Source organism: Paenibacillus sp. OAE614 (assembly GCF_040546645.1).
GTDB classification, from domain to species: Bacteria; Bacillota; Bacilli; order Paenibacillales; family Paenibacillaceae; genus Paenibacillus_AQ; species Paenibacillus_AQ favisporus.
Genome location: NZ_JBEPOD010000001.1, coordinates 417530 through 475200, shown reverse-complemented (window position 1 = coordinate 475200; position 57671 = coordinate 417530). Strand labels below are relative to the sequence as shown.

70 protein-coding genes and 2 pseudogenes (2 of these 72 running past the window's edge) are annotated in these 57671 nt (G+C 41.4%); 10 read left to right on the top strand and 62 right to left on the bottom strand.

Going from position 1 to position 57671, the window contains the following annotated elements; genetic code table 11:
• The 13 genes from ABIE48_RS02535 to ABIE48_RS02475 all read right to left on the bottom strand — a co-directional run.
• Positions 1-92 carry the beginning of a DJ-1/PfpI family protein gene (locus tag ABIE48_RS02535; RefSeq protein ID WP_192716391.1) on the bottom strand. The gene continues 490 nt to the left of window position 1, outside the view, so only the first 92 of its 582 coding nucleotides appear in the window; the start codon lies at positions 90-92; its stop codon lies off the left edge, out of view.
• Positions 93-157: 65 nt separating this feature from the next.
• Positions 158-757 (bottom strand): GNAT family N-acetyltransferase, encoded by a 600-nt coding sequence (locus tag ABIE48_RS02530; RefSeq protein ID WP_192716390.1) that lies wholly within the window; start codon positions 755-757, stop codon positions 158-160.
• Between the two features lie 109 nt (positions 758-866).
• Positions 867-1433, bottom strand: coding sequence for an ATP-binding protein (locus ABIE48_RS02525; protein ID WP_192716389.1), 567 nt, complete (start codon positions 1431-1433; stop codon positions 867-869).
• A complete protein-coding gene (locus ABIE48_RS02520; protein ID WP_192716388.1) occupies positions 1430-1816 on the bottom strand; it encodes a VOC family protein in 387 nt (128 codons plus the stop codon). Before ABIE48_RS02520 ends, ABIE48_RS02525 begins: the two co-directional genes overlap by 4 nt.
• Positions 1817-1860: 44 nt before the next feature.
• Positions 1861-2370, bottom strand: coding sequence for an NUDIX hydrolase (locus tag ABIE48_RS02515; protein WP_354518245.1), 510 nt, complete (start codon positions 2368-2370; stop codon positions 1861-1863).
• A 12-nt stretch (positions 2371-2382) separates the two neighbouring features.
• The gene (locus ABIE48_RS02510) at positions 2383-2871 is read right to left on the bottom strand and encodes a GNAT family N-acetyltransferase (RefSeq protein ID WP_192716386.1); all 489 of its coding nucleotides are present in this window, start codon (positions 2869-2871) and stop codon (positions 2383-2385) included.
• A gap of 4 nt (positions 2872-2875) precedes the next feature.
• Positions 2876-3520 (bottom strand): HAD family hydrolase, encoded by a 645-nt coding sequence (locus tag ABIE48_RS02505; protein ID WP_192716385.1) that lies wholly within the window; start codon positions 3518-3520, stop codon positions 2876-2878.
• Between the two features lie 44 nt (positions 3521-3564).
• The gene (locus ABIE48_RS02500) at positions 3565-4056 is read right to left on the bottom strand and encodes an NUDIX hydrolase (RefSeq protein ID WP_192716384.1); all 492 of its coding nucleotides are present in this window, start codon (positions 4054-4056) and stop codon (positions 3565-3567) included.
• A gap of 304 nt (positions 4057-4360) precedes the next feature.
• Positions 4361-4456: a competence inhibitor ComI gene (comI, locus tag ABIE48_RS02495; protein ID WP_019419116.1), complete on the bottom strand. Its 96-nt coding sequence runs from the start codon at positions 4454-4456 to the stop codon at positions 4361-4363.
• Between the two features lie 202 nt (positions 4457-4658).
• Positions 4659-5048, bottom strand: coding sequence for a hypothetical protein (locus ABIE48_RS02490; protein WP_354518242.1), 390 nt, complete (start codon positions 5046-5048; stop codon positions 4659-4661).
• A gap of 102 nt (positions 5049-5150) precedes the next feature.
• Positions 5151-5669, bottom strand: a complete 519-nt coding sequence (locus ABIE48_RS02485; RefSeq protein ID WP_192716383.1) for a GNAT family N-acetyltransferase — start codon at positions 5667-5669, stop codon at positions 5151-5153.
• 60 nt (positions 5670-5729) lie between these two features.
• Positions 5730-5993, bottom strand: a complete 264-nt coding sequence (locus ABIE48_RS02480) for an HAD hydrolase-like protein (RefSeq protein WP_192716382.1) — start codon at positions 5991-5993, stop codon at positions 5730-5732.
• Positions 5994-6003: 10 nt separating this feature from the next.
• Complete coding sequence (locus ABIE48_RS02475) at positions 6004-6348, bottom strand: winged helix-turn-helix transcriptional regulator (protein WP_076172373.1); 345 nt, start codon at positions 6346-6348, stop codon at positions 6004-6006.
• A 273-nt stretch (positions 6349-6621) separates the two neighbouring features.
• Here ABIE48_RS02475 and nfsA point away from each other — a divergent pair, with 273 nt between their 5' ends.
• From nfsA to ABIE48_RS02455, 4 genes are all read left to right on the top strand, one after another.
• Positions 6622-7362, top strand: a complete 741-nt coding sequence (gene nfsA, locus ABIE48_RS02470; RefSeq protein WP_192716381.1) for an oxygen-insensitive NADPH nitroreductase — start codon at positions 6622-6624, stop codon at positions 7360-7362.
• Positions 7363-8034: 672 nt separating this feature from the next.
• Positions 8035-9189: a hypothetical protein gene (locus tag ABIE48_RS02465; protein WP_192716380.1), complete on the top strand. Its 1155-nt coding sequence runs from the start codon at positions 8035-8037 to the stop codon at positions 9187-9189.
• 71 nt (positions 9190-9260) lie between these two features.
• Entirely contained in the window at positions 9261-10085 is an 825-nt protein-coding gene (locus tag ABIE48_RS02460) for a copper amine oxidase N-terminal domain-containing protein (protein ID WP_192716379.1), read from the top strand.
• A 602-nt stretch (positions 10086-10687) separates the two neighbouring features.
• Positions 10688-11365 (top strand): hypothetical protein, encoded by a 678-nt coding sequence (locus ABIE48_RS02455; RefSeq protein WP_192716378.1) that lies wholly within the window; start codon positions 10688-10690, stop codon positions 11363-11365.
• Between the two features lie 394 nt (positions 11366-11759).
• On the opposite strand, the gene ABIE48_RS02450 is transcribed toward ABIE48_RS02455, so the two are convergent.
• From ABIE48_RS02450 to ABIE48_RS02395, 12 genes are all read right to left on the bottom strand, one after another.
• A complete protein-coding gene (locus ABIE48_RS02450; RefSeq protein WP_192716377.1) occupies positions 11760-12020 on the bottom strand; it encodes a helix-turn-helix transcriptional regulator in 261 nt (86 codons plus the stop codon).
• 61 nt (positions 12021-12081) lie between these two features.
• Positions 12082-12999 carry a S8 family peptidase gene (locus tag ABIE48_RS02445; RefSeq protein WP_192716376.1) on the bottom strand — a complete coding sequence of 306 codons (918 nt, stop codon included), beginning with the start codon at positions 12997-12999 and terminating at the stop codon, positions 12082-12084.
• Between the two features lie 87 nt (positions 13000-13086).
• Positions 13087-14031, bottom strand: coding sequence for a hypothetical protein (locus tag ABIE48_RS02440; RefSeq protein ID WP_192716375.1), 945 nt, complete (start codon positions 14029-14031; stop codon positions 13087-13089).
• 243 nt (positions 14032-14274) lie between these two features.
• On the bottom strand, positions 14275-15402 hold the full coding sequence (locus tag ABIE48_RS02435; protein ID WP_192716374.1) for an anti-sigma factor: 1128 nt from the start codon (positions 15400-15402) through the stop codon (positions 14275-14277).
• Positions 15395-15904, bottom strand: a complete 510-nt coding sequence (locus ABIE48_RS02430) for a sigma-70 family RNA polymerase sigma factor (protein WP_354518237.1) — start codon at positions 15902-15904, stop codon at positions 15395-15397. Before ABIE48_RS02430 ends, ABIE48_RS02435 begins: the two co-directional genes overlap by 8 nt.
• A gap of 287 nt (positions 15905-16191) precedes the next feature.
• Positions 16192-17103 (bottom strand): tyrosine-type recombinase/integrase, encoded by a 912-nt coding sequence (locus ABIE48_RS02425; protein WP_192716373.1) that lies wholly within the window; start codon positions 17101-17103, stop codon positions 16192-16194.
• A gap of 260 nt (positions 17104-17363) precedes the next feature.
• Positions 17364-17927, bottom strand: coding sequence for a hypothetical protein (locus tag ABIE48_RS02420; protein ID WP_192716372.1), 564 nt, complete (start codon positions 17925-17927; stop codon positions 17364-17366).
• Between the two features lie 72 nt (positions 17928-17999).
• Positions 18000-19472 (bottom strand): S8 family serine peptidase, encoded by a 1473-nt coding sequence (locus ABIE48_RS02415; protein WP_192716371.1) that lies wholly within the window; start codon positions 19470-19472, stop codon positions 18000-18002.
• A 432-nt stretch (positions 19473-19904) separates the two neighbouring features.
• Positions 19905-20795 carry a macro domain-containing protein gene (locus ABIE48_RS02410; RefSeq protein WP_192716370.1) on the bottom strand — a complete coding sequence of 297 codons (891 nt, stop codon included), beginning with the start codon at positions 20793-20795 and terminating at the stop codon, positions 19905-19907.
• 22 nt (positions 20796-20817) lie between these two features.
• Entirely contained in the window at positions 20818-24186 is a 3369-nt protein-coding gene (locus ABIE48_RS02405; protein WP_192716369.1) for a hypothetical protein, read from the bottom strand.
• Positions 24170-25909 (bottom strand): hypothetical protein, encoded by a 1740-nt coding sequence (locus ABIE48_RS02400; protein WP_192716368.1) that lies wholly within the window; start codon positions 25907-25909, stop codon positions 24170-24172. The genes ABIE48_RS02405 and ABIE48_RS02400 overlap by 17 nt, the downstream gene beginning before the upstream one ends.
• Before the next feature lie 1305 nt (positions 25910-27214).
• Positions 27215-27511 carry a hypothetical protein gene (locus ABIE48_RS02395; RefSeq protein ID WP_354518233.1) on the bottom strand — a complete coding sequence of 99 codons (297 nt, stop codon included), beginning with the start codon at positions 27509-27511 and terminating at the stop codon, positions 27215-27217.
• Positions 27512-27863: 352 nt separating this feature from the next.
• Between ABIE48_RS02395 and ABIE48_RS02390 the strand changes: the two genes are divergently transcribed.
• From ABIE48_RS02390 to ABIE48_RS02375, 4 genes are all read left to right on the top strand, one after another.
• Positions 27864-29024: a DUF5050 domain-containing protein gene (locus tag ABIE48_RS02390; protein ID WP_192716366.1), complete on the top strand. Its 1161-nt coding sequence runs from the start codon at positions 27864-27866 to the stop codon at positions 29022-29024.
• Between the two features lie 416 nt (positions 29025-29440).
• Positions 29441-30850 carry an N-acetylmuramoyl-L-alanine amidase family protein gene (locus ABIE48_RS02385; RefSeq protein WP_192716365.1) on the top strand — a complete coding sequence of 470 codons (1410 nt, stop codon included), beginning with the start codon at positions 29441-29443 and terminating at the stop codon, positions 30848-30850.
• A 31-nt stretch (positions 30851-30881) separates the two neighbouring features.
• Positions 30882-31403: a GerMN domain-containing protein gene (locus ABIE48_RS02380; protein WP_354520570.1), complete on the top strand. Its 522-nt coding sequence runs from the start codon at positions 30882-30884 to the stop codon at positions 31401-31403.
• A 325-nt stretch (positions 31404-31728) separates the two neighbouring features.
• Entirely contained in the window at positions 31729-32625 is an 897-nt protein-coding gene (locus tag ABIE48_RS02375; protein WP_192716363.1) for a copper amine oxidase N-terminal domain-containing protein, read from the top strand.
• 76 nt (positions 32626-32701) lie between these two features.
• On the opposite strand, the gene ABIE48_RS02370 is transcribed toward ABIE48_RS02375, so the two are convergent.
• The 20 genes from ABIE48_RS02370 to ABIE48_RS02275 all read right to left on the bottom strand — a co-directional run bounded on the left by ABIE48_RS02370 (position 32702) and on the right by ABIE48_RS02275 (position 45128).
• Positions 32702-32986 (bottom strand): hypothetical protein, encoded by a 285-nt coding sequence (locus tag ABIE48_RS02370; RefSeq protein WP_192716362.1) that lies wholly within the window; start codon positions 32984-32986, stop codon positions 32702-32704.
• A 13-nt stretch (positions 32987-32999) separates the two neighbouring features.
• On the bottom strand, positions 33000-33428 hold the full coding sequence (locus ABIE48_RS02365; protein WP_354518231.1) for a hypothetical protein: 429 nt from the start codon (positions 33426-33428) through the stop codon (positions 33000-33002).
• Positions 33429-33487: 59 nt separating this feature from the next.
• Entirely contained in the window at positions 33488-33928 is a 441-nt protein-coding gene (locus tag ABIE48_RS02360; RefSeq protein ID WP_192716360.1) for an HAD hydrolase-like protein, read from the bottom strand.
• Between the two features lie 106 nt (positions 33929-34034).
• The gene (locus tag ABIE48_RS02355) at positions 34035-34811 is read right to left on the bottom strand and encodes an HAD family hydrolase (RefSeq protein ID WP_192716359.1); all 777 of its coding nucleotides are present in this window, start codon (positions 34809-34811) and stop codon (positions 34035-34037) included.
• 75 nt (positions 34812-34886) lie between these two features.
• On the bottom strand, positions 34887-35459 hold the full coding sequence (locus ABIE48_RS02350; RefSeq protein ID WP_313958224.1) for a GNAT family N-acetyltransferase: 573 nt from the start codon (positions 35457-35459) through the stop codon (positions 34887-34889).
• A 13-nt stretch (positions 35460-35472) separates the two neighbouring features.
• Positions 35473-35904: a GNAT family N-acetyltransferase gene (locus tag ABIE48_RS02345; RefSeq protein ID WP_192716358.1), complete on the bottom strand. Its 432-nt coding sequence runs from the start codon at positions 35902-35904 to the stop codon at positions 35473-35475.
• A 44-nt stretch (positions 35905-35948) separates the two neighbouring features.
• Entirely contained in the window at positions 35949-36383 is a 435-nt protein-coding gene (locus ABIE48_RS02340) for a VOC family protein (RefSeq protein WP_145025726.1), read from the bottom strand.
• Positions 36384-36480: 97 nt separating this feature from the next.
• Positions 36481-37521: an NAD(P)-dependent alcohol dehydrogenase gene (locus ABIE48_RS02335; RefSeq protein ID WP_354518228.1), complete on the bottom strand. Its 1041-nt coding sequence runs from the start codon at positions 37519-37521 to the stop codon at positions 36481-36483.
• A 75-nt stretch (positions 37522-37596) separates the two neighbouring features.
• On the bottom strand, positions 37597-38121 hold the full coding sequence (locus ABIE48_RS02330) for a DinB family protein (RefSeq protein WP_192716357.1): 525 nt from the start codon (positions 38119-38121) through the stop codon (positions 37597-37599).
• Positions 38122-38154: 33 nt separating this feature from the next.
• On the bottom strand, positions 38155-38826 hold the full coding sequence (locus tag ABIE48_RS02325; RefSeq protein ID WP_354520568.1) for a class I SAM-dependent methyltransferase: 672 nt from the start codon (positions 38824-38826) through the stop codon (positions 38155-38157).
• Positions 38827-39654: 828 nt separating this feature from the next.
• Positions 39655-40023, bottom strand: coding sequence for a VOC family protein (locus ABIE48_RS02320; RefSeq protein ID WP_192716354.1), 369 nt, complete (start codon positions 40021-40023; stop codon positions 39655-39657).
• Positions 40024-40052: 29 nt separating this feature from the next.
• A complete protein-coding gene (locus ABIE48_RS02315; protein ID WP_192716353.1) occupies positions 40053-40496 on the bottom strand; it encodes a VOC family protein in 444 nt (147 codons plus the stop codon).
• Positions 40497-40530: 34 nt separating this feature from the next.
• Positions 40531-40842 (bottom strand): hypothetical protein, encoded by a 312-nt coding sequence (locus ABIE48_RS02310; protein ID WP_192716352.1) that lies wholly within the window; start codon positions 40840-40842, stop codon positions 40531-40533.
• 55 nt (positions 40843-40897) lie between these two features.
• Positions 40898-41416 (bottom strand): DinB family protein, encoded by a 519-nt coding sequence (locus tag ABIE48_RS02305; protein ID WP_192716351.1) that lies wholly within the window; start codon positions 41414-41416, stop codon positions 40898-40900.
• Between the two features lie 181 nt (positions 41417-41597).
• Positions 41598-42104: a DUF6886 family protein gene (locus ABIE48_RS02300; RefSeq protein ID WP_192716350.1), complete on the bottom strand. Its 507-nt coding sequence runs from the start codon at positions 42102-42104 to the stop codon at positions 41598-41600.
• 87 nt (positions 42105-42191) lie between these two features.
• A complete protein-coding gene (locus ABIE48_RS02295; RefSeq protein ID WP_354518225.1) occupies positions 42192-42563 on the bottom strand; it encodes a GNAT family N-acetyltransferase in 372 nt (123 codons plus the stop codon).
• Positions 42564-42669: 106 nt separating this feature from the next.
• Positions 42670-43158, bottom strand: a complete 489-nt coding sequence (locus ABIE48_RS02290) for a DUF4830 domain-containing protein (RefSeq protein WP_354518223.1) — start codon at positions 43156-43158, stop codon at positions 42670-42672.
• A 73-nt stretch (positions 43159-43231) separates the two neighbouring features.
• Positions 43232-43756 carry a DNA topology modulation protein gene (locus tag ABIE48_RS02285; RefSeq protein ID WP_192716349.1) on the bottom strand — a complete coding sequence of 175 codons (525 nt, stop codon included), beginning with the start codon at positions 43754-43756 and terminating at the stop codon, positions 43232-43234.
• A 47-nt stretch (positions 43757-43803) separates the two neighbouring features.
• The gene (locus ABIE48_RS02280; protein WP_354520566.1) at positions 43804-44538 is read right to left on the bottom strand and encodes an N-formylglutamate amidohydrolase; all 735 of its coding nucleotides are present in this window, start codon (positions 44536-44538) and stop codon (positions 43804-43806) included.
• 101 nt (positions 44539-44639) lie between these two features.
• The gene (locus tag ABIE48_RS02275; protein WP_192716348.1) at positions 44640-45128 is read right to left on the bottom strand and encodes a HEAT repeat domain-containing protein; all 489 of its coding nucleotides are present in this window, start codon (positions 45126-45128) and stop codon (positions 44640-44642) included.
• Positions 45129-45285: 157 nt separating this feature from the next.
• Here ABIE48_RS02275 and ABIE48_RS02270 point away from each other — a divergent pair, with 157 nt between their 5' ends.
• Positions 45286-45375 (top strand): putative holin-like toxin, encoded by a 90-nt coding sequence (locus ABIE48_RS02270; protein WP_354518220.1) that lies wholly within the window; start codon positions 45286-45288, stop codon positions 45373-45375.
• A gap of 180 nt (positions 45376-45555) precedes the next feature.
• On the opposite strand, the pseudogene ABIE48_RS02265 reads toward ABIE48_RS02270, so the two are convergent.
• The 17 genes and pseudogenes from ABIE48_RS02265 to ABIE48_RS02185 all read right to left on the bottom strand — a co-directional run bounded on the left by ABIE48_RS02265 (position 45556) and on the right by ABIE48_RS02185 (position 57282).
• Positions 45556-46741, bottom strand: a pseudogene (locus tag ABIE48_RS02265) (alanyl-tRNA editing protein).
• Positions 46742-47009: 268 nt separating this feature from the next.
• A complete protein-coding gene (locus ABIE48_RS02260) occupies positions 47010-47549 on the bottom strand; it encodes a GNAT family N-acetyltransferase (protein WP_192716347.1) in 540 nt (179 codons plus the stop codon).
• A gap of 143 nt (positions 47550-47692) precedes the next feature.
• Positions 47693-48286: a YdeI/OmpD-associated family protein gene (locus ABIE48_RS02255; protein ID WP_192716346.1), complete on the bottom strand. Its 594-nt coding sequence runs from the start codon at positions 48284-48286 to the stop codon at positions 47693-47695.
• Between the two features lie 52 nt (positions 48287-48338).
• The gene (locus ABIE48_RS02250) at positions 48339-49379 is read right to left on the bottom strand and encodes an RES family NAD+ phosphorylase (RefSeq protein WP_354518217.1); all 1041 of its coding nucleotides are present in this window, start codon (positions 49377-49379) and stop codon (positions 48339-48341) included.
• An 84-nt stretch (positions 49380-49463) separates the two neighbouring features.
• Positions 49464-49844: a retropepsin-like aspartic protease gene (locus ABIE48_RS02245; RefSeq protein WP_145025756.1), complete on the bottom strand. Its 381-nt coding sequence runs from the start codon at positions 49842-49844 to the stop codon at positions 49464-49466.
• The gene (locus ABIE48_RS02240; RefSeq protein WP_076173370.1) at positions 49841-50086 is read right to left on the bottom strand and encodes a hypothetical protein; all 246 of its coding nucleotides are present in this window, start codon (positions 50084-50086) and stop codon (positions 49841-49843) included. The genes ABIE48_RS02245 and ABIE48_RS02240 overlap by 4 nt, the downstream gene beginning before the upstream one ends.
• Positions 50087-50137: 51 nt before the next feature.
• Entirely contained in the window at positions 50138-51097 is a 960-nt protein-coding gene (locus ABIE48_RS02235; protein WP_192716344.1) for a P-loop NTPase family protein, read from the bottom strand.
• Positions 51098-51380: 283 nt separating this feature from the next.
• Positions 51381-51929, bottom strand: a complete 549-nt coding sequence (locus ABIE48_RS02230) for a GNAT family N-acetyltransferase (RefSeq protein ID WP_192716628.1) — start codon at positions 51927-51929, stop codon at positions 51381-51383.
• A 33-nt stretch (positions 51930-51962) separates the two neighbouring features.
• On the bottom strand, positions 51963-52337 hold the full coding sequence (locus tag ABIE48_RS02225) for a VOC family protein (RefSeq protein ID WP_192716343.1): 375 nt from the start codon (positions 52335-52337) through the stop codon (positions 51963-51965).
• Positions 52338-52353: 16 nt separating this feature from the next.
• Positions 52354-52848 carry a DinB family protein gene (locus ABIE48_RS02220; RefSeq protein ID WP_192716342.1) on the bottom strand — a complete coding sequence of 165 codons (495 nt, stop codon included), beginning with the start codon at positions 52846-52848 and terminating at the stop codon, positions 52354-52356.
• Positions 52849-53191: 343 nt separating this feature from the next.
• On the bottom strand, positions 53192-53647 hold the full coding sequence (locus ABIE48_RS02215) for a GNAT family N-acetyltransferase (protein ID WP_192716341.1): 456 nt from the start codon (positions 53645-53647) through the stop codon (positions 53192-53194).
• A gap of 22 nt (positions 53648-53669) precedes the next feature.
• Positions 53670-54314 carry a hypothetical protein gene (locus ABIE48_RS02210; protein ID WP_260869414.1) on the bottom strand — a complete coding sequence of 215 codons (645 nt, stop codon included), beginning with the start codon at positions 54312-54314 and terminating at the stop codon, positions 53670-53672.
• 231 nt (positions 54315-54545) lie between these two features.
• A complete protein-coding gene (locus tag ABIE48_RS02205; protein ID WP_145025773.1) occupies positions 54546-55124 on the bottom strand; it encodes a histidine phosphatase family protein in 579 nt (192 codons plus the stop codon).
• A gap of 82 nt (positions 55125-55206) precedes the next feature.
• A complete protein-coding gene (locus ABIE48_RS02200; protein ID WP_145025775.1) occupies positions 55207-55764 on the bottom strand; it encodes a GNAT family N-acetyltransferase in 558 nt (185 codons plus the stop codon).
• A gap of 41 nt (positions 55765-55805) precedes the next feature.
• Complete coding sequence (locus tag ABIE48_RS02195) at positions 55806-56255, bottom strand: WapI family immunity protein (RefSeq protein ID WP_145025777.1); 450 nt, start codon at positions 56253-56255, stop codon at positions 55806-55808.
• 20 nt (positions 56256-56275) lie between these two features.
• Positions 56276-56707: a 2,4'-dihydroxyacetophenone dioxygenase family protein gene (locus ABIE48_RS02190; protein WP_397342075.1), complete on the bottom strand. Its 432-nt coding sequence runs from the start codon at positions 56705-56707 to the stop codon at positions 56276-56278.
• 119 nt (positions 56708-56826) lie between these two features.
• A complete protein-coding gene (locus ABIE48_RS02185) occupies positions 56827-57282 on the bottom strand; it encodes an NUDIX hydrolase (protein WP_145025779.1) in 456 nt (151 codons plus the stop codon).
• A gap of 300 nt (positions 57283-57582) precedes the next feature.
• Here ABIE48_RS02185 and ABIE48_RS02180 point away from each other — a divergent pair.
• Positions 57583-57671: pseudogene (locus ABIE48_RS02180) on the top strand (AraC family transcriptional regulator) (it continues 378 nt past the right edge of the window).

Here is a 57671-nt window from a genome sequence, read left to right as displayed (position 1 = left end):
GGCTCAAACTGCCGCAAGCGGTAGATGACATCATAAAAGCCGACAAAATCCAGAAACGTAACGCCATCGAACAAGACCAGCGCAATTTTCAAACCGAATCATCCTCTCAGAAAGGGCAGCCTAGGATTACAGCTATCTGAAACGACCCCGGGCTCTTCTATATTTTTGAACTGCTCAACGCCGTATGGGAGGCAGCATATTCTTCTTTCAGCAAGCCGTAGATCTCCAAATCGACAACACCTTTACCCGACCAGACGGTTGCCTGCCTTAACGTGCCTTCCAGCATAAAACCGTTCTTCTGCAGCACGGTCTTGGAAGCACCGTTCGCCTGCATCACTTCGGCCTGCAGCCGATTGACCCCCACCTGTTCGAATAAATAGCCGGTCAGCAGCTGCACCGCTTTCGTGGCGATGCCCTGCCCCCAATAATTTTCATTTAAAAAGTAGCCGATGGACACCATATTCACTTTGGAGTTGATATCATACACTTCGGCAATACCGGCCAGCTTTCGGGAGGAGTCCGGGATAAAGATGCCCCACTTCACTCTCGATTTTTTGTTATAGTCGCGTTCGAAATGCCCGATCATCTTTTTCACCGTATCTTTATTGTGCTTGGGGATGATTCCGCAGTAGTCAAACACGCGGTCGTTGGAATAAATTTCGTATAGGCCATCTAGATGGGCCGGTTCGATTTTACCCATCTCAATGCTGTCGTTGTGTAAGGTAGGAAAGGTGTCGAATAGCGTGTCTGTATTCAAATTCGTGGGCCTCCTTGTGGGGGTTAACTAAAGTTGAAATGATGATCGTGGACTGTCGAAAAAATGATAGATTGCAGTAGGGTCTTTCTCATCGGAACGCCGCCCCTTTTCAGTCGATGTTGGGCGCTGCCAGTTCAGCAACCTGACGGATCACGTCACCGGCATCATCACTGTTCCGGATCACAAAGAAATGGTCCGCTTCCTCCGCCGTAGGCTCTATGACGCCGCTGTCCGGAGACTCCGCCTGCTGCCGATCTAAAATTGCTTTAAAGGAAGAAGCTTTGCTGAAGATAGAAGTGCTGCGCTGGCTGTGGGCTACCCTTTCTTGAAGAACCGCATCCGGAAGGTCAAAATAAACGACAACCGTCGTAAACCCGTGGTTTCGGTAATAATCGATCTGTTTAAGGCGGGCATGGCGATGGCGGTTGGAGTTGCACAGGATGAGATGATAGGAGGTCTGATTTACCGCATAATCCACAATGGTCTGAGTCACAGCATATTTGATCCGATTAGGTCCTTGTTTCGGCAGCAAAGCCCGGTAGTGGGTATTGATAAAATCCGCATGGTTGTCCTGATCAATGACCATGGAGTTCGGCAATTGTCCTTCCAAGGCTTGGGCAAATGTCGTTTTACCGCTATGGGTTACCCCTACGGTCAGGATGACGAGCCTCTTCACTGCGGCTGATCCTTCGGCTGGTAGGCGCCCAGCTCATTTCCAAACGGATCGACGAATTTGATGACCCAACCGAATCCGTGATCTTCATACTGCCTGATATGTACTTTGTTGTCCTGCAGGGTATCGTGCAGGCGTTCGATCTGCCGGGTGATGAACATGAATGACGGCATCGGAAATTCATCTTCCGCCAGCCAAAATGTTCGCTCATTCTTTGTGCTGCGGTGCAGCATGAGAACCGGACCGGAGTTGAATTTTAACCAAGCCGCGTGATCGTACACCGTCATCACTTCAAGACCAAGCACCTTGTTATACCACTCAACCGCCTGCGGAATATCCTGCACCGGCAATTGCACATGATCGACGTTCTCTACGAGATGGTTCAAAATACTTCCTCCCTTCATTATTCACGGATCAACCATGTTTTGGCTTAGTAATATTTCAATAATTCCTTGTCGATCTCATCAATATAACCGATGTCTTCTTGACCATCCCAGAATACAATTCTGCTCGCTTCATTATTGATGACGAAAGGCCTCTCCTGATCAATATCCGCGCAAAATAATCCACCGTATTCGATCCTGCCGTCCTTTAACCGGAACTTCATCATTCCTCTAAATGCAACACGATTCGAGGTTTGATTGGTCTCCTCAGCCATCTCGCGTATAGCGCATTCCCGAAGGGATTCGCCAGGCTCCAATATTCCCCCGGGTAACTCCCAGTGATTTTTCCATGTATTATGGAGCAGCAAAAATCCGTCCTTATTCCTGGCAACGACCAAGGCGTGAGTTATCGGAAAATCCAGGTTCATTTGGGCTGCTTCCTCTTCGGATACGGGCAGAAATTCGTCAAACACATCCCCATTTTGATTGATACAAATTGGCATCCTGATCCTCCCTTTCATGAGATATAACTGAAACTCAACGGAAACCATGCTCATTAGCGCATGAGTCTATCCCTTTTTCACAATAAAATTTTGATACCTTCTGCCCTTCTCCATCCTTACGCTGACCTTGCCCTCAACAGCTACTTTGTTTATGACATTATCCCAAAACGCCTGAGCTGGAATATTGTTGCTAAGTTGGCTTAGCTCCCATTCCCCCGAAACACTTTTCAAAAAGTCCACAGCAGCCCCTGTACCGGCTCCCAGCCTCCTAAATTTGCGAAGAATAAAGAAATGGCATAATCGGCTGTTCTTTCTGGGATGTTCTATTTCTTTCGTTAAAATAAACCCGCCTATTTCACCGTCCACTTTAATCAGATAGGGATGATGCCCACTGGCAGGGTCCCAGTAAGCATCAAGTTCAGGTAGTTTTGGATAACACCCGTCTTCGCCAATAGCGGTATTAGTGAATTCGGTAAAATCATATACATAGAACTGTAGTAAGTTTGCTAATAATTCTTTTTGCGACTCGGCTGCTCTTGTAACCAGAACCTCCATCCGCTTAAAAAATCTCCCCAAGCTTGATCTCATCATATGAATGAACCGTGATATCCGCTTGGTCCAGGTTCTGGTTCCCCGAGTTCGGGTTCAGATATCCAATACACATCATGCCAGCCTTCTTGGCGGCGATTACCCCGTTTCTTGAATCTTCAAGGACGACGCAATTCGGCGGATCGACTCCTAGCTGCTTTGCTGTCTCGAGGTAAATGTCAGGTGCGGGTTTTCCTTTTGGAACCTCTTCACCGCTGACCACGGTCTTGAAAAAATGGCTCAGCCCGAATTTCCCAAGAACACCTTCAATAAAAATCCTCGGAGAAGACGAAGCGACCGCCATCGGAATATTCCGCTCCTTAAGTTGAGCAATCAGCTCCCGAATGCCTTCTATAGGCTCTATTTCGAGATTATTGAGAATATTCATTTTCAAATTCAGTTGATACTCGATCATTTCCTGAATCGTATGCACCAAATTGTGCTCCTGCCTGAAAATGCCCAACATCTCGGGATTCGTCATCCCGACAAACCGCTCCAGCTCCTGCTCCGTCGTTTTCACACCAAAGTAATCGAGCGTCTTAATGTCCACGTCAAAATGAATCGGTTCGCTGTCAATAATGACGCCATCCATATCGAAAATAAATGCGCTGTTCATGAAGTTCCTCCCTTTCGCCCAACCTGCAGTTATATTGCTTCACTTTACTGTAACAACCCAAACTTATGCTTCAAATAATACATGATCCCAGCCCGGTCCACATCGGAAAACTGTCTTGGTTCCTCTTTCATCATCCTCTGGATTTCCTCGACCGGTCTCCAACCGGCATCCGCCGTTTCATCGCCATTTCGAAGCAAGGTCCCTTCCGCTCTGCATAAAAAGTACATGCCAATGGAATCAACCGGACCTTTGATAGTCTGGTATACACAATAGGGTTCGACGCACTCCACCTCAAACCCTGGGTTGATCCCGCGCGTATCGATCCTTTTCTCGCTTCCCTCTACTTCGACGATGGTTAGTCCTGTCTCTTCTCGCACTTCGCGCCTTAATCCATCCAGGATCGGTTCAAAGAGCTCCAGTCTCCCTCCCGGCAATTCCAACGATTCTTCGCCCGGCTTGGTGCGGGCCTGAAGAATGATCTCCGGTTGGTTGCGGTGAACGCGTTCAATGATGGCCCTCGCATTGACGAAAAACATAACGCTCTCCTCCTCGTTGATCCGTCTCGCTACTTCAAAATGATTCGGACCATTTCCTTTAATGTCTTTACGGATCTTTATAATTGTTTGCGTTCCTTACAATTTTCACATGCGCACCTACAAAAAGATCAGATCCTAAATTGCATCATAATTTGATACATATTTTTTTTGTGTTATTATATATGTAATAAAGACCAAGTGCTGGTAACACTTGGTCCATACAATTGGCTTGGATGGGGTTCCCCTTCTTAGTCAGTATAAAGGAAAAAAACCCACCTTTTGCTTCCAACCTTTGGGTGGGTTTTTACTTTTTCTTGTTGTTATTATTGATGTATGTTAAAAGAGCAAGAATGAACGTCCCAAATAGGAACATGATCGTTAATGCGTCTTTTACTTCCATGGCTTCACCTCCTTTCGAAGGGAAACCATGCCCACCCAAGATTCAATTGTAATTATATTTTACCTTTTATTACATATACGCACAAGCGTTCCCATCACTTTGTTGAGGAATCCTGACCCTTAAAAAATCTTTTGAAGATTCCCCAAACAGCTGCTCCTTGAGCCTCTCTCTTACATCCACATCCGCCTGATCTAAAACATAGCTACCCCACCGCAACAATCACACTCGTAACGAGCAATAACACAGAGACGGGCGCCCAGATCCTTCTTTCCCATTTACTTCGAGTAATCAGGTTCAGCACGGTTGAAATCGTTGAAAAAGCAACCACAAACCAGATCGCTTTGTTGGCAAATGAATCCCAAGTCGTGAAGATGAAGCCCGACCTGCTCAGCACGATCGCCGCGATGGCGAGAAGAACGATAGCCTGGACAATCGCCCCCACACGCATACCCGGCGGGTATTTTCCTGGAAACTTTCCACCCATCGCATAACTTCCCCATGGCATTCCTAGTGCCAAAGCCAGTTGAAAAAGCACCACAATTAAGGTCAAAATAGTGAATACCATCGCCGATATGGATACCAACACGGTCATCCCACTCCCTCTCAACTGAAGTCTACTGGGTGAAAATCCGCTTCTTCCTCTGACGGTGTGAGCCATGTCATCGAAAGTATTCTTTTCCGGTCTGTGCTGCCCTTAGACCTCGAACCAAAAACGGTTCAAGACATTTCCGTCTTCCTCAATAAAGTCTTGGTCTTGAATCCCGCCATTGTTGAGGATCGTCTTCTTGGAGCCTATATTATAGGCATCGCAGACCACCAACACTTTATGTATTCCAAGCTTCTTGGCTTCTTGAAGGGCTAAGGAGAGCAATTCGGTGGCGTAGCCTTTTTGCCTTTCCGAAGGACGGATCCCATACCCGATATGTCCGCTGCTTTCCAATAATTTTTCATTAAGCTCATGTCGTATATTTACGGCTCCTACGATCCGATTCGTCTCCGTCACCAGCCACAACGTGGAGTTCCTTACATATCCATCCGGCAGGTCCTTGCCTTGTTCATTGTCCTCTAAAAACCGGATCATCCCTGCAAAATCCGCAGGATCCTTCGAAACTACCCAAGGCACAATCGGTTCGTTGCTTTCCTTCCAGTCCAGATAAAAAGAAAGGTACTCCTCTTGCAGTTCTGCCGTAGGTTTGATTAATCGTACATTCATCTCGGTTGCTCTCCTCAATCACAATTGTTTTATCGTCTGACCGTCCGAGACACTCCATTCCTAATAGACTATACTCAGAATGTCCTCGATCTTCTTGATGTAATATGTGCAATTTTCACGGAGCAGTTCTCCGTCGCTTCCATGTCCATACTCGGCTCCAATAGAGTCAATCCCGTTGTTTTTGGCACCGATCATATCGTGCTTTCGGTCGCCGATCATAACCACTTCGCTTTTAACAAGATTTCTGTTCTGGAGGATGTATGTAATGATTTCGTTTCCATGTAATCTTATTAAGCTAACGGGCAGCCGCTTAGATTCAGCCACAATAATTTTTTTAGCCGTATTCTCTTCCGAAGTCTTCCATCTTCTCAAGGATCGGCAGTAATTTATTCCCCTTGTCTGTAAGCGAATACTCTACCCGAGGAGGAACTTCTGGATAAACATCACGTTTAATGACTCCATCTTGCTCTAACTCTCTAAGCTGCTTTGTGAGAGAGCCTTGCGATAAACCGCCAAGAAATTTTTTTATGTCCGTATAGCGACGCGTTTCTCCTCTTAGATACCATAATATAAAGTATTTCCAACGTCCTGAAAGGACATATTGGGTAAAGGATATCGCGTACATATCCCTGTTTTCATCGATAAACGCTTTATCAAATCCTTCATTACACACCCTCATTGATATCCCCCCTGAAGGTACAAAAAGTTGTACTATGTTCATTTATATTGCCCTCTTTGCGGATCCAACGAAAAATTTTATGATAGTGTCAATGTCACCGGGACAGAACAACATTGGCCAATATTTAGTTAGCAGTCTTAATGTAATTATAGCAAAAAGGCGATTCAACTCTAAGCCTATACAGCATAAAGGAGAGTAGGGAACAAGCAAAAATATGTGAGTCCCTTATCTATACGGGGTTATTACATCAAATAAATATGGAGATGGATTACAATGAATGAAACCATTTCACTGCTTCATAATCATGCATCTGTGCGATCTTTTACCAATAAACCCTTGACAGAAGAACAGCGAGAAGCAATCTTTAAAGCAGCCAGTCAAACTTCATCTTCCAGTCTTCTTCAAGCCGTTTCGATTATTCGAATCACAAATCCTGATCTTCGAAAAAAAGTGATGCAACTCAGTATGGATCAACCCTATATTGAAGAACCAGCAGAGTTTTGGATTTTTTGTGCAGATTTCAACCGTAATCATCAAATTGCCCCAGTGGTGGATATTGAATATATTGAATTTCTGTTGGTTGGAACGTTCGACGCTGGACTGATGGCACAAAATGCTTTAACAGCAGCCGAATCCATGGGAATTGGCGGTGTATTTATCGGGGCTGTCAGAGCTAATATTAACGAATTATCTGACCTGTTGAAATTACCGAAGTATGTGATACCTTTGGTGGGATTATGCTTGGGTACCCCGGCAGGAGATAAACCTGAACTTAAGCCGCGGCTGCCTCAATCCATGGTCTTGCAAGAAAATCAATATCAACCACTGGATCAAGAGAAATTAGCCATCTATGATGAAGCCATGTTGAAGTATTATGAGAGCCGTCCGGTTATGGCTCCCTTCACAGTGAAAAAAGTAAAGGGATGGAGTGACCATATCCAAGATCATCTCCAGAGAAGTACTCTCCCTCAAATGATGAACTATTTGAACAAGCAAGGATATGCGAAAAAATAAAGTAAGCGTAAAATAGTCCCCATCTGCTGAACAGATAGGGACTATTTTACGCTTACGCTAGTGCTGCCCCAAAAGTGATAAGGGTGTTACATATGTGCCAGCGCAAGTTTTTGCTAGAGGCCTAGGAACAGGGATTGAATATAGTTCGAGCAGTAACTCACTCAAAATCACAATTTAATACAGTAAGACTAAAAATAAAGTATATCGTTAGTTAAAAAAATGTAACCGAATATCCAAAAAAGAATAATGTAAATATGGACCCGTTCAGAATAAGTTCCACTAGAAGCCGAACTTCATAGAAAGTGTGACCTTATTTGTAGTTCAGGTAATGATCAAGTGAATTATGGCTGTCTGCAATGCAAACGATTTCGTAAGTGTTCGTAATATATATGTACACAGCTGGATGATCCTCGAATTCGGTCATTTTGGACGCTGACTGACGGCCGGCCGATTAACCTACCGTGGAACAATCGAATTTTCACCCCATTTGATCTCGTGATTTCTTTGATTCTCTCCGTTTTACTACTACAAATTAAGTCTGGATCTAAATTACTAACTAAAAGGCAAGCAAGTAAGGACTTATTCCCTATTTTTCAAATGAATCAAAACTTTTCCATATTTTATCTGTTATTATATTGCACCAGAAAATCAAAATCAAAGGAGAGTTACAAAATGAGAAAAAAATTCCTCTGTTTGATGATGTCATTAACCTTCGTGCTTTCCGCCCAAGTAACAAGTGCTTTTGCTGATGATGGTACTGCGGATAAATCCAGTACTGAGAATTCAGCTAGTGTTACTTACAATTCTAATGATGCTCCTGATGCAGCTTTTTTTGATAAGCATAAGGCAGCAGTTCTTAGAGAAGAACTTGCTGAATCCGGCGTCCAGGTAAGTGACTCTCTTTCTTTAGATCAAACTATCCAAGCTGCACTTCAGAAAAAGCCAAGGTCCTCTGCAGCATTAGAAGATGTTCAAAACATTCAAGACCTAGAGATGATTTATTTGCGTGATGATGGGAAGGTATTCAGTTCTGAAAAGGGGTATATTGGACAGGCAGAACTTGAGAGTCAGTCCTCTGAATTAAATTCATCTCCTCAAGGGACAGTTTCTCCCTTAAGCCAAACTAATCCTACACCAGATGACATTCATGGGGGGACTAGTGGAGCGTTCGAACGAAGACAATTGAATTTCAGCGGTTTTGATGGCATTATTTCAAATTTCACAATTCCCACTTTAAGTTCCCTTGGCGATGGTGAAAATCCTTATATGTACTATGGTTTTGATTCAGATTCTGTTAATGTTGCCAGTGAAGCCGGGTATATGTGGCAAAAAGGCGATGGTGTAAGCACCTTTCCACGGTGGAAGCCATATATTCGGGTTGCAGTTAACGGAAGCTCCTCTTGGAAGTATGGAACTGAATCATATGTTAAACACGATGGTGATGTGGTGAATAATGTAAAGTCGTATCTAAAAAAGGCCTCTTCTACTGATAGTACATATACATTGTATTTTATAGTGGGTGCTACTCAAGTCCTGCTTGCTGATTCGAAGCTAACATCATTATCTGGTGTCGCTGTCAAACGGGTAACTTCCATTGCTGTGGACGTTGGTAAGTTTAAAAATGGAAATGAAATTGTAGGCAAATCAATGAATGCAAGATTTGATAACCTGCAAGTATCTTTAAGTAATAGTGATTATTATTATCCTTGGAGTAACTACACAGAATATAAGTATTGGAACACGACTAATGGTAAATGGTATGGTACCATTGACTGTACGAGCTCTTATATTCATCGGTCTAATGGTGCAATTTCCATTTACAGATAGTGTATAGTATAATATATGCCTCTTTGGCTAACCAAAGAGGCATACGTTTTTAATTGAAAGGAGCGTTTTTTATGAGGAAGAAATTCTGGTCCATGTTGATTTTAGCTGCCGCATTGGTTCTAACAATTCCACTTACTGCAGGAGCAGCGCCAGCGAAACAAACACCTATTCACTTGAAAATAGGCCCGTATTTTGTTCTTTATACCGAACCATCCTCTCCATTTATAGATTCAAAGAACCGCTTGGTTGTACCTCTTCGTTCTTTTGAAACATTAATGGGAGGAAAAGTTGACTTCAACAATACAACTAAAAAGGCCACCATTTCTTGGTTAAACCATAATTTTTCAATGACTCTAAATTCAAATCAGGCTTATGTTGATGGAAAGCCAATGTCAATGGATACCAAACCTATTTTAAAAGACAATGCCATTTTTATTCCAATTCGACTTTTACTGGATCAAACAGATGTTAAATGGGCATCGGAAAATGGTGTAGTCCATCTGTTAGATTCAAGAGTTATCAAGGGCAAAATTTTCTCAGCTTTCTCCGGTGAATTAGAATCAGGAATGAGTGAGAAAATAAAAAATCAAAATGCTATAACATTAAAGGATTACCAAATCGACTTGAAAACTGGTGGAAATTCGTCTTCTTTTGATGGAAAATTAATTATTAATGCAATAAACACTTCTTCCGAAAATATTGCAAAAGGAAAAAGCGATATTAATGCATTAATTTGGTTTGAAAATGGAACATATTCAGGAGAACCATACAACAAATATACAAGCCCTAGACCAGGAGTCAAACATAATGGAACGATCCAGCGGATTGTACCATTAAACCTTTCCTCAGATGACAAGATTAGTGCAATAATTGCAGTGGGAAGATCTTTTGAATAGATAATCCTTAAATCTTCGAGCCCACCCGCACATGGGGGCGAATCAAGAAAACGAAAAACGGTCTCTTCGCAATCAATGTGAACAAGAGGCCGTTTTTTATTGCCCTGCAGCATTTTGAAAATTGCCGCTCACGACGGAGTTTCGTTAAATACGAGAGTTGAAATTTTTAGGTCCATCACGAAAACAAAGTGAGAGAGCCCAATTATACCCTACTCTGCAGGAATGGGTCTCGCTTCGATCGATTTAAGGAATTTTGACCGCGTGCCCAATCCCATTTTATACGCTGTTAATATCGAAAATGAGTTCTTTGTGCGTGAAATCGTGCACTTTTAATTAGGCCCTTAACTATAAACAAAAATCATTTCCAGTTTTACAGTAAACCAATCGCACTCATTTTTTGTGGGCACACTGACACTCTATTGGGATTTGGAAAAAGCACGAAATCCACTCACAATAATTTTTTATTTATATACTCGGAAAGAAAAATTTTTATTTAATGTAACTTTTTTAAATTAGAACTGTTATATAAAGTAAGAACTTTAATTAAATTTCAAAAGTGGTTAAAGAATAATGAATCCAGGCATAAAATGGAGGCGACTTTAATGAAAAAATTCATAAGAAATAAAAAGGGGAAAATTATTACGGGAGCTATCTTTACGGTAGGTATTTTGTTATTTATATCCATTCCTGTCACAGCTAAAGTGCAAAATAGACTAGATCATCCTGAGGTAGTGAATGAACAAAACAGAGACATGATTGGAAAAGAGACCTTTGATAACTATGTTTTAAAGTTCCAGGATGGAAGATATATTGATTCCAATGGAATTACATACTCGGAGGCTGACCTGAATAAAGAAAAACAGAGAACTATTCCTAATAATCCAATAGTAAAAGAAATAAAACTGGAGAATTTCATCCCATCCTCTATAGTCGAGTTTGAAGCTGAAGAAAAAAATGGGTATTTTATTTCTCCCGAAATAATTACCATAAATGGATCTTTAAGTGTATTGACGAAAACTAATGGAGAGGGGTGGGACTTCAAACCAGGAGAAAAATTAAGCATTCGATTTAAAAAATACAATTCGGAGGTGGTAACTCACCAAAATTTGATGATTGGTGTCATTAAAGATGGAATATTAAATAAGGGTGAAATATTTGATAAACTCGAGAGAAAATACGAATTAACCATTTCGGATCCAGGTACCTACTACATTTATCTGTTAAACGCTAGTTCGGACACGATTACCCTCAAAAATGGTGAAGTGATTATTTCCCAATAGTCTAATCAAGAAACTGCCTTAATAGAAGTAGTAAAAATTGTATTAATAATCCTAGTAAAGGAAGCTGAAAGCAGAATATACATAAAATTTATTCTCAAAAGTTTTCAGTTTTAAGGTTTAAACAGTCATCTATAAAAATTTACATTAGCCCGCCCGTGGTAAAGGAAATATTTAATACATTATTGTCTAAACATGACACTAAATAAAAATTCAGTAGTCACTAGGCATTAAATCGATCTATTGACATATGTACAAAATCCTGATTTTGTGTAATTGTATTTGAATCATATGAAAAAGCGGCCTCTTGGACAACATGATGTGAACAGAGGCCGTTTTTTGCTACCTACAGGAATTTCGAAAATCGCCGCTAATGGGCCGATGGCGATTCTTTATACTAAAAATTTATTTCCGAAACTAGTTTTAGTAAAAGGGTCAAGATTAAGGAAGCTTTAGAGTGCGAATCAATTTTCAGATTTATATTATTAATATGTGTTCGAACAGTAGCTTTGCTGATCATTAAAATATCACTAATTTCTTTGTAGTCAAAGTCAACAATCCAATAAAAAAAGATTTCCATCTCTCTTTTAGAAAGGTGATATGGCTCTAACATTTTTTCAAGAGGTTTAATTGCTTGTAAAGAAGCAAATTTGTTCACTAAACTCTTCACCTGCCTGAGATAGAAATGCAAGACTAAAGTGGATCGTATGTGTTGATATTTATGAATACAAGCTTAATAATGCCTTTTTGTAATCAAGCAGTCCAAAACCATAAATATTTTCAGGTCCAATCCTCTTCGATGTCTTGTCAAACAATTCAATTAAATCAGTTTCCTTTATTTTTGGATCTATACTCATGAATGAAATAATCGCACTTGAGATTAGCGCTGCTGAGGCAGAAGTTCCGTTTATTTCAAGTTTTTTTCCATCTTTACTTATCTGTGTCGGAATATTTTCACCCGGTGCAGAAACAATTATATTATTATTGAAGTTATTATTAAGCATGTAATTGTTGTTAGGATCTACACTAGTGACAGTTATTACACCTTTATAACTTGCAGGATACATAGATTGTTTAGTAGAATCATTACCTGCAGAACACACGACTATTATATTTTTTTGTAATGCCGTTTTAATAATTCTTTCCAGGGAGGTATTATTTTTATATACGCCTAAACTTATATTAATAATATCGACATTTAAATCTATTGCCTTTTGAATTCCTTCAACTAGAGCATCAATAGATATATCATCATCGTGACCAACGTTTATTCCATCCAATTCAAGTTTCTTCCTAAGCGAATTATCTTTTCTATCGAGAAAACTACTATTACAAATGATGTTTGCCATAATCGAACCATGAAGGTCATTCGGATTTTTATTTATGTTTTCTACAGAGTAAGAAGCCAGGTGAACATCATTTGTACACACCTTAGAAGAGTCTATTCCTGTATCAATGATTGCTACCCTAATAGTAGTCTTATTTAGTTTATTAATGCTCGCATAATCAATAGTACTGAAGGGCCAAGAAGCATTTTCTGGTACAATAGTAGAATTAGAATTAGAGTCTCTTACAAATGTAAAATAAACAACAAACAATAATAAGCAACAAATAAATGGTAATATGAGCTTTCTCACGTTTTTCCCCTTAGGAAGGCATAAAAAGAAAAGGAGAATTAGAATTCTCTTTTCTTTTTATGCCTAGATTAATTTGTTTTTAGGTTTTTAGCTATGGGCTGCGTAATCATGTTGTGAAACTAATGATTCTCTTGTAATAGCTGTTTGGGTCCAAGTATGGCCTCCATTTATGCCTATACTAAATACCCCAAACAGCGTAACACTAACGTTACCCGAAACGTTAAAAGTTACTTGATTGTATGCAGCGCACCATGTCGTTGGATCCCCGTTGTAATCAGTATCAGCGACAGAAACCCCAGCACCACTATTAGAAACAAAAACCACACCATCACTATGTTGGTCTGGACCATAATCATTAATATGAACATGATGCTGACCATTCGATACCGTATAGTTTATCCCGATTTGAACATTGTCCCAGTATTGCTTGTTATCTGATTCGTTCATAGTATATGTGTGATTATAAGTTCCATCCCCAGGATACGAAACGCCAGATCCTACCTCTACTTCGTTTGCATAGTGATAATTCCCATTCGTGCTCACTTTCTCATATTTTATATTATCAGTTCTTTCTAACTTTGCTGATGCTTCGATAAAGGAGCCATCAGGGTAATCGATTCTATATTCACTCCGCCCAGGATAATTCTTTATATTCTCTTGCAAATCACTAACCTTTTTATCATGTGAGACATGTGTTTTCGTCAATTCTTCTTGAAACGTATTTTTGATGAAATCTTCATCTTCTTTAGAAATTCCCGGAACAGCACTTTTATTATCAGGCGAGTTTATAACAACTTCATTATTAACTAAATCAACGACTTGCCCACTTTTTTGAAGTTTGTCTAAGATCTTTCCTACTTTACGAATATGCTCAGCTGCAGATTGCGACAACCCATTATCGACCATCATTTGAATTTTTGCTTGATCGGCGTCATCAAATGAAGTTGATTGATCTTGAGCTGCGAATGCATTCATAGGAAGAATCGATAACCCAACGATAGTCAAAATCGGTATAAACTTCTTTAATTTCATTTTATATCCTCCACTGTAAGTTATTTTTCACTACCTAACAAGCATGTCCTATGACTTATTTTTGCTTACCTCCTTTGCATTTTGCTTTTACTCCAAGATCAGTGTTCAGGTTTCCTACCTATAATAGAATATTTAGGAAATTAACCGAATCGTACACGTGTTGTATTCAACTATGAAGGTACTTAAAAAGTCCATGTTCATTGACATGGACTTTCGAGCAGAATAACTTATCGAGTTTATATGTTAGGAATCAAATTCTACACCAGTCGCACTTTGTTGATCCCAATTCCACCATCCTATAGATCCTACAAAGGGAGTATTAAAATCTTTATTTTCTTTAAGTTTTAGTAGCTCTTTCGTTGGCCCTGTAAGAATTGCCCCATACATCTTAACCCCGTTTTTTTTCAGATACTCATACCTTTGTTCTAATGACACTTTTTGAGTTTGGGGTTCTGTTTGAACAATGGACAACAAGCTATCGGTCCATTTTTTGTGATTAATCAAAAATAACAACTCATTCATATAGGTTTGTGATCTTCGTTCACCTTCACCGTTTTCTTGGATAGTATCGTTCCCAGGATTGTCATTACTACCGTAATTTAAGGCATTCGGAGCATAGCCAAAGACTAGCCCACTACCTAGAAATTGATTTTTTGAGGACAAATCCTTCTCAATTCCAGTATCAATAGCTAACCAACTTGTTTTAAGATCATACTTTTTAATGAGATTGAAATATTCATCAAGTGTCATTGAACGGCTAAGAGATATTGCAAGTTGCGCAACAGTCCCTTCAGGTAATTTTTCAAGTGTTCCCCACCCATTTGGATTTAATGAATCCCCCGTTCCCTCTGAAAAGGTTGCTCCCGGAAATCGAAAATAGAACGGTGTCTCATGTTGTCCATTGGCCCATTTTAGATGTCCATTGAGTTTTGAAAAGGTAAATTCATTTTTAAATGTTCCTACTGTCTGTTCCTTAAGTCCGAGTTGTTCTTTTAAATTAAAAGTGAAATCCCATGATGTAAAATTATTTTTTTCAGATGAAATCGAAGCTGTGACACCTGGCTTTGTGAATTGAATAAGATCAGAGGTTACACGTAATGCATCTTGGGTATCCGGTTTGAATAAGTGATTTATAAAAATGGAATTCGAGAACGGAAACGCAACAACTAATAATGCGACAACAATGAGTGTTGTAAGTGATAGAAGAATAATTGTAATCCGGTTTTTCCTTTTACCACGCTTAAGAATACTTGTTTGCACATCTTCAGATAGACCATTTTTTGATAAACTTTGGTGATTTGTTTCATCAATATCATTAGCTTTATTTAACATTTCACTGATTTTATGGTCCCACTCTTCATCGTTATGCATCCTCTTCGCTCCCCCAAGATTCTTTTAATTTTTTCCGTCCACGATGGATAGCTATTTTAACGTCAGATAATGAAATATCCAGTACTCCAGCTATTTCGTCATAGCTAAACCTATGCGCGTAAAACAAAAGAAGAGATTGCCTTTGTTTCCAAGGAAAAATTGAAATTATTTTTGCAAATGTCTCCCATATTTCTTTGCTCAATATATTTTCTTCTGGGCTCTGATAACCTAAAGACATTTCATTTTGAACATTTTCAAAAGAAGGTGCTAAACGATTTTCTCTCTTTCGTTTTCTATACCAGTCAATGAACGTATTGTAGGCAACCTTAAATAGCCAAGGTCTAACTTTTCCTTCAACATAAAGATCCAAAAATCTAAGAGCTTGAATAAATGTATCCTGCGTCAAGTCTTCAGCGATACCGCTGTCACCTGTCAATCTGTACAAGTATCTATAGATTTCGTTCATATGCATACGGTACACGTCTTCGATTTTGACGCTCACACTGATATCACCTCAGTTCAATTTCAATTACACCATTACCACGCTTTAATCAAAAAAAAAGTTACACTTAAAAATTAAAAATATTTCTTTTCGTGAAATTGACCGCCCGCTTGCGCTATTTAACTATCAGTCATCTTATTATTTTAGCGATACTGGGCTAATGCCTGTGGCTCTGGTACGCGGCAGAATCGCCACGATTGGCACAGTAGTAGTAACGCAGTTACTGCTCCTTTGATGTCGTTCACCGCTTTTCCATCTTCTCATGTTTGATGACCAGAGACATTAATTTAGTTCCAACCAATGGATTCAACGGCCTTTTTTAAATCATCATAGCCTGGTGTTGTATAAATCATGGTCATTTCAATATTGGGAGTTCCATCTTCTTTGAAATGTCCCATCAGCATAGCAACCACATCCAGGGGAACCGGCGGATCAGCTGTGATAAGGTCATGCCCGAAGGTATGTCTTAGGGCATGACAAGTCAAATGCTTAATCTGAGTACGCGCCCGGTATTTTTCGATCAAATGCTGAATGGCTCGTGTCGTGCATTTCTCCGATCGCTGGCTGACAAATACATACGGGCTGCTGTCGTTACGTTCATTCAAATAAGCTTGAAGGGCCGCACGGACCTCTGCATTTAAAGGGACCTCTCGATCTTTATCTCCTTTCGCCCGAATATAGACCATCCCTTTTCGCTCACTCATTTCCAAGTCAGCCTTTTTCAGATCGCACAGCTCCTGAACCCGCAGCCCTACTCTCAGGAGAGTAAGGATAATGGCGTTATCTCTTTTGCCACCAGTATTTCGTACTTCCCGCAAAAGTGCATTTTGTTCATTCCGCACAAGCCATTTTGGCATGCGCCGTGCCGCAGGCGGTTTTTTGACGGGTTGAACCGGATTATCCGGTATGTACCCTTTTTCAGCGAAAAAACGAAAAATCGCATTCAGATGAACAAACGTGATCTGCAGCGTCCCCGGTCTTGCCGGCTGACCATGACGTCCTCCGCCCTCTTGGGTAAGATATCTTTTGAAATCGGATATATCCTTCTGAGTGGCAAATACCGGATTGGCTTCTAACATGTATTGGGATTGCTCTTGTTGGATCCATTTTACAAATCGCTGCCAGCTGGTCACGTAATTTCGGATCGTCAGATCGGATATCCCTTTTCCCTTTAAATAGAAGAGAAATTCTTCAAACATATCATCACCATTTTTCTTTAATATAGAATATGACGAGTTTTTTGGCCGTTAAGAAACGGTGCCATGCGGGTTTGCTTTTCCCATTTTACCAAATCTCGTCATATTCTGTATAGAGAAGACGACGAAAAAATAGGAGTTTCCTCGTCTGGATCCCAAAATAACTTTCATTTCTACTTAAGCATAGGGGGTTGGTTTATTTTCAAAATAAAAAGCCGAACTCATCATAGATGAGTTCGGGCTATGAAAAAAAAACAAAAAAATCATTGGTAACTAAAGGAAAATAGTACTTCTCCAGAAGAAGCATCAACAACAACATGATTTTCAGTAAACATTACATGTTCCGTTGTACCATTTTTAATATTTCCTCCAGCCGAGGAGAAGAAAACACCTTTAAATGTGACAATTATAACAGGGGTTCCATTCAAGCCATTTTCCTTCAGCTTACCGTTTTTGCGAATTGCATCTTCTGAAAATTGTTGAATATCCGGGGCAGTTAAAAGCTGATATTCCGCCTTAATACTATTTGTAGATGATGATAAAGGGAAATAGTCTGATGCAACCTTAATTGCATCACTTTCCGATATCGTTACCGCTTGTGCGGCAATACCATTTGGTTTATTGAGTTTCATGTTAAATCGACCAAGAGCATTTTGATCGATCGAAGTATCAGCTGTCTCCAAGACTGGAGGTATTGCTTGAATTGTATCTCCCACTGCAGGTGTTGTGTTCTCAGGGGAAGTATCAGCGGCATTTACTGCTGAAAACGTGGGTAGAGCAAGTGCAGAAAGTATTACCGCAGTCATAATAATATTTTTTTTCTTCATTATTACACACCTCCTAAATCACACCTGACCAGCACTACCACGTTTTGCTTTCAGCCTATAGCATCCCGCTCTTCATTTGTTTATATTTAACCATTCCTGTATAGGCAAAGCCTTCGATTTTATTAGATCAGGATCATATGTTTTTTCAAGTTTTGGGAAGGTATCAGGAAACTTGGCTAGGTATTCACTCACGCACCAGCGGACCGTCCAGTTCGTATCAGTAGATAATGAAATCCACTTAGCAACTTCCTTCTTCTCTGCATCCTGTAGAAGCCCATAAGCATACCAACCGCGTACTCCCCCTTCTTTTTCTCCAATAATACGATTCCAAAATACCCTCCTTTCCTCATTGTTTATTGGTTTGCCTAGAGCATAAACTGCTATTTTTCTAATTACTGGCGATTTATCTAGGGTAAAGCGCCATAATTCATCCCTAGGACACAACTGATGCTGGACCAAGTTGGATAGTGCTAATCCTTTTTCGATATCATCAACAGAGTTAATCGCCTCATAAACGTCTTTTATTTGTAATGAATCAGAATGTTCCTGGAGATCCATTGATTGCATGCCTTTTTTTAGAGCATATACGACTTTAGCCACGTTCACTCTTGGTGCAGGATAGTCGTACCCCACTATAGGGTCGCCATACTCTATCAGAGCACTACGTAAGGTTGCAGGATTAAGATTGGTGAACATCGAAAACAGGTAAGCCGCAACACCAGCGACAAGTGTAGCTGCGCCCGAAGTCCCCCAATAATAAGATACTCTATCTATATTTTCTTTACCTTCGTAAAAGGGGATTGTCAGGTAAACTCTTGGGGCTAAAACATCAGGTCTAAAATGACCATCAGCGTTTCGCCCGTATGGCTCGTCTGGGTAAGGTAAATGCATGGAACGATTTGCATTCCCACGGTCATTATAACCTCCAACTGTTAAAAAGGAGTACGGAGGCAGAATATTAATAAGTCGTGTATTTCCATTAGAACTAATAACTAGTATGCCTTTGTCCACCGCTGATTTAAGTGCTTGTACAGTTGAGTTTTCAGAGGTATTCTTTAGAAGCACCAAATTATCTTGAGCATGCCATCCCATGTTCAAGATAATTTTTATATTCCATTCATTCTGATTGGTTAGGACCCATTCAATACCCTTTTTTAAACGTTCTCCTTCCCCATCTTTAAATGCACCATGATCGAGAACAATAAAATTAGCTGCAGGTGCAATTCCCACGTATGATTTTCCTTGTACCTCGAATGGTTCATGTGATAACGCGAGTACAGTCATCAAACCGTGCTCTCCGCTATCATCATGACTGTCGGACGGAGTTTCAAACGCTATGTTTCTTACAACAATAGATAAATCATCATTGACAGTAATATATTTAATTCGCGATCCTAAGTGCCTTATTTTATCATGAGGAGAAATTTTATCAATTATAACAATTCCAATATTTTGACCAGAATCATGAAAATTAGGTTGTTCGGGAAATCCGAGCCTTGCCCACGTTGGATCAGGAAACTTGTTCAATAATAAATCATCTGACATGGTCATTCCTCCAATTAATCATAATGTAAAGCAAAAAGGGACGCAAAATCAAAACCTTGATTTTGCGTCCCTAATTCTAATAAATGCTGGGCGTCGTCGTCCCTTAAAGCATCACTTCAGAATGTGTCAGTAACCACTCACTGAGACGCAGAAAGTGCATTCGCTGTTTTACAGAATTAATGGAGTCAGCTTTCCTTTAGTATCTCACCAAACGAAATGTTCATTCGCAGCACCTCCTTTGGAGGGTGCGCCCACTCAAGGTGTGCTCGTAAGAGCCATATTATACCATAGGGGCCACTAATTCGAGCTTCCTTCAATCCTGACTTATAGAGTGATTGGCAAAGTGAAGCCACTCTCTACCTACAACAAAAGCGATGGATCAGTTCCACCGCTGTGCTGTAAATAGCCCCTTAAACCCTCCATGTGAGGATATTACAAGCCCTTACTGTCAAACTCGAACTTCCCTGCGCACGAGAAATAGCTTTCGATTTCGTCTAGATTGTATTGATTATGTATAAAGGCCTTAGGCTGCATGACAATTGTCAATCGCTTTGTAAATTTGCGCTGAGCAAGCCCAGCGAGGAATGACTTTACTATCATGCCTATGATGACGTAGCGACTAACAACTAGACGGTGACGTCCACTACCGAGAATAGGTATTATAATCGGTTCGGTATTTCCATTTTCCGCGATATAGGACCATAAGGATTTCAGTGAGTCCTCCAAGTGGTTCAGATTTGGATCACCCTTACCTTGCGAAGTGAGCTCACTGGTCGCTAGTAGGTATGCCGTCTGGCGGGTTCCATGAAGTTGAACCGGGACTACGGTGCCGATAGGATATTTCTTCACCTGGGTTCCCCTTACTGTGTCTAGCTCATAGGGTACGTTCTGTAGCACCTGAGCTAAAACCTGGTCAAAGTCCGCCGGGCTTGGGAAGAATCGGTTGCGGAACTGCACAACGATCGCTTGCTCATCGATATGGGAGTGCAGAAAGCAACGATTGCATGGAATAATCCATGCGCCATCCTGCCGTGCATACATATCATTGATGTCGATTTCCAGCATCACCTCCTGATCAGGCAACAGCACCGTTCGTCGCAGGAGCGGTCTGCTCATCCAGATCGCTGCCACAATTCCTAAGCCGATAACACCCCATACATTAGGTTTCCAAGGTGAGCCGTCGACTGCTGTGAAAAAATATCCTGAAAACTCGGTAAACGTCCAAATGACAGAAAAAACAGCCAGCCAATAGCCTAAGAATTTTTTCAACCGAAACGAATACAACCATAATTTAAAAGAAAAATAAGCCTTCCATCTAGCCATCTGAACGGTTGCTCCTTCTTACTTACTTCATGGTGTTAATTGTAATCAATTTCTCCTCATACGGCTTGAAGTAGCCTATGCCTATGCGAAGCGGTCCCTCCACATCACGACGTAACTGGAATATCCGGAATTTATCCTCTAAAAAGCTAAACTTCCGGCGAAACAGCACCGCAATTTGCGGGTTAGCGGTAGTGAAGAACAGCTGTGTCCCCCTGGTAATGGTCAACTGGCGCAAAAAATCTAATAATCCAATGACATTGAGATCATCCATATGTGCTACAGGTTCATCTAATAGCAAGAACGGTGGAGCAGTATCCATAACTAGGTGCATGATGAAGAATATAGCAAGGATGACAGATGTCCGCTGCCCCGTGCTCAGCTGGTAGATATGGCTTCTCGTTCTGCTGCCCTTGCGCACAGCCACCATGTCATCCCCCGTCCATTCCAGCCGCTCAAATTCATTAGGCGAGTGTAACGAAACGAACATACTGCTAATAGCGTCAAAATTACTTCTAACGAATGCCTCTCCATATGCAGCGAGCTCCCTGAGTTCAGATAATACATGGACAGCTGCTTCACAACGCTCAAGCCTCTGACGAGCAATGTTCAGCTGCTCGTGAAGCTCCCGCTGATCTCGCTCCTGTTGCTCCTGGAGGATTCTCGGCTCTAGCGCTTTACCCAGGCGATTCGAGGCCTCAATCAGCTTTTCGAAGCCTCTTCGCCACTCGCCCCAGGATTGCTCTTCACGAAGCATAATATTTTTCTTCAATAGCCTCGAGTAATTTTCAGATAACCTGGAAAGCTGCTCAAGGGCTACAACGAGCTGTGAGGTACGCTGTTGTGTCTCCGTCAATTGATACTCCAGCTCTTCCCTTTGTTTTTTCCATGCAGCTACCTGTGCCTTGAACTGGACATACCTGCCCCTCGCTTGCTCTACCTCATGGCTTGTGTTCGTTATGATTTGACCTAGATAGGAATGAAGGCTATGATATGTATCTTCGTCCGCTGTTATATTCTCATAGTAGGAGACCAGCTCAGGGGACCTCCTCAGTTCCTCTAGACTCTCCACCGCAGCTAATTGAATCCCCCCCTTCTCCAACTCCAAGCCCCGCTCCTCTAGCTCCTTTTGCTGCTGCAATAGTAATTGAAGCCTCGTGTTGAGCAGGCGGAGAGCATGCTGTACCTCGTGTGCGGATGGGGATTCATAAAGACTGCGAGCCTCTTCTAGGCCTTCATGCTTTCGTAGCTCCAGACCTGTCTTTCGAAGTTTTGTCCGTAAACTCCACTCCTCGTGATAACGACTATACGTCTGCTCGGCTCCTCTCAGCTTCAGTTCCAGCTTCGCTGCCTCTTGTAACAGCTCAGATAAGGAGTCATCCTCAGACTTCAGATTGGCTGAAATCGCCTGAAGCAATAGCTGCGTAGATTGATGGTCATGTCCACAGAGGGGACAGCTCGACTCCTCCGGATGGCTATGTAGATACGAACGGGCAGTGGACTTGAGTTCAGATTGCATCTGCTGGAGCTTTGTCGTCACCTGCTCTCGTTTCTGAATTTGCTGCTCCAGCTCCTCCATCTGCCCCTTAGTCTCCAACAGCGCATCATATGCCTCATGCCTTTGTATCTCGAACTCCGTATCTGATATGTCCAGGAGGGGAATTGCTACAAGCGACTCATATAAGCTCCAAGCGTCTCTAAGCGGTCTCAGCGTATCATTCAATTCATGCCAGTTCTTACTAATCTGTAGCCTCATGGCTCTTGACCCGGGCTGATCATATAGGTAGTCATAGCTAGAGAGCCGGGCCTTCAGCTCATTCAATAAGTCCTCCCTTAAATGTGAAGTCTCAAAATCCGTCCATAATAAGCGCAATCGTGCTTCGAACTCATCTGAGCTTGGTATCATTTGCAACTCACGCTGAAGCTTTGATAATCGCTCGGTTAGATCAATCTCCTCTGCTTTCAGCTGCTTCTGGGCAGCATTCCTTTGTGTCATGGAGTCTATATTCTCCAGCTGGAGGTTGGCAATCGCTCCACTTATTAGGTCCAGCTCTTGAAGGTAGGGCTGAATGTGCTGGAACCATTCCTCTATCTGAGCCGTCCCATAAGGGGTATCGGGTTGAGGATAACTGGACTGAATATGTTTTAGCCAGCCAACCATCGCCTCCGCAGCTGTATGTATACGACTCTCCAGGAGTTCACTGGCGTGTCTACTTTGCTGACTGGCTACTTCCACTCGGTCTGTTAGCTGCTGCACTTCTTTACGGAGCCGACGCTCGGCCTTCTCAAATTCTGTCTTATACCCCTTCAAGCATTGCTCATGCCGCTCTAACTGCTCACCGAAAATTACTCGTGCAAATGCTCCCCGATAGTTTATCTTCTGGCTCGCATTGAAACAGAACTGATGAATCTTTTCCGAAGAAAAATAGTTATATTGGTGAAAAGCACGGTTGAGTTGGCTATTTCTACGGGGAGCAACCTTATGCTGATAGTAAGCGGCCTCGCGAAGCTTTCGCTCCTCCCCACTCGGCACGCCGTGTAAGCTCTCTTCGGTACCTACAAACTCCAAGGCTCCATCCCAGTCCTCGGATATATCCAGCCCCGCCAGCAGGTTACGCTGGATATCCCCGGTGAATCCCAACTCAATACTTTCCAGAATGGAGGTCTTGCCCATTCCATTGGGACCTTCGAGCAGATTCACTTGGGCGAAGGACAGTCGTGACGTATTCGCCAGCACATGGGGACGGAATTTATTCCCCATCTTCACTACACCGATCGGCCCCCTGGGCCTGACCACCGTAGGTGCATCCGTATACTCGTAGCGTCTGGCATCCTCCGAAACCAGCTCGAGGTCCAAGTAAGCCTCCATCTTCTTAGGGCTGTTACTATCTAGACAGAACAACAGGTCGTGAGGTGCCAGAGCACTCACCCAATCTTGCAGAGGGTCATCTACCGTTGCTTTGCCCAGCTGTTCGGGCAACCTCGCTACGGGTAGTTGTTGCACTACTTGGTCCTCTTTTAGTAAAATTTTTTTGCCAAACCGTTTGCCTCGTTGGATCAGGTCCAACTGCTCTAGCGTAATGGCATTCTCATCATGCTCAGACAGCACGAAGCAAATATATAAGTTCCAACTCCAATCCCCCTTCATGCGGAAATAAAACGGAGCGACGACATGATCTTCAAACTCTCGAAAGCTTTCCTCCTCGCGGGCAATTACCGAGAGCAACTGGCTTGTTACCGGAATCAAAATATATTTGGCTACTACCGTTCTATTCCAGCGGTGCAATGCTTCATACACATCTACCGTTCCAACGTTTTCGGAATACTCCTTTACTTGATGCTGTTGGAGAAAAATTAATCCGCTTTGTCTTATATAATTAATTATGGCTTCCATACATTCGGCCCCCATGGGTATAATCGGTGCTATGGCTGCTGCGCTCGGGTGAGGTAAACTCATCGCTGTATTCAGGGTACTCTAACCCGTCACCCTGGTGATTCTGTGACAATACGCTGATGCGGTTCTCTAGAAACCAATCCTCTTTTATGAGAGACTCGACGAGCTGCTTCATCTCATTGGGCCGATCCGTATAGATAACCAATACCCCTTCACGCTCATTCCCGGACTCTGGTATGATGTTTAGCGGTTTTTGGCTGGCTGGCTTATATAGGAACTTTCCGCGGAATCGTTGCGTCACCCACGGTAGCTTATCCTTCTGCTTCAGTCGCTGGATGAGCCGAACGAGCAGTTCGGCACTGCGCTGGCGTTCAGGCTCACATTGGGCGTCAATATGGTAGCTCATTCTAGCGCTTCGTTCATAAGCAGTAAGCACGAGCTGTCCCTTTTCAAGGTGACCTAGTGAATAACCAAATAGCTTGTCCCGCTGCTCAATATCTAAGGTATTGATATGACTAAATTCATTCGTCGCCTCTGTTATGAGACTGGTAGGAAGCAATTCTTCGAAGGGAAGCTCGCTCTCTACCCAGCCATGCTGATCCTCTGAAGCTACGAACGCTCGGATCATCTTCACCTTTTCCCTCGCCTGGGCAATTTCTGCTCCACCGTCATATGGCTTGACTAGATGAATTTGTAGAGCATGCTCCTTTTTATGAGCGTACCATACCTTATGCCGCTGTTCGGTGAATCCCAATCCAAGTCCGTGAGCATAGTTATGCTTTCGGGTTTCCCTGAGCTGATCCAGCCAACCCTGATCCCCTCCGTAATTGATGAACCTACGATAGATCGTGGACCATGGGCTATCTAAACGATGTGTGCTTCCCTGAGAGGTTATGGTCGTGCCCTCCGCCCAATTCGCCGTAATATAAATCAGATCTCTCCCCGCGGTTGTACTGAACAATGAGCTCCTAAATTGGGTAACCTCTGGGTGACGCGGTGATGGATTTAACTGGGGATGAAGTACAATATATCTTCTCTGCTCCTGATTTGGAAACCATAAGCTGGAGGTAGTGATACCTGGCTTGAACGCATCGGCACACACGATAGTGAATAGCTGATTGGCTGCCGCCTCTCCGAACACAATAACCTTATTCCCAACGGACAATCCAGCCCCTTCACATACGAAGCGTTGATCACTCATTCGTTGCATTTTCCACTGCGGTACCAAGCAGATCCTGCTGTTATCGGCCGAACGGAACACATAGAGAATAAAATTGACAAATTCGATCTCATGGCTCCCTTCTACAGCACGTAGCCCCACCTCAGCAATATCTCTCCACCGCATTATATGTCCATAGAAGTCATCTAATGCCATTCCCTCGCATGCCAGAACCCAGAGCGCACCGGGACGAGGCTGTAATGCTTCATCCTCTAACATCTCGGTAATCAAGACAGCGGGAATACAATATTCCGGCGTGACGAGTAGCTCCATGCGATCTTTCCTAGCCAGCCGTAGCACTTCTCTGCACTTGGACAAATGAGTTGTTGAAATCGTATAAACGCCCCTGTGAGGATCGGCGGTGAGCTCTGCTTTGCTTTGCAATCTCATCAATCGGATCGCCGCATCGTTCGTAGTATTTAAGAATGGAAAAGATGGGACCAGTTGCGTTCCTAGCTCGGCTGTCTTGAAGCAGTCCCTCACCGGAATAGTTATTACCGACATCGACAGACTCTCCTATCGTTCTACAATAATTACCAATATTAGAGTATCATGCTAGTAAGAGAAATGGAATAGAAGGATACTTGTTCGTACAGCCGCTTGATAAGGTGGCCGATCGAAGTCCTTACCGCTTTTTTTATCAATAAATATAAAACGATCTTCGATTTCCAATTCCCTGAACTTTACGAGCAGCCTTCTTTAGATTTTGATCCTTTACCGAAACCCGGCCATATCCGATCTTCATTTTTGTACCCTCTTTACTATTTTCTGTTCCAAAATCCCCATCTTACAACTGGAATGTTTCTAAATATATTTTAGGACATTTTGGAACAAGGAAACAGTCCCTTTCTAGTTGTTCCAAAAAGCATGCTTTTCGACACATATTAAAACCCAATGGCAAAGCACTCTCCAGCCGGTATCTACTATAAAGTAATAGAATGGTGGCTAATGGAGTTTCAGGTGAAATTTCGACGATCCAATGACGGCTGCTGTACAGGGGTACTACCGCAGCGACACGTAATGCGGCCAAGGTTAAAACTTATGTAAAGTTTTCTTTTGACATACTGGATTTTTGGAGATGAAGAATTTGAAAAAATTAATCGGAGTTACCTGAACAATATTCTTTCCGAAAAAGATCGTTACGGGGAGGCAAGAGTTGGTGGAGTCGGGTACGATCCCAATCGACGTTTCAGAACCCTAGCAGAAATAGATGGGAAGACACTAACCAAGACAGCGGTATATGATACCGAAATAAAACGTCCAATAGCTAAGAGTAAAAATTCCTCAATATAACATATAGGCTTCCCTATAACATATAGGCTTCCCTAAATAAGGGAAGCCTTCACCAGTTTAGGGTTTAGCCCTATCTATAGCAAGAAAGACTTCCTTTTCAGGAAGTCTCTCTCTATCACTCGTACTCCAATTTTTACCTAAGCTTTTTATGTGCTGGAATATATATATTTGTAAGGAGGTGAACGAAAACGAGGACAATGAACTGAACTGTGTTTGATTTAGGTTACGCAGCTATTCTGAATCAGCAGGACGAGCAGTGATAATCGAAATAATCCCATTCAAGATTAAAACGAAAAGACACACAATGAACATATCCCATGGTCGTACAATTTCTCCGTCAGGGTAAATTTTGTAATAGGAGATAACTCTCACGAAGATCATAAGCATAATCACACTTACAAAAACATGAATAAAGATGAAAATAATACCCGTTAACCACTTTTTAAGGAGAATTTGCCCCATACCCGGAAACATAAAAGACAACACTCTTGGTAAATGTTTATAATCCATTTTTCCTTACCTTCGTTCTCTTAGTTTATTTATAATGAAATTTTTGATTGCTAATATAATTATCTGAGGTATAAGTACACAACCTGCATAAGCGAGAATAATCAAGGGCAATGAGCCACTAAAATTGGCTGCTCTTTGATAATTTTCATGACGTTCGATCAAAAACCACCATAAAGGTACAGATACTACCCACATCAAAAGTGTGGACATAATTAAATATATCCAGCCCTCCCAAAATAAAGCGAATGCGATCATCACAATAATAGGGATAAGCCATCCTCCCAGTTTTTCACCATTACTCAATATGTAAAACACCCAGATAGAATATAAAACAGTAAAAAAAATTTGAATTATCTTTTTTGTTTGGATCTCCATCCCCCCTCTCTGAAGAGTAGTTTTCTACTATATACACCAACTATATCAAAATTAAGTATGTACTATAGAACGTTTGCTAATGGACTCGGTTATTGCAGAGGCTAAAAAATACTATCAGATGCTTGTACTAGATACAGATAATCCAGCAGCCGCCGTATCCTGCTAGGAATTTATTTGAGGACATTGGACTATTTTACCGAAACTTTTACTCTTCTTTTACCGTCATAAATATGACACATACTTTTTAAAAATAATTCATGTTATAAGAAGGAGGAACCATTTGAAAAAGCTTTTTCTCGGATTAGTTATTGGATTTACCGGAGCAGCTATTGTTTTTAATACGTCTTCTGTTTCTGCGAAAAAAATTGAAACAAATATTTCTGCACTTTTTAATTCCGTAACAATAATGGTGAATGGCAAACACGTAGATACTGATAACTTTAATTATAAAGGTGTAACTTATGTCCCTCTTCGCAGTATTAGTGAACTTTTAGGTAAAGAAATAAATTGGAATAATGAGAGTAAGACTGTGTATATTGGAGAGCAAGTCCCGGAAGAAGAAGATCAGAATCCTCCTCTTACAACAGGGGAATACGGAAATACAGCAAGTAACTTAGCCAACGGAGGTTTAATTGCTGGAATTGATAACTGGGTCTACTTATCTTATAAAGAAAGCCTTGCTACTCCTTCCACAAAAGATGGTCTTTATAAGATGAAACCAGATGGAACCCAGCAAATTAAAATTGCTTCTAATGCGGCGACATATTTAAACTTAGATTCAGACAATATTTATTTCGTTGATAATGGGATTTACAAACTGAATTTAAGCAATAATCAACTTCAAAAGCTATCGAGCAGTGGAACAAGACTAGTTTTAGTTGGTGATTGGCTTTATTATAACGATGAAGGTAATCGTATCTATAAAATGAAGAGAGACGGATCACAGAAACAATCCGTTGTTAATGATGGAACGTTGGTTAACGTGGTTAATAATGATTTATTCTTTATGCGTAAAAATGTACTCTTCAAAACAAATATTTTAAATCCACAGGAGAAGAAATTATATACTTTTTCTAGTGAAACTACACTTGAACCAATAATACAAAATGGAAAAATATACTTTCATGACCATAGAAGTATTTATTCAATGAATTTTGATGCTACTGACAAAAAAGCTATTTACCAGTCAGAAAAAAACAACATTTTCTCGTTAGATGTAGACAATAAATTTATATTGTTGAACGAGGGGAATGATGGTAATCACGGACAGAAAACGATGGTCAAATTAACGTTGGATGGAAAAGGAAAAGACGAAATTGGAGAAAGTGGTCTTCGATTGTACTCTACACCTAATCACTATTATGTAACGGATATTTCTGCTGGTTATAATGAATGGTACTATATTGATGGAAATAAGCGGATCTCAATTAATATAAATTAATGCTAGCATTGCTTGAATTATTAAATGGCGTTATTTGTTGCGCAAATGCAACAAATAACGCCTTTTCAGTGTCAGCTAATATATGAGCTCTAAATTAATCCTTCATCGCATTTTTTATTAAATATATCCCTATTTTGTCTATAACTAGTATATCATGTATTATTATGGAATAATTTCAGGAAAAAAAGAGGTGATATCTGCTAAGAATGGTTACATAGTACTCTCCGGATAATTTGGTCTTATCCAATCTAACTTTATTAGATTCCAATCTCAAGAGTATACTTGCGATTGGAATTTATCGTTTCGTTTATTGGTCAACAGTGATTTTCTAGATTTGTATACGTCTTTAAAGTTCGTAGGTTAGCTACTTGATTTAGAATTCAATAAAAATATTTTCAACAATATAGAGGTGTAGAATGAAAAGGTCTATTTTTGTGTTTTTTTTGTCCTTGTTGTTTTTGATCTTGTTACCAAACCAAAGCAATGCTGCTTCTAGTCATTCTAAAATGATATTAGATGGTCAAGAACTGGTTTTACCTGCAGATGTGAAGGTATCTATAATTAATAATTACATGATGGTTCCGTTACGAGTGGTAGCTGAAAATTTAAATTTTCAAGTGGACTGGAATCAAAAGGCACATATCGCTAAAATTGAGCAAAACTCAAAAGCAATGTTTTTAACCGTTGGCAAAAAAGAGGCCAAGGTGGATGACAAACTCGTATTGCTGGATACAGCTCCTCAAAACATCAATAAAAGCGTGGTCGTTCCCATTCGCTTCGTAAGTGAACAGATGGGACTCTCCGTAAACTGGGATAACAAGAATAAGGTTATTTACCTAACAAGTCCCCAACAAAATCCTGATCCATCTGAAGGACCCGAAACGGAGGGTGATAGTGAGGAATCTTTAGCTCGTGTAAATCAGATTAATTATTTGAACCATCAGCTCATTGTAAGCATCGATGGAAAGGCAACCCCCAAGGTCTCTACATTAGCTAACCCCAATCGGATTGTCGTAGATTTACCTAATACGACGTTTGGTACTTTAACTCAGCCGCTGGATTCAGAAATGGCTGGTAAATTGGATGTAAGCGGACAATCGGACGTATCCGATGTTAGATATTCCCTATTTGGTACAGATCCTGATCTAGTCCGTATTGTTGTTGAGTTAAATAATGACATTCCCGTTCAATATCATAAAGAAATTATCGGTGATCAACTGATTATTGATCTAAGTGGAACCGGCAGTGATTCGCAGCCCCCCGTTTCTGCAGATGAGGAAAAAAGAAAGATCGTAGTTATTGATGCGGGGCATGGGGGCAGTGATCCGGGAACAACAAGCATTAGTAATAAACACGAAAAAGACTTTAACCTCGCACTTGCGCTAAAAGTCCAGGAACTTCTTTTGAAAGAACCTAAAATTGAAGTCATCATGACTCGCGATAGTGACGTATACCCTACCCGAACAGAACGCGTCCAACTAGCCAATACTTTAAACGCTAATGCATTCATATCTATTCATGGAAACAGCGTGCTCGAGTCTCCACAGGCTACAGGTACAGAAACGCATTATTATCAGCGAAGCAGCAGTAAACAACTGGCAGAAGCTATACACAAGCGGCTAGTTAAAGCCATGGGTTTGAAAGACCGTGGTGTAAAGAACACTAGTCTTCAAGTTATTCGGGAAACAAAGATGGCAGCGGTCCTGTTAGAGGTTGGATTCCTAAGTAATGCTTCAGATGAAAAGGCAATGATGTCTGATACTGTGCAGTATAAAGCAGCTCAAGCCATTGTTGACGGTATCAAAGAATATTTGAACATCGAGTAAAAAAGTCCCCAGGAGGATTGAGGTCACTTTGATGAAGAAGATATGCTGTGTACTATTGCTTTCACTACTAATCGTTATTGGAATAGGCTGCGGCCAAAAAACACAAGAATCCAAAGGAAATACTCAGACTTCAGTTGGAACTAATGAAATAACAGAAAAGGACACAACTAAAACGGAAAAAATCGAGGTTTATTTTACTGATACTCAGGTGGAAAAGCTTGAGCAGGAAGAGTACGAGCTTTCCTTCAATAATGACAATGAAATATTTGAAGCATTGCAAGAAAATACGAATCCTGAAAAAATATCTTTGTGGAATAAGATTGAATTGATTTCAGTATCGTTCAATGAAGATACAGTAACAATTGATATACACATTCCAGACGATGCAAGATTAGGTTCAGGACCAGAACAATTAGCATTAGAAGTACTCAAAAGAACATATTTTCAATTTGATGAAGTAAAAAATATCGAGTTGTTGGTGGATGGTAAACGTCTCGATAGTCTAATGGGTCATACAGAGCTTGAGCAACCAATACAAAGAGATCAGCCATAGTTGCTGGGGCGCTCTCCCCCAATAAAATCGGGAGCAATCCAGGAAAAAACAATTCAAACGGCCTCTGCGCACCGATGCGTCTAGAGGCCGTTTGCTTGCGGATGCGCACAGTTCGGTCATACCACATATCTTTTTAATGCTATCTACGATTCTTTTAAGAGCTCCATTCTACTTTCCTACTTAATACAGTATACCGGAAAAAATCCATTTCCTTTAGGATGATTCTCAACAATTGATGCTATTAATTGAGGCAACTGTTGAACCCATTTTAGCGTCTAATATTATAACTGCAAGATTAATATTCATAAAAAGGAGGAATTTTGAGGTGAAAAAAATAGCTTACACCTTATTTTCCGCTGCAGTTGCGCTTAGTCTTTTTTCAGGTAGCGTATCTGCCAAGAAAAATCTTAATTTAATCGTCAATGGAGTACCAGCTACAAGTGCCCAAAGTTACATTGACAGCGGCACCACTGTAGTCCCGCTTAATATTGTATCGAATTTCCCTGGTGTGACCATAACTTGGAATAATGCAATAAAAACACTTAATTTAAAATCTTCAGATTCAAACATTTCTCTACAGGTAGGCGACAAATTCGCGTTAATTAATAATGTTAAGAAAAATCTCTCTTATCCAGTTAAAGTTGAAAAAGGTAGAGTGATGGTTCCTCTTCGCTTTATATCCGAATCTGTCGGTGCATCAGTTGGATGGAATTCACACACTAATACTGTATATGTTTCAAAACAGAGTAAAGCGGTAAAAGAGAAGATTGAAAGTAATATATTATCTGAAGAGAGAAGTGGAGTGTTGTCGCTTCCTAGATTTGACCTTTTACCGGAAATAAAGATCAGTAAGCAATATAATGAGGATCTGACACAGTTTCTTTATTTCACTGAAGGAAAAGCAGATAGTTTTTTTATCAGAACTGGTGATGTCATTAGATATTATAAAATTAATGAAAATGCAAGCAATTTAACTTGGATAGGAAAAGTTGACTTGAATAAGAAAGAGACCAACAAAGGTCTCTCCTTTTTACCGTATAAGATTGTTCAAGAATATGGCCAGAAGCCAGCAATATCCAATAAACTCGTTTATTTCAAAGTCATGCTCCCTATTATGGAGGCAGAATATGGATTTGTTAACCAGGATGGTGCCCAAGAAAAGTTAGGTCAAAAAGAAGTGTCGTTAAATCAAGTGTTTGATATTCAAGAGGAAATAAAATAATTGTAGCTTTGGTGTTTTGTATACCCTTCGTAGGTCCGAAGGCTAAACAAAAGAGGGCACAAAAAAAGCCCGCTCATTACGAGCGGACTTCGCGACCAGCCATTAAGGCTTTAAATTCATCGTTCGATTTCTTCATTTGTTCTTCGTAAGCTTCAGGACCGAGCTTATTTTTCATTTCCTCGCGGATTTTCCGCATGGAATCAGAAAACTGAGCTCTCTCATATGACGATGGGGGGATGATCATGACGCCACTGTTCATACTGTATCCCGTACGTGCTCTTCTTATTATACCCTTCGATAAAGGCGGTTTTACAGATCGACGGGTAAAATTAGCTGCCTTAGAACGTGCGTTTCTAACCATGGATATCATCTCCTTACCTATAGTATAACTTAATCAGGCGGAGGGCAGCAATGTTATCCAGGAACATAAGGCCCATACCACCGTACTTTGCGTTAAATCTGCGCTCATAATATGAATATAATTCCGTCTTCGGTTTAAATGAGACGTACCCATCTTTTCCGGCCATAAAACTTTGAACACAAGCCTCCCCCAAAAGGACATCAGTCACATTTTTAAATTCTCGATCTCTATTGTAAAACCTATTGCTTGGGGCACTTTCCAAAAGGTCGACAAACACCGAGTCCTCGTCAATATGATAAGCAATCGCGCCCTCGATAAAATTATTGCCCACGGCCAATAACTTATACGCATCGGACTTCTCGTTAGGCCGGAAATAGACGCCCCAGTCAAAGTTTTGCTCCCATCCGAGCCGCTTTAAGGCCCTGGCGTCAGCCATTTCCATCCTGATAATCTCGGCCGGGAAAAGCTCGTTGCTTCTATGCAGAAGCTGCCATTGTGGCATCAAAGCACGGTTTTGTCGGACAGCGTCCCATCCAGATGACTGCCAACGACCCATTCAAAGTAATGGTCTACTTCAAAATATTTCAGGATCTCATCCGCAAACACTTTCGGTTTAGAGGTGGCGACATACAGCGTAAATCCGTCGTCCTGCAGCTGCTTCAGCACGTTTTGCATCCCGGGATACAACTCATTTTCAAATATTCCGCGTTCCCTAAAATACTCCCTATAATATTCAACGCCTTGCAGCGCCTGGTCCTCTGAAAAAGAATAGATTTCCATAAACGAATTTTTCAACGGGGGACCGATAAACGGCTCCAGCTTATCTAAGTCATCCTCTTGAATCCCGAATTTGTTCAGTGCATATTGTACCGACTTGGTAATCCCTATCTTAGGGTCCGTAACCGTGCCGTCCAGATCAAATAAAAGATGTTTGTATCTCATGAGCTAATGTCGACCTGCTTTCTAATTTGCAAATAGTGTATTCTTCATCTGAACTATGAACGATTTTCATCAGACCACCCTTATTTGATTTCCAATGAAGTAATGCTTACAGAATATTTTCCAGTATCTTGGCAACTCCATCGTTATCATTCGTATCCGTAACCTCTTTTGCCAACGCCTTTAGTTCTTCCACTGCATTTCCCATTGCCACGGGCCAACCACAAACTTTAAATAATCCAAGATCATTTCGATCGTCACCAAAGGCGATCACATTTTCGAGTGGGACTTTCAAGCTTTTGCATAGTAGATCTACAGCCTTTTCCTTTGAGGCCATTTTAGATGTAATCTGAACAAGTTCTCCATGATCTGTAACGATCACATTCAATTGGGCTGCAAGCTTCTCATTAAATGAGCTGGTATCCATATTGCCGTAAAAAAGAATTTTTGTTGCATCCAGCTTTTTTAGTTCTTCCAACGATTTCGCGATGGGATTTTCCTGAACCTTCATATAGGCTGTATAATCATACTCCTCAAGGCTCAGCCATTCATCCATGACTTCCAGACTTATTTTCAAATCCATGTCGCAGCTTAACCCATATTCCAAAACCTCAGCGGTCATTCGAGCTTCAATAGGTTCATGATGATGAATTCCTGTTTGTTCGCATTTAATATAGGCTCCGTTATAAAAAATAGTTGAACCCATCCTCAGCAGTTCTTCTGGTAATAACCATCTCACAGCTCTTGGTGGCCGTGCGGTCGCAAAGATGATTTTCATTCCTTTCTCGTAACAATCCTGAATAGCCTTATAGTTCCGGTCAGTAATTTGTTTATCGGAGTTGAGGAGAGTTCCGTCTAAATCCAAAACAACTGCTGCAAAATTCATTGAAATTCTCTCTTCAAAGAAATACAAATGAACACATAGGTTACCTGATGCCGATCCCATTATCTCGAACTTCCATTAAAGCTGTATCCAGTACTTGCAAATCCCTTTATTAATTCCCTCAAGAGTTCCGCTGTTACATTCAATGACCTTCCTGGACTTTATATTTACTTCGTCACAGGTGAGTAGCAGTTTTTCAATTCCAAAATCCTTTGCTTTCTTTAATAGCTCCGACAAGAAAAGCTTTCCGTAGCCCTTGCCACGTTCACTTGGCCGTACGATATAACCGATATGTCCGCCATATTCCGCCAAGCGTTCATTCAATCGATGTCTCAATTTTCCATAGGCAACTGGACGATCATTGATGTACATCCAGTAAATCGTCTGTGGAACATAGCCCTCAGGCAAGTTAATCCCCGCTGAAATTTCAACCAATCTAGGTAAACTGGCTTTAAACTGATCGAAATCATGTTCCGGAAAATTGGTGGTAAACCCGTTCTCGCCTAGTCCAATTTCATGGATCATTTCATAAATGTCTCTGTCGTCGGTTTCTGATAAAGCTTTCAGTTCAATCTTCAATGACATCACCCGCTCACCAATTAATACTTGTATAAAAAAACAAGCCCTAACGTTGCCTGAGCTTGTTGTCATTCCAATCATGTTCCTAAACTTGATGATCGATTAACTCTTTTATGAAGTAGTAATGCTTACTTCCTAGAGGTGCGTTCTCGATCACAGCCATTTCTTTATATCCATATTTCTTATAGAACTCGGGAGCCTGAAAGCTGAAGGTGTTTAATTTAATGAAAGTACACTGCTTTGAGCGCGCAATTTCTTCCGCTTCCTCCAGTAACCTTTTCCCATGTCCACTTCCACGATGCTCATCATCTACCCACAAAATATCAATTTCCATCCAATTCCAGCATATCACACTGTTTATGCCGGCTATGATGTGTTCCTTTTCATCCTTTATGCACAGGTTCATTTCTTCATAAATACCATTGGGAACTTGCTTGGAGTTAAATTCAATCAATTTATTTCTTACGTAATTCGCTTCATCGGCTGTTCCTCTTCGTATTTTGGAGATTTCGGGCATCGTATCCTCCTATTGGGTTCAATAGCGTCTTACTCCTTCTCTTCTTATGAATAACCCGCTTTCATTCGCTCCATGATCGGATGGCCTTCTTTCAATTGAAGCAAGTCCCACAGGTTCCCATACAGGTCTTTAAAGACGGCGACCATTCCATAGGACTGCTCTTTCGGCTCCCTCACAAATTCGATCCCTTTGGCGATCATATCGTTGTAATCTCTCCAGAAATCATCCGTATTCAGAAATAAAAACACCCTTCCGCCCGACTGATTGCCAATGAATGGTTCCTGTTCGGGTTTCGATGCCCTTGCGAGCAAAATGGTCGTACCTGCCGAACCCGGAGGAGCAACGACGACCCAGCGCTTATCCTGTTCTGGCTGATACGTATCCTCGACTAATGTAAAATGAAGCTTTTTCGTATAAAAATCGATAGCCTCATCGTAATCCTTAACGACTAGCGCGATATGAACTATGGACTGAATCATATCCTCTTCTCCTCCGATATTTTGTAACGTCCCATGAAACATTGAATTCATTTTATATGGATTCCTAAAATTTACAAGGTTTTTCCTTAAAACATTCTTATTTCTCCGGAACGCCTCTGTCTATTCGAACGACCACCTTGCCTATCGCTCGACCTTGGCCGAAATACTCAAAAGCCTTGGCCGCGTCCCCCAACGAATAAACCCGATCAATGACAGGCTTGACTTGACCCGTTTCCACCAAAGACCTCCAGATCAACTGGTCCTCATGGTTCGGCTTATGGATCAGCAATCCCAAGTTCTTTTTTTGAAGCTTAGCCGTCCACGGTGCAGTCAATAATGTCTGAAAAATACGCGGAAAGGAACCACCCACCATGACATAGGAGCCGCCCTGTTGGAGTGCGTGCTGGATCGCAAATACGGATCGGTTTCCGACCACATCGAGGATCAGATCATATCGCTTATCACCTGCAGTAAAATCTTCATTCATGTAATCCACAACATGATCCGCCCCCACGGAAAGCAGCGTTTCCAGCTTCTCGGCCCGATCTACGCCGGTTACCACTGCGCCATGCAGCTTGGCGTATTGAATCCCGAACGTGCCTACACCGCCGCCTGCTCCATTGATGAGAACGTGACTGCCTTTCGCTAGCTTTCCTTTATCGCGCAGTCCCTGCAAGGCCAGAACCGCTGCTTGAGGGATGGCTGCCGCCTGCTCGAAGCTTACGCCTTCCGGCTTCGGCGTCAGTGCTTTTTCGTCAGCGCAGACGTACTCTGCAAACCCTCCCCAGCCGCAGCCGGAAATATCCCCAAACACTTCGTCGCCTGGACGAAACCGCTTGGCGGCCGCCCCCACAGCGATAACCCTTCCTGCAATGTCTGCACCTAAAATGCGGTAACGGGGCCTCCGCATCCCACCAATACGGTTCACAAACGGTTTTCCACGCAGGAGATCCCAGTCCCAGGAGTTTACAGATGCGGCGTGGACCGCGATCAACACTTCATGTTCCTTGGGCTTAGGGATTTCCACCTCTTCAATCCGAAGAACATCCGGCTGTCCGTAAGTTTCATAGACAAGCGCCCTCATCGTACCTGTTCCTAAACTTGCTTGATGCTCTTTCGTCTCGATCCCGGTCTTCATGGCCGACACCATCCTACCTTCAAATTAGGGTTAAACGCTAAGGCGAGCTAGGCTGCTCTTCGAAAGCAGAAGAGCTCAGCTCCTTTTTAAAATGCCTAAATATGCACTCCACGGTCCAACGTCAGCCCGGTATCTCTCCGCCATCACCCGAACCATTTGCGCCATATGCGTAAAATCATGAACAACCCATGCAGAGAGGAGCTCCCTTAACTTCACGACGCCGAATTCCGGATGCAGACCGGTCTTTTCCAGATCGTGAGGATTGACGACTGCCCTCAGTTTGGATATGTTCGCCATTCTGAGGGTATGGAACTCTGATAATGCCTTTTCAACGGTTCTCTCAGACGTGTCTTTCAAATGGGCATAGCGGTCGAATACGGGAAACGGATTGTTTTCCCCTTCCGCAAGAATGGATTCCATCCGCGGGATCCAGTTATGCTTCTCCGCTTCTACAAGGTGCTCAACGACTTCAAGCGGGTTCCAGGTTCCTTCCCCTTCATTGCTATGCAGCCATCCCTCGGATAGACCGGATAAGAAGCGTTCCAAGGTTTGCGGCGTGCGCTCCAATATTTCGAGGGCTTCATTCAAATGGAAGTTCATATCAACACTCCTTTTGGCTATTTAAGCTCATCTTCAAAAATGTTTCCACCAGATCCCCGCACATTCCGGAACCGATGCCCACTGATTCTGAAGGATCCGATCAACGAGTTCTGGTCCGAAGAAAAACTCCGTATGATGAATGGCTTCTTCGACACTCCCAAAGTCATAATCGGTTCTGATCCATTGATAGTCAAATCCGTATTTGTCTTGAAGTAATGCATAATACGGCTGCAAAAATTCAGGAGGATGCGGCGTCTCATATCCCGTTCCCATCGTTTCAAAAATAATGATCGTTCCATTCGGCCTTAACACCCGCTGCAGCTCGGCCATGATTTGTTCCAGATTCTGTTCCCAGTGATTATCTGACGCATCGGCCAGGTAACAAATACTCCACCCCGAGACAACCAGGTCAATGCTCTGATCGGGTATGGGCAGCTGCCTATGGTCCGACACCACGGTTTTCCAATTCAGCGGACCGTTCATCCCCTGCAGCTTGCTCTCCAAGATGTCCAGCATCGGACGCGAGATATCCGTACAGATCAGAGATTTAGCCTCGGGCGCAATCACCGTCGATAATCGTCCCGCCCCTGCGCCTAAATCCAGCACGTCCAAATTTTTGAAAACTCTGATTGTATTGATGATGTCATATAAATCAGGCTGACGGCTGACCATGGCGTCGTACATGTTGGAGTGATTCGTATAGATAGGATCCTAGGTTGACATTTAATAACTCCTAAAAAGTAATGGATGATGGGGCAAGTACGTAAAATGTTCCTACGATCGCTCTTGTTTTCGGATTTCTTGATGGTATAGGGCCTACTTAAGGTAGAAATCCGAAAGCCAAATACGACCGCTTCGCTTCTTCGGAATCCTTTTACTCCCTTGCCTGCATCCTATTCTTTAGTTCAATTTATTTAGATTTGTGACCCATGAATGATTTCAACATAAAATCTCGATCAGAACTTGAAAAGTTTCGCTGCGCCCCTTACTCATCCGGCTCCTCCTACTCCTTATCAAGCACCAGAACGCCACCGTGATTCGGTCGCTGGCAATACACCCTTCATTCGAGTCGATTAACTGTACGATCTGATCCGCTGACAAAAAATACTTCTTTTTATTCTGATAGTTCAACATCACAGTCACTCCTGTTGCTAGATCATGATTTCCAATCTTTAAAATACGCTAGTATTTGAAAAGATTGATGCATCGCTTTCGAATTGATCTTTTCAAAATAAATGGGCTTTAATACAGGGTCGAAGTACATCAAAACCAGGGTTAATCCAATGATGAAAACGGAACTTCCCCAAGCAAGCTGAGCCCTCCGTATCCAAAAAATATTACCGGAAATCCACACCAGAGCGAGGAACAAGCAGCTTCCAATGATGAGATAGGCAGGCACATATCCCTCCATACACCAATAAAAAAGGCTGTACCAGTACATCCACACGAGCAGCATCAGCATATTATATGGAACTAGCGCTAATCTCTTTATCATTTTTGCAATCACCCTTTTGCAAATCTTTCAGGCAAAGGTTATGCCTTCGGATAGTCACTCCATAATTCGATGATGTTCCAATCCGGATCATAAAATCCAAAAGACTTCCCCTGGTAATTCGAAATCCGTCTGACTTCAATCCCATGATCCATCAGCCACTGCCTGGCTTGATCAATATCGGGAACGACAAAACCATACGCAGCTTGCGGACCACTTGAATACGTCATCTGTGAGTTTACCGCTTCTTCACTTACGATCAGCATGATCCGAATTCCCGTTGTTGACCTCATTTCCACGTACAAAGGATCTTCAAACGCAGTTTCAAAATGAAGATATTTGGCATACCATTCTACGGAGCGTTCCAGATTCGTTACAGGGATATAGATGTATCCACTCAACAATTCCATTAAACAACGCCCTCCTCTCTTGAAATGGGTTAACTCCTTACAAAATCCTCTTTCAATTCGTCTTGTGGATCCCATATGGACCAAGCGGCCTCCAGCAGATTCCCCTCATGATCTCTAAAGTAAAAATATTTAGCTTCTCCAGCTCCGAGAGTCTGCAAATCTTCGACCATCAGCCCCTTGTCCTTCATGAATTGATGGGTGTATTCAATGTCCGGACAGTTTATCGCCATGATCGGAAAAGGCTTGCCGTTCCTCATAATTTCAAGCGGCTGCTTGTCTTCTGTTTCAATGAGCAGCAATGCAATCGAATGTTGATGGGGATGGTGCAGCACGGCAATATAAGACCCGCGGTCCTGAAACTTATTCATTAACTTAAAATCCAAGTTTTCCGTGTACCACGCAATAGATTCATCAATGCGGGTTGTCGGAACATATACGTAGCCAATACGGGAGAAAGCAAATGTTGGACTCATTGGATACACTCCTTCGTTTGGATGGTTTTTAGTCTTATTTTGGGTTTGAAGAATAATCAAAAAAGTGATTAAAAATCCCGAAGGCTTTTATTACAAAATCCATATTTCCTTCAGAATACTTATCCCTCACCTGTATATAAATCCCCACGTGCATAATATACCTGGATTTCCATTCAACCTCGGCTTCTTGTCTCTTGCACCCCATGTCCGATCCGCTATTCACGCATACTATGCCGTGTTCCGAGGAAAGCCATTTCGTGTAATCTTCCTCATTTGGACAGGTCACCACTAAAACTATCAATACAGCGCCAACCAGGCCAAGGGCCCACTTCATAACATTATTCATCATACCTCCTTAGACTCTTAAAACATTTCTCTCCACCAGCTGCTTTGCCTTGAATTTACTTTTCTTTATACCACTTTCGAAGCAGATTGATATGCGCCTGATGATAGCGTTTATGGTCGGCCATATGCCATATCCCCCAGCGTATCGTTGCCTGCTTCTCATTTTCATGTCCAAAAGTGACGGTTTTCTCCAGATCTGCATCGGTTAGCTGCGTACACGCCTCTTTCAGCATGCCTAATACAGCGTCATATTGAGTCATAAGTGTATTCAAAGACACTCCTTGGACCATCGGTAACCTGCCATGCTCATCGATCATGGGGCCATACTGCTTTTGAAGTGACTGCGGAAGTGGGAGCCCCTTTATTCTGTAGACCCAGTTCAGATCAACATACATGAGGTGCCTGATTAACTGAGCTGTGCTGTTGAACTTGTTATGGGGCCCCTTATAATCCATCTCTTCTTGCAGCATACCGTTCGTGATAGATTGTAGTCGTTGGATGTTCTCTTTTACCGCGGAATATAAGGTTCCCACCATTGGAGCCATGTTGGCCCCACCTTTTAAGTCGTAGAGCATCCTGGCTCCTCCTTGACGATATTCGAAATCCTTCCTCTTCCGCTCTTCTTTATGAAATAACCCAGCCATAGAACACTCTTATTCTAGGCTGGGTCGTTTGTTGTCTGAAGCTTTTTCCATGATTATACATGTAGATGACCAATAGGAGAAAGCCCCTGGCGACTGAAATCTCTTCAACCTATTATTCATGTCTTGCATTTCTCATACGGATCATGGAAAAGTTGACGGTGGACTTCAATATTTGTTCTCGCAGGGGCTGTAACGATGGAGTGATCCTTAGCTCTATACCCTCATTCAGAATCGCAGTTATCAAATCGTCGATTCTCTTTACTTCCATCGGTATAACCGGACGTCTTGATACATAGTATCCCGCATTCTCTTCTTCCAACTCGAAATCAGCCGCATCAAAGATGTAACGATAGATAGAACCCTTTTTTACCCGTTCATACCACCCGGTCTCAATGGCTATCATCCGGCTAGTTCTCGACATCCCAAAAAAACGTTCATTATCCATATTACTTGTATCATCCTTTGGCCAAATGCAGACTCTGGGGCATGCTCTTGGAAAATAATAATGCGGCGCATGGTACTCATCGATCGTCCAGACTTTCGCATCGGTTTGATCGTATATGGTCCGAGGTTCAAAGACTTGGATGCCGGGTTCTTCACTAAAATGAAACAGCTTCATATGTATTCCCCCTTCATTGCGCTACTTCCAAGAACCCCCTTACCCGAGACTGAGTTGGATTTGCTGTAAACGCCTTTCATCCCTTTTTCAAGACAAATGCTTCCGGTACCCCTCGACCTTCTCATCTTTAAATCCTAGTTTCTCATAAAAGGCATGGGCTTCCTTTCTCTGACCACCTGACACAAAAATAACATAATAACAGTCTCTCTCCCGTGCTATGGCCTCGATATTCATCATTAACTGCTTCCCTATGCCAAGCCTGCGAAAACGATCTGAAACCACAACGTTCTCAATCACCATGAAAGGTCTGCACTCTCCGACAAGATCTTGGCAGACAATTCCCATAACGGACCCTGCCAGTGCTCCATCCTTAAAAGCCCCCAGAATATGATAGTTACCGTTTGCTTGCATGACTTCATATATCTCTACCATTTTTTCGTAATTGGTAGGCTGATCCATGAGCTCCTCTACAGACGGCATAGGTCATTCAAATCGGCTTTGGTTATTTCTCTTATAGTAATCATTGAACAGTTTCTCCTTGCTTTCAAAAGTAAAAGGCCACCACTCATTTACTGTCTGGTTTTATAATACGTCCTATCACAAATTGCTTGTTGGAATCATTGGCATTGAACATCGGTGTGGTTTGGCCAGGGTGAACTTCGATCACTCCGTCCGGTTGCAGCACCTCATGATTAAATTCTAGATAGCCTCCGATGACCTTTCCTTCGGATTCTAAAATATAGGCAACAATCTGATTGTATAGATCCGTTTTTTCCCTAAGGATATAACCCGTCTCTACAACCTCCTTGTTAAAAAACGGTGCCAAATCAACGTTCCCTTCCGTTCGGATGGTATCGACATGATCCTTATAACTCTGCAAAGTTTTTGCTTCATATTTTGTTTCCGATGCAAAGCGTTCCGCCTGCCAGCCAAATTTTTGCAAATAGTCTGTGTGCATTGGCTTATAAAACGGCATATATTCTTTCGTTTCTTCTTTACACCCTGTAAGTACGAGGACAATCAGTATCAGTAAAATAACGATTTTGGATCGCAATAATGACCTGCCTCCTTACATTTGGTTTCCCACATATATATTGATGATACCGCATATATAACACAAAATTCACCTAAATTTTCCCATTATTCATCACCTGGTCCAAAAACTCCTGCACCTCTTTCCTCGACTTTAATATGACGACTTGTTTTCGACCCTTTGCCTGTTCGAGCGCTTCCATGACCTTGGATCGGCTTCTTTTCCTATAATTCCAGACCCAAATAAAAAAAGCCCAATCCAGTTTTTCGGGGCAATCCTCGTTGAGATCGGGTCGTGTTTTTCCATGATATTGGATTCGTCTTTTCATGATCCTATAAATGCATAAGAGTCTGGGCATATCTAAAAATATGACGGCATCCGCTTCATTCAAACGAATACCTAAGGTTCTGGTGTAATTTCCATCGATAATCCATTGATTTTCGCTTACAGCATCCTTCACAAATTCATCCCATTCGTCATTTGCGGTTGGAGTCCAGTTGGGTTGCCAATAAAACCGGTCCAGATGAACAACCGGTAACGATAGAATCTCGCCTAACTTTTGAGATAAGGTAGATTTACCGGAGCCGGCTGATCCGATGATCGCGATTCGATTCGTCAAGGGAAATCCTCCTTTCTATTGAAGAACATCCTAGGATGTCAGCATCTTCATAGAGATTCCAACTCAGCTTTTATCCTTATAAATGCCCTATGTAAACTCCCTTTTGTTGCCATAAACAAATCATTGTTTTTATCGATGACTTCTTCCTTACCAAAGACACGATCCTCAATATACGTAGTATACCGGATTTCAATTTGTACAGCTTCTGTATGTGAAAGCGATCCATAATGAGATACGATATAACCGCCTGTAAGTCCCTCGGCATCTACTTCCACCTTGAACCCTTCTTCTCGAAATGCTTTAACTAGAACATTTGGGAATTCCTGTGAACACGTCTGGCCACCTCGGGTTCCAAGAACAATATCCGCTGAAGACTGGATGTAGAAGCTATGCAGGTCAAACAAATATACCTTTCGATAATTTAATGTACTCTGCCCGATCTCTTCCGCAAGACAGTGATGATATGGCAGGTACATCGTTTCAATTCGATTTTTGATTATTGCCTCATCTGGTGATGTATCATAAATTTGTTCTCCAAAAGTAGTCTTATGATAAATTAACGAGTTTCTGTAATTGTCTTTATTATCTCTGAATGACATATCCCGGTTTACATCGATAACATACCGACTATAGTTCGCAGATATAACTGTGAAATCAATACTGTCTAAGAAATCGTATAATTCGCGAACATACCAATCATTGTTAGCTAAAATTACTCCAGGAACTAATCTAGACTTCATTTCATCAGTTAATAATGAGGAGCCGTGTGGAATACTTGCAATAAACGGGGATTTTGATGTACTTCTTTGGATATGGAAAGGGTCTATTTTCTTTCACCTCCTATTATCAAAGTTGAATTCGATAATTCTCCAGAAGTAACTCTTTATAGATTAAGTTCTTCAATGGCCTCTTCTAAGAATTCAATTTCTTCTTCTAATCCTTCAATGATTGTATTCATTTTATTTCTATACTTTTGTTTAAGTTCAGGAGTTATTTGGTCTTTAACTTGCTCTAACAATAAAAAAGAATTCCTGCTCACTTCGAAATTCCCGGAAATAACAAACTCCAAAAGAATGTCGATATGCTTTGAATAATTCAAGGGCTCCAGAGCATATAGGAGTGATCCTCTGTACCCTAATGTTTTCGGATCTTGGAGTAATTCGATAATTGGTTCTACTGCTTCTTGGCACTCCATATCGGATAATGCAATCGCAGTTTGGTTTCTTATGAGGTGGTTTTCTGTCGTGGTCAGAAGTTCTAATAGAAGCGGGGCAGCTGCTGTATCTTTAATTTTCCCTATTTCTTCGATGAAATGAAGTGCTTCATCTATTTTATTACTCAGAATGAGTTGATTTATCCTGTTTAAATTCAATTCAAATCAATCCTTTAATGTATGGGTAGTGAAATGATTGCAGCTAATATTCCTGCATCTATAATATGACCCGACTTCTGGATCGTCTAATCCATGGCCGGGTCGTGTGTAGTCTAAATATGTATTTAATATAAGTTCTTTGATTCTCTCTGAGGTGATGCCCATGGAGGTCAAAGACTCACTTTCCTTAATGTTCATGTTTAGCATGTTCATTTTGGCGCTTCTCACCTACATGAAAAAGAAATAGACCGCCCTGCCTAAGGAAACGGTCTATTTCGACCACCACTTAGCGGCCGACTGCTCTTTATGCAGTTATTGTGCATTGGAGTCGTGTTCCCGCACGACTCCTTACTTATTCTTACATTAGTATAGCTCATTATATAACGCTTTTACAGAGGTATTTCTTTGCTATACCACATATGACAACTTACTCCTCATCCACCGACTCCAATAACTCCCCCGCAAAATGGTAAAACGCCATCGCATCTTCCCCGTTGGCAAAACCGGCCTGCGCCATTTTGTCGCTGCCTCCGCCTTTACCGCGATAATCGGCCAGATGCTGCTTGAATAGCGCGCCGCAGGCGAGTTCGCTATCCCCTCCCCGGGCGAGAAGCACCTTATGATCCGCCCCCGATACAAAAAGCACGATCACATCCGCTTGCTCGGTAAGTTTGGCCGCCAGGTTCTGCATATCTTTCAGCGGCTTGTCTGCAAATGCATGCTTGATCAGGCTGCCCTGACGGTCGGCTAGCAGCTTCTCAGCCAGGTAAGCGTCATTCTCAGCTTTTACCGCGGTTAATTCAGCCTGGAGCCTGCTTCTGCTCCTGTTCCCATTTTGTAATCCGGTCCATAATTTCTTCCTTGGCGGTATTGAACCGGGCTGACAAGCTGCCGAGAATCTCCATGCCCGCATTAAATTCTCTGAGCGCACGATAGCCGCATTTAAAATAAACACGCGTATGCCCCTTCTGCTTCTCCGCTCGCAGCAGTTTGATCATCCCGATCTCACCCGTTGCAGAGACATGCGTACCGCCGCAGGCGTTATACTCGATACCTTCAATCTCCACGATCCGAATATTATCGGTTACCTTCGGCTGCTTCACCAGAGGCAGGGCCGCTGCCTGCTCCTGACTCACAAAATAACTCGTTACTTTTCGATTCAAGTAAACCTGATCATTCACTTCCAGCTCCAGCATCATCAGCTCGTGCGGAGGCAGATCGGACCTGGCGATATCGATGGTGGCGTAATCCTGGCCTAAGTGGAAGCTGAGCGTCTCCGCTTTACACACCTCCAGACACATTGCCGACAGCAAGTGCTGGCCGCTGTGATGCTGTATATGGTCGAACCTTCTGTCCCAATCCAATCGGCAGCGAACGTCTTCTTTTTCAGGAAAACGCTCGACCTTATGCAGGATTTCTCCTTCCTCCAGAATGACATCCAGCACCGGGATCGTATCGATCCACCCGAGGTCACAGGGCTGTCCACCGCCATGAGGATAAAAGGCCGTCTCCTCCAGGATCACATAAGTTCCGTCTTCCCGCTCCACTTTGCGCGTCATGCGCGTCTCCCATTCCCGGGTATATGCAGATTCGTAATATAGCTTTTTCGTCATGTTCTTATCCTCACTGTTTCATGGTTAGATTCACTTTAATCTCAGCTTACTATAAGAAAAACATCTATCGACATACCTTCAAAGAAGACAGACCGCATTTAGCGGAAGTTTTTCTTGCGAGATCAGGAAGCGGAGACTCCGAAACTTATACTTTCTGATCTCTTAAAATAGTCCCAACGTGCCAAATCCTTCTGAAAAAGGAAAAACCGCCTGCAGTATCCCATCAGTACGGTCTTCATGATATGTTAGAACAATTGCGCACGATCGGTTATGTCGCAACCCCATGCTGTATGCCTCCACTGCTTTCCAAAAAATCAGACCGCTCCACACCATACAAATCATAGCGCTGCTGCGAATGGTTAATCGATTGATAGACCTGCTCGTACCGCTCGTTGGCTAATTTGACGTATGGCAGCTTTTCCACTGCTCTCTTCGACCGGATGTTCTGGGTTCGGATCTTCAAAAAGATCGTTTCAATATCCTGTCCAAGAAACAATTCAGCCAAAAACGCCTCCTTTGCGCGTTGGTTATACCCTTTTCCAAAATAAGGGGCCCCAATCCAAGTCGCCAGGAAGCCTGTTCGATGATGGATATGATATAGATCAATGGTGCCGATGGGGTGGCTGATCTCGTCAAGAATCGTTCTGGAGATACACATCCCCTGCTCTTCATCAACGATCAACTGCTTGGTGACGAATAAGTATTCCTCATACGATTGGCATGGATAACGGACATAGGGAAAAACGGCCGGATCCGTCATCAGATTGTACAGTGCATGGCATTCGTGCAAATCACGTTGTTTTAACATGTCATCGCCACCCTAGTCCTTGTGATTAGCTATACTGTGATTTAAGTATATAAAAGGACTTGGTGGATTGGATGAATGCTGCATTTTCCAGATGTAAAATCCGTCTTAAAAACTGAATTTGGCTATGCCCTTTCTGCTGGGTTTTACCGATCGTTCAATCCCTTGCCATCGAGGATTTGCTGTGTACATTTTTCGACCCGGGACTCTCGGGTTTTGGATTGCTTGGGCGCCGAAAAATAATACACATACGCTCTTTGCCGCCCCGGCGTCAGTGCTTCAAAAGCAGCTTTCAAGGCAGGGTTTTCATCTAGTTTATATTGAAACTCTTCGGGAATATCGAGTTGTGTCTCTTTGATGATATCCTCTTTCACACCGGATTTTTCGACTTCAATGGCTTCTGCAATATAAGCTCTCAAGATGAGTTCCAGCTCAACGATTTCTTGGGTATCGTTAAATCGGATCTGGCGCCCTACTTTCGTATTCTCCCCGGTTTTAACCAGAATGCCATGGGGATCTTGTAGCATGTAGCCTTTAAAAAATAGGAGCGCCAAGTAGGCTTTAAATCCCTGGATGATCACGATGTTTCGCCCCTGTGACGTGTAACAAGGTTTGCCCCACTTTAATTCTTCGGTAAGCCCGCAATCAAGCAAGATCTCTCTCAATTTCTCCGTTTCTTCAAGCCACATCGTGGCTCTGCCTACAAATGCATCTACTTTGGGATTCATTTTATTTTCCATAGTTATGCTTGTTCCTTTTCTCGCAGCGGTTTTGGTATATATTCATATTTGTTTACAGAATGTTGGTGTCTGATACGGGGGAGAAACCACGATGTATAAGAGATTCCTGTAATTTTTGTAATAGTTCTTCACTTTTGGTGTTACTTTCATTGAAAAAAAACATTTCATTAACGACTATATTTTTCTCATGACTAATTAGTGCAAGGTTCATACCATCATCAAAACGAACACTTGGATATCTGATCGCATGAAATCCAGCGGCTTTGGCGCAATCAGCAACAAATCGAGTAAATACATAATGAGGTTTATGCCACCCCTCCCCTTCACTTGGGGAACTCATTAATGACGACCATCTGATTAAGTTAATAATGTTTGATTCATGTGATTGCATGGTTAAATTTAAAATTTTAATAGGTTCTTTTATTTGGATCTTTGGAATCATTACGCCTTGTTTAGGCGAACGCAGTTCATGAAAGCATGTTTCTGGTTCCTCAGAAAGGTATAATATTTGTTTTCCAGCGTGATTATATCTCCCCTCGGGAATTATTTCTTGAGGAGGAGCAAGAAAGTCACTGACAGTGTAATTACTATCCTCGTTGAATGTCCTCGCTCTATATAAATTATCCAAAAGCATTTTTGGTTCAATATCTAAGGATATATTAAATATTTCTTGATAAACCTCAAGTGCAAATGGGTGTGACAAAAGTAAAAAAGGTGTCTCATAAGCCAATTTTGCTATTTCCTCTATGAGTTGTTCAAAACCATGTGGAACATCAAATGGCATGTTATAGGGGTAAATAACTCCATTTAATTTATTTCCACATCGAGGGCAAACCATTTTAGAGGTGAATAGATTGAAATCGTCTTTAGTTATAAAATCAAAAAATCTCATCATTGAATACAATGATGAAATTGATACTGAGTAAGTTTGAAAATCGCCATCGTTAATATAGACGCCAGGCCAATATTTAATAAAATCATCTACACAATTTTCACAGCATATAATATCAGCTGAAAAAATTGAATCAAACTCTTCAGAAAAAATTAAATGAAAAAGATTGAATTTTTCTTTTAGTATTATTTCATCTTCCACCAAAACAATCACCCTTCATAACACATTCACAACTCCCCCCGCCATCCTCTGTTCCTCAACCCTTAGGAAAAAAATCCCCAATCTTCATTGCAGACGTAGTAGTTCGAGTTTGTCTAGATCTATATTGAATTTGCCATTTATTAAGATATCCAATCCTAGTAATCCGTTAATCGTATGATATCTGAATGAAGTAAAGTCCAATTGGATATTCCTTAAGGTGTATTCTCCTACCTGGATCGCTTCAATTTTCTTGGTGAATGCATGTTCTTTTCCGCCGATTCCATAACTAGTTATTATATCATCTTCTAGGGTGACCCGAATACCGATGTCATCTACTTCATCCTGTGAAATCAAGGAATGGCTTGCTCCTGTGTCTATAACTATATTATTTATAGTTTTCTTTTGCCCATTGAAATGCACAGTCACCTCTGTAAATAATAACCCATCTCTATATTCAATTTTCATTTAAGGTATCTCCTCAGGCCAACATTCTTCCGAATTTTTACAATAACCTGATCCTTTGATGTGTGGTAAACCAAGGTTTTTCCTTTACTATTTAATAATTCCTCTGTCGCTTCTTCATCTCTAATAGGCCCAATTACAGCCACATCATCAATAATTTCTTGGCAATCTTTCTCTTCGGAATGAAGAATTTCAAACTTTACAAATTGGTTTGGGAAGATTTGCTGTACTTCTTGCCACTTCACGTTAGATCCCTCCAAACGTTTTAAATATATTGTATCATCTATTAATAAGCCTTAAACAGAATTGTTATCAGGTGCTGAGATCCTCTCAAAAACAGTCCCCTCATCGTTTCGATTAGCATACCAATCCTTTTCGGTAATCAGTAAACCAGTGACATTCGTTTGATCTGTAATAAATCTTACAGTTACGCTGATATCATCCAGATAAAATTGATCAGTGTCTTTCGGCCTCAACCTTTTGTTTCCAAAGATCCACAGTTCATCGTTGATGAGTTCTACTGAAATCTTGAAATCCATTTCCTGATGATGATATAAACCTGAGTATCTCCTGAGCAATGAAGTTTCAAGAACGGGATCTGGAACATATTTCAAATCGAAATTTTCAAGCGCTTGTTTTTGATACGTCTTGTAATCTGCGGACGAGTTCTCGATGATCTCAACTGGGATGTTCAATTCCCGAACAATCTCATTGGCAATTTCGGCATATTCCAAAAAGAACGAGATGTGCGACTCGGGACCTTGCTCTTGCCGGTTTCTAAAGTAGGGCTCGTCTTTATATTCCTCATGTTTTCGCAGCAAATACTCTCTACCGCCGCGCTGCTCGACCATTTTATTAATGGCTGCCAATGCATCCTTCTGGTAAAAGTAGATCAAATTACAATTTTCCTTACTCAACCGATCACTCACTTTATGTACCAATGATTTAATAAGCTCTCTTTCCACTTCTTTATGGAGCAAATGAACCATCGGGCTCTGCAAAAATGCGGATTCCATCACAACCACTTCTTCTTTAGGAAAATGATCCAGAAACTTAGACCAGCGATCATAATAAGCTTCAAGGAACAATGTGTTATCTTCGTGACCGTTAAACTCGATAATCGGGTGATCATAAGTGGTTTCAAGATATAATCCGCAAGGGATCCCATTTCGTTCAAATTGATTGGCCAAAAATCGGGCAAATGTGGATTTGCCTGAGCCAGGAATACCTTCAATGAGTATAAGATCCTTCTTCATGGAACCATCACCCACCCAAGATTTCAATTGTAGTTATATTTTGCCTTTATTGATTCATGCGCACAAGCGTTCCCACATAAAAGCAAGTTATTCTTTCTTGGTTTTTTCTGTTATGATTTGTATCGCTACCACATACCTTTTCCGTGTATACGACCCTTTCCAGCGCTATGCACTCAGTCGGTGCAAGATGTCCAATGATCGAATACCTCGGTAGACCAATACGATTCGGTGTTAGACACAATGATTGGCAGAGTAACTTCTTTTTAGTAAACCTACCTACTACTTAACTTACTTGATAGTCTTTCTTAAGCAAAGCAAATATGGCAGTATCAACAAACTGATTTCTCCAATAAAAATGTTCCTTCAATATCCCTTCTTCGCTAAATCCGGCTTTCTCAAGCACCTTCCTTGAATTCACATTCTCCGGTTCAACGAATGCTTCGATCCTGTTTAATCCAAAATCGCGGAAGCCGAATTCAATCACCCTCTGAATGGCCTCGGTCATAAAGCCCTTACCCCAGCAATCTGGTGTCAGTTCATATCCAATTTCGGCTTTAAAATGATGTTTCATCCAACCATGATATCCACATGTGCCAATGACACGGCTATCAGATTTTAAAGTAATCCCCCAGCGAATGCCTAGATTTTTCTCAAATCTTTCCTGCCACCTATCAATTAATTCCTCGGCTTGTTGTACATTCGTAAAGCTCTCCACATCATAAAATTTTGTTACTTCATCCAAGGAGAAATAATGAAACAGGTCGCCTGAATCCTCTGGTGTAATCTGTCTTAGAACCAACCTTTCCGTTTCTAATATGGGAAATGGGGTCATCTTTTCTTCTCCCTTCATGCTGAATAATGCAGCCTATCCCCCAAACGCAATTCTATATCCATCAATGTCTTGAATCGTGAATTCACTAAAAAAATCATTCAAATCCGGACCTTGTACAAAGGGGATTTCTTTATCCTTGATCTCTTCTAGCAATTGTCGAACATTTGTATAACAAAAAGCATCAAAATAGAGTCCGCCTTTAACAGATGAAAATGGTCTTACATCTTCCGGGTCGGCTGCTTGATGAAGAATAAAGGTTACTTTATCTCTTGTCATATGTACATGTTGGACAACCGGACCACCAACGAGTTCATAACTGAAACCGAGTTTCTTATAAAAATCGATCGTTTTTTCAATATCCCTCACAAGTAAGACCATAGATGGTCCGGAAAATGCAGCTTGATTCATCTTCGAATACCTCCACTTATAAATTTGGATTGTTAATATCGAATAATCCTCTGCCAATCAAATTTGCTGTAACAGGCTTCTTTCCGATCTCTCTTGCCCATACAGACAACTGACCGATGTGGTGGATTTCGTGGGCGATCAGGTGCCGCATGACTTCGCCGTATGTATGGGCTTCTCGCTCCCCTTCATCCGTAATATCGATCATAATACGGTCTTCCAGGCTGTCGTTCCAATCATAGACAAATGGAGCAAGCTCCTCGTGGCAGCGTGCAGAAAAATCTTTGATCTGCTGCACACTGGCCACTTTCTCAAACGTAGGGATTTCAACTGCTTTTTCTTGGATTCCGCCGCATATCCAGCCATACTCAACCGCCACAATGTGATGCAGCGTGGGAAGGAAGTAGCCTATGCCGCCAGTGCGTTTTTTCAGCAGCTCTTCTTCACTCACCGTATCGCACCAGTCTAACCAATCTTTACGAACCTGCCAGTTATACTCGAATAATTTCAGCATGCTGTGGCCTCCTTAATTGGTTAGTATCTCCACATGTTATCAAAGGCAATATTTTTCCTGATTATACCATCAAACCTCCTCTCTTATTCCAATAAAATGATTCTCTTATAGGTTGGCGAGGAATTCCATATTTGTGACGGGAATGCGCTTGTAGAGAGCAGAAAGTTTCCACATTAATGCTAATGGTCTCACGTCTTAAGAAGTAGACTCGGGTGGCAGCGGACCTAGAGAAAGGGGATCGGGGCTAAGCAGCCGAAAAATGAAAAAAAGGGGGAACCGAGTTCTCCCTGTAGGATTTTTGACTATCCCCTACGAATTACAATTCGCAAGGGCTTTTAGTTCGTTATGATTTAACAGTAAATTTAAACTGATAAACACTGGATATCTCTCCACCAAGTTTTTTATAAAATTCAACCGCGTGTTGATCAATAGCATCTGCTTGAACAAAAATTTCATGGATTTGCTTTGATTTACAATACCCGACTAATTCCTTGACCAGACGGCTTCCTATTCCCTTACGTTGGTTATTTTCTCCTACCGCTATGTCATATAAATACAAACTGGAACCCATTCGATCATACATGGGCAGCTCATATCCGGTTAATCCGCCAATAACCTCGTTACCTTTTATTCCAACGATACAAATAAATAAAGGATTTGATAAAAGCTCCGCAATATTAACATGATTGACGAAGTCCGTATTAGGTGATTCAAACTCCTCATTGAACAGCAATACTAAATCAAAAAAAATCGATTCATCACCTACTTGTAGCTTCCTATATGTAACAATTTTATCCATGTTAACCTCCAATTTAATTGAGTTATCTTAATGGATATTTCAGTTCGATGTCTTGCCCTGTTAATTCATCAATAAATATATAGTTATGATCAGCACCTATAATGCAAAGAATTTTCTTACCTTGACTAGAATTGATGATATTTCTTACACGCTCTATCATGATTTGATTCCGGATCTTCCATCTAAAATTAAACGATCTTGGGTTCAATTGTTCCAGCCACTCATATTTTGCTCTTGTGATGTTATCAAATTCTGTTGAATTAAAGGGGATCCTCCCAAACGAATGCGTGGCCATTTGTTTGTCAAACCACCCATCATCCATTCGCATGATGTTCTCCCTTACTCCCTCAGGAAGCTCGGCAAAGGGATCGAAGTTATTCCATACATCGAGTTCAAACCAATCAATTGGAACAAACTTGATCTTGTTAATTTCGCATAAAGGGAAGATCAGCTCCCAGTACTCACTTGCCGGCTCTCCCCAATATCCCCTCTCGCTCTTATTTTTACAATATTTATCCCAAGTATTAGGATGAACTTCGCCACAAATGATGTCTGGATTGAACTCTTCAATAATTTCTTTATACAGATCGAGCGAACAGTTATATTTCTGTCTTAGCTCTTCATTATGTATTGTTCCTAAAACACCAACAACAGTCAGTGTTTTCACCTCATTTCATTGTTTATTGAAAGTGCTGAAATTCAAAAAGAGGATATTTCGCATTCACCGTCGTATGCAATGCGCCTATAAGACCTGCCGCCTTGGCGGAGCTCGCCCCGATCCGATACATGCAGGCCTGCTCATTTCCGATCTGAAACGAATGCAGAGTTAGCCGTTGTATTGTAAAAAGGAGTGTCTCATTAGTCATTGATTCATGAACTTGAGCACTCCCTTGTTGCCTCAAAATGGATCTGTCCACAATCTCTTTGATCCTTGAAACATGCTTTCATCGAACTCCATCTTGTAAATATCCGGCTTTGAAGTTCCTAATAAAAATTCCAAGTTGTATTGTGGATCAAAATACCCCATCATTAGCGTCATGACCAACCCATGAGTTCCAATTACAACTTTATGTCCCTTGTATCGGTTAAATATGTCTTTAAAAATCGCGATGACCCGCTTTTGACAATTCTCAAGAGATTCTCCTCCCGGCAGCGAAAAACCCGGATCCGAAAACATCCTCCTTACCGTTGGCATCAAATCCTGCTCAGGTACAATTTGGTCTTCGTCTAAAAAGACCAGTTCTTTCAGATCTTCATAAACGATGATCTCTTTGCTTTGAGCACGTGCTAAATTTTCAATCGTTAACATCGCTCTGCTATATGGGCTTGAAACAAACGTATCGATTCCCTCGTTCATCAATAACTCTGTAACCCTGATCGTATCCAACTTTCCCTTGTCAGTCAGCCCACGTGTTCTTTCGTTTGCTTCTAATTTAGGCGATTCGCCATGCCTCACCATATAAATATAAGTTTTCATTAAGACTCCCCTCGAACACTTCCAAAATTGGTGCTGCTCTTTACTCTAGAAGTCCCATACCGCCAGCCGCATGAATAAGGCGTTATTTAATTCCTTCGTTTTTTCGAAATTCGTTCTCTAAAATGCTCATTGTAATGGAGTCATGGTACTCATGGTTATAATAGAGAACCTCCCGCTGAATTCCTTCTTGTATAAATCCTAACTTTTCATATGCTTTTATGGCTCTTGCATTATACGAGTACACGTTAAGTTCAATTCTATGTAGATTCAGCACCCCGAAGCCATAATTCAGTAATAATTTTAGAGCCTCCGTTCCAAATCCCTTGCTAAAATCCGCTTGATTAAATAAGGCTATCCGTATATTGGAATTGCGATTTACATAATCTATATCCTGTAGCGCAACTTCTCCGATAATACGGTCTTCCTCTTTAAGAACGATCAATAAGTGAATACGATCCGATTCATTCTGTATTTCTTCAATATAATTGTCGATCATGTTTTTTGAAAATATTCTTTGGGTTCCCGTCAGTCTCCTTACTTCTTCGTTCAACATGTTCGGGTAATACATATCGGAATCTTCACTTACAAGCGGCCGAAGGTAAAGCCTGTCACTTTCCAATGCTCTGTTTAATTGCTGCATAGTAATTTCCCTCCTGTTATTTATATGAAAAGATCTGCAGGTTACTTACGAGTAATTCCATTCATTCCTCCATACATCGTAGTAATTTCATTTAGTTCCTCAAGTGTTTTACCAATATAGCTTTGGTCCGCTTCAAAAGAGAATATTAATTCATTATCAATGGGTGGATGTTCTTTATATCTCCCTTCAATTAAGGCTCGCCCTCGATTTTCAATCGTAACAGTCACTTCTAGATCAACTTCGTCATTCGTTAATTTTGCAGTTCCACTGCACTTCTCATATATTTTTTGTAATTGATTCTTAAATATATATATTTCTCCAGTTGAGATCCAAACAGATCCTGAGGCATAGTAACTTCCACTTTTAATTTTTATTGAACTCTCTGTATCATAGCCACCTAAATGAGAGGTGGTTTCCGGAAATCCGTGTATCTTCCCTAATTGAATAATCACGTACTGGTTATTCTCACCGTATATTTGAAATTGGTTCATTGTCTTAAGCACCTCAACTCCTAATAAACAAGATCTTCACGCACTTCGACTCCATTCTCATCACAATAATCTCTATATTTCTTAAGCACTGTAAAAATATCATCTTGACCAATAACTTGATTGTCTTGATCGAAATATTGCAAGGATCCGCCCAAAATGAATAAAGTAATGACCTCTTCATCTTCAGTAATAAGTGTATGAATATCCCCAGGCGGTTCAAAAATGAAGGTTCCTGGTTTCGCCATCCAATGACGACCTTCATATCTCCATCGTCCTTGAATGTTGTATTCTATGACAGATCCTCCAGTATGCCGGTGGCGTGTCAGCACTTGATTACTCTTTATCTTAAAGAGATATATCCAGGTGCCGGTGGCAAGATCAAATCGAAGAGGTTTAAAATAACAATTTGCTTCTTTCACCTCATCGAAAGGAACCCAAGGTAAATCCTCAATATCAAAAACCCTTTAAGGTAATTGGAGATTCTCTGCTAGTTTGACTACAGCATCTTCAATCAATGGATTCATGGTATAGGTCTCCTTTTATGCTAACGGTCAGATTCACCGCAAGAATATTATCTGATGTTGCTTTCTTGATCGAGATGACCCGCCAATATACCTGCTCTTCTGATGATTTCAATTCGTTCTCCTCTTCCTTCGATGTTCATTATCATGTCTATAGCCGTTTCAAAATTTGTTATGATGTAGCCTGTCTTTTCAAATCCTTCAGGTATACTCACGAATTTATTAACTTGAGTTAGAAAATATACGGTATACGAATTGGTTTCCTTCCAAAACCAGCTAGCAAACGGTATTCTTATCTCAGCTAGTTCTATCCCTGCTTCTTCTAAAGCTTCTCGCTCTAAACCCTCCTGTATGGATTCATTCTCTTCGAGTCTTCCACCAATGGTAGTAAGTACTCTCTCTTCTCGATCCCAAACCATCATAAGATTGCCGTTATCAAATACAGGTACACAGTGAACTCCAGCTATTGGGAAATCTGTTGGAAGTTCATTAATCAATTTTAGCATGCTTATCCCTCCCTGGATTATTACCGTGGTTTTGGGTAAAGGTGTCACAGCTCTCTAACTTTCAGCCAAAGGGTGAACGCCCATAGCGTGAATATAATGTTAGCTGAAGCCACGAAGCTTTTATGATCTTTACGACCTTATTGCGCGTCCTTTCATTACTTTTAACATTTTCGATTGAATGCCTGATTTTCCTCCCGCTTGCGCTTAAACCTAATGGGTACTCGAAAAAACTAATGAATATATTTTTATATCATGTTAGCATGCGTTGTGTATCCAATATCATCCAGGGGGGGATGAATCATGGTGATTAAATTTGAAATGATGCCAAAAACCCGCATTGCTTTTGTGCGCCAAGTAGGTTCATACGGTCCTCGGAACATCCAAGTAAT

Excerpts from the sequence above, each read along its gene's own strand:
- ABIE48_RS02455 (WP_192716378.1), top strand. The coding sequence starts at position 10,688 with ATGAAAAAATTCATAAGAAATAAAAAGGGGAAAATTATTACGGGAGCT.
- nfsA (WP_192716381.1), top strand. The coding sequence starts at position 6,622 with ATGAATGAAACCATTTCACTGCTTCATAATCATGCATCTGTGCGATCT.
- ABIE48_RS02300 (WP_192716350.1), bottom strand. The coding sequence starts at position 42,104 with ATGAAGCTGTTTCATTTTAGTGAAGAACCCGGCATCCAAGTCTTTGAA.
- ABIE48_RS02340 (WP_145025726.1), bottom strand. The coding sequence starts at position 36,383 with ATGATTCAGTCCATAGTTCATATCGCGCTAGTCGTTAAGGATTACGAT.
- ABIE48_RS02195 (WP_145025777.1), bottom strand. The coding sequence starts at position 56,255 with ATGAACCAATTTCAAATATACGGTGAGAATAACCAGTACGTGATTATT.
- ABIE48_RS02315 (WP_192716353.1), bottom strand. The coding sequence starts at position 40,496 with ATGAGTCCAACATTTGCTTTCTCCCGTATTGGCTACGTATATGTTCCG.
- ABIE48_RS02485 (WP_192716383.1), bottom strand. The coding sequence starts at position 5,669 with ATGAATGTACGATTAATCAAACCTACGGCAGAACTGCAAGAGGAGTAC.
- ABIE48_RS02465 (WP_192716380.1), top strand. The coding sequence starts at position 8,035 with ATGAGAAAAAAATTCCTCTGTTTGATGATGTCATTAACCTTCGTGCTT.
- ABIE48_RS02500 (WP_192716384.1), bottom strand. The coding sequence starts at position 4,056 with ATGTTTTTCGTCAATGCGAGGGCCATCATTGAACGCGTTCACCGCAAC.
- ABIE48_RS02255 (WP_192716346.1), bottom strand. The coding sequence starts at position 48,286 with ATGGAAAATAAAATGAATCCCAAAGTAGATGCATTTGTAGGCAGAGCC.
- ABIE48_RS02490 (WP_354518242.1), bottom strand. The coding sequence starts at position 5,048 with ATGACCGTGTTGGTATCCATATCGGCGATGGTATTCACTATTTTGACC.
- ABIE48_RS02380 (WP_354520570.1), top strand. The coding sequence starts at position 30,882 with ATGAAGAAGATATGCTGTGTACTATTGCTTTCACTACTAATCGTTATT.
- ABIE48_RS02355 (WP_192716359.1), bottom strand. The coding sequence starts at position 34,811 with ATGAATTTTGCAGCAGTTGTTTTGGATTTAGACGGAACTCTCCTCAAC.
- ABIE48_RS02510 (WP_192716386.1), bottom strand. The coding sequence starts at position 2,871 with ATGGAGGTTCTGGTTACAAGAGCAGCCGAGTCGCAAAAAGAATTATTA.
- ABIE48_RS02220 (WP_192716342.1), bottom strand. The coding sequence starts at position 52,848 with ATGCTGAAATTATTCGAGTATAACTGGCAGGTTCGTAAAGATTGGTTA.
- ABIE48_RS02270 (WP_354518220.1), top strand. The coding sequence starts at position 45,286 with ATGCCCATGGAGGTCAAAGACTCACTTTCCTTAATGTTCATGTTTAGC.
- ABIE48_RS02295 (WP_354518225.1), bottom strand. The coding sequence starts at position 42,563 with ATGGATCAGCCTACCAATTACGAAAAAATGGTAGAGATATATGAAGTC.
- ABIE48_RS02475 (WP_076172373.1), bottom strand. The coding sequence starts at position 6,348 with ATGAGGGTGTGTAATGAAGGATTTGATAAAGCGTTTATCGATGAAAAC.
- ABIE48_RS02200 (WP_145025775.1), bottom strand. The coding sequence starts at position 55,764 with ATGCAGCAATTAAACAGAGCATTGGAAAGTGACAGGCTTTACCTTCGG.
- ABIE48_RS02305 (WP_192716351.1), bottom strand. The coding sequence starts at position 41,416 with ATGCTCTACGACTTAAAAGGTGGGGCCAACATGGCTCCAATGGTGGGA.
- ABIE48_RS02345 (WP_192716358.1), bottom strand. The coding sequence starts at position 35,904 with ATGCCCGAAATCTCCAAAATACGAAGAGGAACAGCCGATGAAGCGAAT.
- ABIE48_RS02365 (WP_354518231.1), bottom strand. The coding sequence starts at position 33,428 with ATGGAAATGGCTGACGCCAGGGCCTTAAAGCGGCTCGGATGGGAGCAA.
- ABIE48_RS02260 (WP_192716347.1), bottom strand. The coding sequence starts at position 47,549 with ATGTTAAAACAACGTGATTTGCACGAATGCCATGCACTGTACAATCTG.
- ABIE48_RS02245 (WP_145025756.1), bottom strand. The coding sequence starts at position 49,844 with ATGAAAATTGAATATAGAGATGGGTTATTATTTACAGAGGTGACTGTG.
- ABIE48_RS02235 (WP_192716344.1), bottom strand. The coding sequence starts at position 51,097 with ATGAAGAAGGATCTTATACTCATTGAAGGTATTCCTGGCTCAGGCAAA.
- ABIE48_RS02185 (WP_145025779.1), bottom strand. The coding sequence starts at position 57,282 with ATGCTAAAATTGATTAATGAACTTCCAACAGATTTCCCAATAGCTGGA.
- ABIE48_RS02420 (WP_192716372.1), bottom strand. The coding sequence starts at position 17,927 with ATGAAGAAAAAAAATATTATTATGACTGCGGTAATACTTTCTGCACTT.
- ABIE48_RS02370 (WP_192716362.1), bottom strand. The coding sequence starts at position 32,986 with ATGGTTAGAAACGCACGTTCTAAGGCAGCTAATTTTACCCGTCGATCT.
- ABIE48_RS02435 (WP_192716374.1), bottom strand. The coding sequence starts at position 15,402 with ATGCATAACGATGAAGAGTGGGACCATAAAATCAGTGAAATGTTAAAT.
- ABIE48_RS02230 (WP_192716628.1), bottom strand. The coding sequence starts at position 51,929 with ATGACCCCATTTCCCATATTAGAAACGGAAAGGTTGGTTCTAAGACAG.
- ABIE48_RS02385 (WP_192716365.1), top strand. The coding sequence starts at position 29,441 with ATGAAAAGGTCTATTTTTGTGTTTTTTTTGTCCTTGTTGTTTTTGATC.
- ABIE48_RS02310 (WP_192716352.1), bottom strand. The coding sequence starts at position 40,842 with ATGAATAATGTTATGAAGTGGGCCCTTGGCCTGGTTGGCGCTGTATTG.
- ABIE48_RS02505 (WP_192716385.1), bottom strand. The coding sequence starts at position 3,520 with ATGAACAGCGCATTTATTTTCGATATGGATGGCGTCATTATTGACAGC.
- ABIE48_RS02330 (WP_192716357.1), bottom strand. The coding sequence starts at position 38,121 with ATGAACTTCCATTTGAATGAAGCCCTCGAAATATTGGAGCGCACGCCG.
- ABIE48_RS02320 (WP_192716354.1), bottom strand. The coding sequence starts at position 40,023 with ATGGAATTGTTGAGTGGATACATCTATATCCCTGTAACGAATCTGGAA.
- ABIE48_RS02215 (WP_192716341.1), bottom strand. The coding sequence starts at position 53,647 with ATGGATAAAATTGTTACATATAGGAAGCTACAAGTAGGTGATGAATCG.
- ABIE48_RS02205 (WP_145025773.1), bottom strand. The coding sequence starts at position 55,124 with ATGAAAACTTATATTTATATGGTGAGGCATGGCGAATCGCCTAAATTA.
- ABIE48_RS02425 (WP_192716373.1), bottom strand. The coding sequence starts at position 17,103 with ATGTTTGAAGAATTTCTCTTCTATTTAAAGGGAAAAGGGATATCCGAT.
- ABIE48_RS02360 (WP_192716360.1), bottom strand. The coding sequence starts at position 33,928 with ATGAGATACAAACATCTTTTATTTGATCTGGACGGCACGGTTACGGAC.
- ABIE48_RS02405 (WP_192716369.1), bottom strand. The coding sequence starts at position 24,186 with ATGGAAGCCATAATTAATTATATAAGACAAAGCGGATTAATTTTTCTC.
- ABIE48_RS02225 (WP_192716343.1), bottom strand. The coding sequence starts at position 52,337 with ATGAATCAAGCTGCATTTTCCGGACCATCTATGGTCTTACTTGTGAGG.
- comI (WP_019419116.1), bottom strand. The coding sequence starts at position 4,456 with ATGGAAGTAAAAGACGCATTAACGATCATGTTCCTATTTGGGACGTTC.
- ABIE48_RS02410 (WP_192716370.1), bottom strand. The coding sequence starts at position 20,795 with ATGGCTAGATGGAAGGCTTATTTTTCTTTTAAATTATGGTTGTATTCG.
- ABIE48_RS02460 (WP_192716379.1), top strand. The coding sequence starts at position 9,261 with ATGAGGAAGAAATTCTGGTCCATGTTGATTTTAGCTGCCGCATTGGTT.
- ABIE48_RS02415 (WP_192716371.1), bottom strand. The coding sequence starts at position 19,472 with ATGTCAGATGATTTATTATTGAACAAGTTTCCTGATCCAACGTGGGCA.
- ABIE48_RS02440 (WP_192716375.1), bottom strand. The coding sequence starts at position 14,031 with ATGAAATTAAAGAAGTTTATACCGATTTTGACTATCGTTGGGTTATCG.
- ABIE48_RS02400 (WP_192716368.1), bottom strand. The coding sequence starts at position 25,909 with ATGTCGGTAATAACTATTCCGGTGAGGGACTGCTTCAAGACAGCCGAG.
- ABIE48_RS02335 (WP_354518228.1), bottom strand. The coding sequence starts at position 37,521 with ATGAAGACCGGGATCGAGACGAAAGAGCATCAAGCAAGTTTAGGAACA.
- ABIE48_RS02350 (WP_313958224.1), bottom strand. The coding sequence starts at position 35,459 with ATGACAACAAGCTCAGGCAACGTTAGGGCTTGTTTTTTTATACAAGTA.
- ABIE48_RS02515 (WP_354518245.1), bottom strand. The coding sequence starts at position 2,370 with ATGAGCATGGTTTCCGTTGAGTTTCAGTTATATCTCATGAAAGGGAGG.